A 57013-nucleotide genomic window follows, 5' to 3' on the forward strand; every position below is an offset into this window, starting at 1 on the left:
CGCCGAAGCGGGTGTCATAGACCGGCGTCGATGTCATGCAGCCGGCCAGCGTGGCACCAAGCCCGCAGCACAGCCCAATGCGACCCAGTATCGAAATGATCTTCATGATGTTCTCCTTGATCGTGGCGGGCGACGGATTACTGGATGACGTCCGTACCTGGGGCTGCATTTGCAGGGAGGCTGACATCGGCCGCCACAACAGCCGCGGCCGCTGGCGGCTCGATGCTGGTGGTCGGTGCAGTGGGTGTCGCAGACGGCACGGGCGGCGCTGGCAAGGCGGCTGGTGCCGGGTTGTTGGCCGGCTGACTCGTGGGGTGTCCTTCCATATTGCCGTTGAGGTAGACCGCGCCCGGTATCGTGGGGCCAAAACTGTCAGTCGGCATCGGGTAGTTGGCCGGCAACGGCTTGACCAGCCGCGGCGTAACCACAAACAGCAACTCGGTCCTGTCCTGCTGGAAGTTGGTACTGCGCAGCAGGGCGCCGACCACCGGCAGTTCACCGACGCCAGGCAGGGCCTTGAGGCTGCCGGTGATATTGCTCTTGATCAGGCCGCCGATGGCAAAGCTCTGGCCATCCATGACCTGCAGCGTGGTGGAAGCGCGGCGTGTGTTGATTAGCGGCAGGATGGTAGTGCCCGCGACATTGGGCGCGGTCAGCGCCACACCGGTCGGCGACAGCTCAGACACCTCGGGCGCTACCTTCAGGTTGATGCGGCCGTTTTCCAGCACCGTCGGCGTGAATCGCAGGCCGACGCCGAAGGTTTCTTCCTGCAACGTGATGGTTGTTCCGCCCGTGCCATTACTTTGGGGCACGGGGATAAAGACCTTGCCGCCAGCCAGGAAGCTGCCTTCCTGGCCGCTGATCGCCATCAGATTGGGTTCAGCCAGGATCTTGACCAGGCCATCGCCCTTTTGCGCATCCAGCGCGAACTTTAGCGGCAGCTTATTGGCCTTGCTGAACTGCAGCAGGTCGGTCGCGCCGGACAGGAAGTTGGCCAGCAGGCCGAACGTCCAACTGCCGAAGGCCCCGTTTAGGTTGACGGCGGCGCCCATCTGGTCGATCAGGGTCTTGGAGACCTCTGCGACCTTGACTTCCAACATCACCTGCTGCGGCGATTCCACCGACATCATATTGATGATACGGGGGCTGCGCAGGGGCTGGCCACCACTTGCTCCCGCCCCCATTGCGCCCAATCCCATACTGCCCATGTTGGCACCATTCATGGCAAGCATCGGCATCGGTGCGCCAGGGGCGCCGGTTTGTTGCGGTGGTGCCTGCAATGGGCTGCGGACCTGACGCATGACGAACGCGTTGGCGATATCGAGGATCTTCTGTGCCTGGACGGAATCCGCCACGGTGCCGGTCAGCACCAGACTGTCGGCAGCAGCGGACACGCGCACGCGCCTGGCTTCGGGCAGCAGATCGTGCAAGGTCGCCTGCAGTCCGCCGGGGTCGGCGCCGACGATGACGTCGATGACGCTGCAGCGGCCACTCTTGCCTTGCATGATCATATTGGTGGTGCCCACGTCCAGCCCGAGCAGGTAAAGCGTTTGCGGCGAGACCAGCATGGCCTGGACGATGCTCGGGTTACCCAAGGTGCGCGTGCGCACCGGCTCCGGCAGCGACAGCATGCGTGACTTGCCGACAGGCAATACCACCTGTTCCGGCTCGCTTGCCGCGCTGCTGCAGGTGGGGGTCTTGCTGCCTCCATCCGCGGGCGCCGCAGGCACGTTAGCTGCGCCAATGGTGAACTGGATTGGGCCACTGGCGGCCAGCTTGAGCGGCTGCGCTGCGGCTACGTGAGTCTGGGCCTGTGCGTTGGCGTCGGCTGTCTGCGCCTGTGCGGCGCCCAGCCACATTCCGCCCAGGGCCGCGGCAGCCACCGCCGTCGTGGTTAGCTGCGGTCCGATGCGGCGCCGTACGCCGCTGAGGTCGATGATTCGGTCCATGTCTTTCCCCCGGATGGTTGACCCTGCAAAGCAGGGTCTGGCACTGCATTGCTTGTTGTTCTTACGCGTGTGATTCAGAAACATTCCTGGTTCTGATGGATACCGCTAATGACCCCCACGCAGGTACTGGAGATAGCCTTTTGCGCAACGGCAACCCTGCGCACTACTTCTATTGTTTTAACGACGGGTGCGGCAGCGGCAATCAGAGCAGGTTCCTTCAGCAGGGTGTTCTTGGTGGCGCCCGCGGTTTCCACCGGACGCGGGTCCACCTGGTTGCGCAGTACCAGCGAGAGGGTGCCCACGCTGCGTGCCAGGTCAAGCTTCTCGGCTTCGTCGGGAGAGACCTCCAGCGTCACCGCATTGACCACTTTGGGCTGGGTCTCGTCACGATTGACCTCCTGCGCCACTGCCAGCACCAGGATCTTTTCCAGCACAATCTTTGAAATCGACTGCTCTGAGCGATCGCTGGTGGCGTTCTTGTTGGCGGCTTCTTTCTGCGTGTTGACGATGATGTCAACGAAGCTGCCGGGCAGGGCAAAGCCGGCCACGCCCACCACATCGTTAACACGCACGGTGATGGCGCGCTTGCCGTCGGCAATCACCGCAGACAGGCCTCCCTTGGTACCGACCGGAGTCAGCTTGGATTCCAGTACTGGCTCGCCGCGCAGCACACTGGTCTTGGTCACGCGGCCGTCAATGGCGCGCTGATCGTTGATGACGCCCGGCGGCAGGCTTGCCGTGGGCCAGTCCACCAGCTTGACGAACTCTGGAGTCAGGCGCTGGCCCAGGTTGATATCGGTGGCGGCCACCGCGACCTTGGTGACGCCGCTGGCGCTTTGCTGCAACAGCCAGCGCGAGGCGAATCCCACCGCGCCCAGTCCGGCGGCGGCGGCGATGACCAGCATGATCAGGATGCGCAGGTTTTTCATTTTGCGAGACCTCCTCGGTTGTGGACATATTCGTTGCTAGCGTACGAGCGCAGGCAACGGGCGTCCGGCGCTGGCCGGCAATACCGGTCAGCTAGGCTGTGTGAGCGTGATGCGGGTAAAGCGCGCTGGTCAGCTGCGTCGCCAGCGGTTGATGCTGTGCGGCGCAGGCGAGGGCTCTGTTGGCCTCGATTGGCGTTGGTCTTGGCTCATTGCTATTCCCCCTTAGGCCTCTGGTCCGAAGCCTTTTATTTGAGACCTGCTTAGTTTTGCGATCCTATTCGTATAGCGGAACGGATTGTCTTTTTGCTCTATTGCTCAACTCCACTATCCGTCGTGCCAGCTCGGCGACTCAGAGCGTCCCCCATTTCACCAGCAGCGTGCCCGCGGCGATCGCCACGGCAAATGGCAGCTTGATGCTCCGGCTGGTTCGCTGTTCGTCGTTCACCGATGGCATGGCGCGCGCGCCGAACGGTAGCGAGAGCAGCAAGGTTGAGAGACTCGCCAGGGTTTGCCGCGACTCCTTTTTAAGCAACATCATGCTTAGCGCCAGCACCCCCCCGGCGAGGCAACTAATCACGGCCACATGCGCGGCGCCTAGCGGCCCGGTGAAGGCGCCAATTGCCCCCATCAGTTTTACGTCGCCCGCTCCCATGCCGCCCAACAGGTAGACACCGATGAACAGCGCCAAGCCTGTTGCCATACCGGAAAGCCATGCCCAGCTTCCAGCAGCGGGACCACACACCACCCACTGCACACCAAGGGCGATAGCCAGGCCCGAGCCCACCAGCCAGTTGGGAACGCGACGCGAGCGTATGTCGCAGACGGCAGCGGTGGTCACGAGCGCGATGAGGCTCAAATCTGCCAGGATGGGTGCGGTTGTCATAAGGGCATGTCCCAATAAGGCGTTTGCAGTACCTGAGGCGGGCAACTTGCCCCGCCGCATTTCTCGCAAACAGCAAAGGTCATTTGCCAGACCAGAGCCGATGCAGATGGCGTTGGCCTGGATCCCTGAGGATATTTGGCCTTAACCGGCGGCGGTGGCGGCGGCGCTCAAGCCGCCAGCGATTGCGTTAAGAATCGCGTTGACGCTTCCACCGATGCCGGTACCGACCGAGACAATGATTACTGCGACGAGGGTCAGCAGAAGCGCATACTCGACGCCCGCTGCCCCTTCCTCTTCATGCACAAAGCGCTTGATGCTTTCGGACAAGGTGTTCATGTCCATCTCCTTCACACGTCATGGATAACGGGAAAAAGCGGCCAACCAGACCAACGCCGCTTCAGATGGCGTTGGTCTGGATCCCGGAAGAGATTTAGCCTTAGCCGGCGGCGGTGGCGGCGGTGCTCAATCCCGCTGCGATCGCATTGAGGATCGTCCTGACGCTGGTACCCATGCCGGCACCAACGGAGACCAGGACCACTGCCACGAGGGTCAGCAGTAGCGCATACTCAACGCCTGCAGCCCCATCTTCTTCACGAACAAAGTGCTTGATACCCGCGAACATGGTGTTCATGTCCTTCTCCTTCACGTCATGGTTAAAGGGAAAAAAGCGCCCGCTGAGATCGGGCACAGGATTCGGCCGGTGATACCAGCCATGGCCAAGACAGGGGGATTCCTCGATGACGGATGCACGCTGGCGCTACAGCGATGTAGGAATCGCTGTCTCCCCGGTGCGCAAACGACAAGGCGGGCCTCCCGGCTCCACCAGTTTCCAGGGAACCTGCCAGGCTGGCGTGCCAACCGGCTGATCCTCACCTGGCGCATTGCCGTTTCTGCGGCTTTTTGCGCCTTGGTAGGTGCCGCGGGCCGATTCTTTCCTCCCTCAGGAATCGGTCCCGCGCCTGAAAATGCTGCAAAACTGCTTGTGATCACCGCACCGGTGCGTTGCATATCACTGGTGCGGCGTGGGCCATGGATACTCAAAGTTGCGCTGGCCCAGCGCCAAACCTCCCCGCGAAGCGCGCCCTGTCACGGCCGCCGCTCCACCCCCCCGTTCAATCTGTTGTCGTGATGTTTTCGCTGGTGGTTTTTACCCCTTTGCTCCACATCCCTGGCGTACCGTGTTCGTCTATCCGGTCGCTCTGGTCTTTGTAACGAGGATAAGAGCGACGAACATGCCAGCGGCGCTAAGTCTTTGATTTAATTGATGATGTTTTTTGGCCACTTGTTACATCGCCGATTTCTTGTAACAGGATGTTTCCTTGTTGTTACTGCCTTGACCGCCGCTTGCGTGCACTGCAACATCGTCATGCCGTCGAAAAGCGATGTATTGAGTGCTTATTGGCATCTTCAAGTGCGCGATAGGGCGCGCAAGATGCTTTCCGCGACCCTAAGGCAGAGGCGGCGCGAGGGTAATTGCGCAGGTGTATTCGGGTGGTGGAGCAGTCGCCGCACGACCGTGCGAATGGTTTCAGTCGTGATACGACCCGGAGTAGGCCGCCTGTGCGTCATAGCGCATGTCAACTTCGGCAAGGGTTGGCATACAGGTTGGGACATGTGCCAGAAGAGTGAAGCGGCGACAAAAGATGTAGCCGGATCGGTGGGTGAATGTTGGCTGACTCACATTGGCCCGGGCTGCTCCTCGCCCTGTTGGATGAGTAGGGAACTTCCCACCTAGGCGGGCGAATACGATCGATTTGGTTACATTCCTGATACATTGCTGGCCGCTATGCCGGGATAAGAGATATCGTCGCGCGGCGTGCGGGTACCGGGGCTAGCCGGCGTATCGCCAAATTGCACAATTCACGGGAGAAAGCAGGATGCAGCTAGATAACAACACGTTCCAAGCAGCGGCATTTGACCAGCCGGCCGCCACTGTGCGTCCTCTGCGGTTCGAGTTCATTGGCTCGGGCTCCGAGTTTTTCCGCATCTGGATCGTCAATACCTTGCTGACCATCGTCACGCTGGGCATCTATTCGGCCTGGGCCAAGGTCCGCACGATGCAGTACTTCTATCGCAACACGCGCCTGGACGGTGCGAGCTTCGACTACCACGGCCGTGCCTCCGCCATCCTCAAGGGCCGCGCCATCGTGTTTGGCCTGGCGATGGTGTTCCAGCTTGCCAGCCATATTTCCCTGTTCCTGGCATTGGCGCTGGGCCTGGCTGTGGCGGTGGTGTTTCCGCTGCTGCTGGTACGGTCCCTGCGTTTTCGCATGGCGAACTCCAGCTACCGCGGCCTGCGCTTCGCCTTCACGGGGAGCGATGCCCAGGCTTACAAGGTGTTCCTGCTCTGGCCCGTGCTCACGGTGCTCAGCCTCTATGCGCTGGCGCCGCTGGCGCACCAGCGCTTCAAGCAATACCAGCATGACAACACCCGCTTTGGCACCGCGCCCTTCGGCATCAGCGCGAGTGCGGGCGGCTTCTATGGCGTCTACCTGCGCGCATTCGGCATGATGGTGGCGGTCGTCGTGGCGATGAGCGTGGTCGGCGGCATGCTGGGCAAGGGCATCGGCGCCGGGATTGGCGCTGGCATGGGGGCGGGCATCGGCGCGCCGGTGGTGGCGGGGATCATGGCTGTCATCGGCTTTTTCGTGGCGATGATGGCGGTCGGCCCCTTCTTCATGGCGCGGCTGCAGAACCTGGTGTGGAATCACACCACGCTGGCGCCGCACGCGTTTCGCAGCGAGGTCAAGGCGGGCCGCCTGTTATTTATCTTCGCCACCAACATGATCGCCAATGCACTGACGCTGGGCCTGTTCCTGCCGTTCGCGCGGGTGCGTTCGATGCGCTACCGTATCGAGAGCATGACCATGCTCGCTGCGGGTCCGCTGGACGCCTTCGTGGCCGGCGAGACGCAGCAGGTTGGCGCGCTGGGCGATGCCGCGGTGGACTGGTACGACATCGACATTGCGCTGTGACCGCGCTGTGACCCAACCCATCGCCCAGCCAAGTTCGTTCACTTCGATGCCAAGGCCCTGATGCAGGATATCCCCGACGCCACGGCCACCGCCCCGGTAGCCGCCACTTACTTCGACGGCCGCTCGTCGCGTGCCCATCGGGTGATGCTGTCCATCGAAGGGCGTGATGCGGTGCTGCGCGAAGCCGATGGCGCGGTGCTGCGCAGCGCGCCGCTGGCCGCGCTGCGCGTCTCCGAGCGGGTCAAGCGCGCGCCGCGCCTGGTCACGTTTGCCGACGGGGCCTTCTGCGAGGTCACCGACCACGCCGGCTTTGCCGCATTGCTCGGCGCCAGCGGCCACCGCGAGGGCTGGGTGGTGCGGGCGCAGAACAGCTGGCGGCTGGCGCTGCTGTCCGTGCTGGGCCTGGCCGCGGCGCTGCTGCTGGGATATTTCTACGTATTGCCCTGGGGCGCCGGCATGGTGGCGCGCAGCGTGCCGCCGGCGCTGGAAGCCCGCCTTGGCGAGGCCACGCTCAGCAGCATCGATCATGGCTTGCTCATGCCCTCGGCCCTGCCGCAGGCGCAGCAGCAGCGGATTCGTGCCGACTTCGCCGCGCTGGAGCGCCCGGCCGATCCGGGCCACGACTACAAGATCCTGTTCCGCCACGGTGGCAAGCTCGGGCCCAACGCGCTGGCCCTGCCGGGCGGCACCATCGTGGTGACGGATGAACTCGTCAAGCTGACCGGCGTGGGCCCGGGCCTCATGGGCGTGCTCGCCCACGAGGCCGGGCACGTGGCCGAGCGCCATGGCCTGCAGCAGATCCTCCAGGCCTCGGCGGTGGGCGCGCTGGCGGCCTATTTCTTTGGTGACTATTCCACCGTGCTGGCAGGCGTGCCCGCCGCGATCCTGACCCTGCGCTACTCGCGCGACCATGAGCGCGCGGCGGATGCGTATGCGGTGGAGGTCATGCAGCGCAACCACTTGCCGGTGTCGGCGTTTGCCGACGTCTTGCAGGCGCTGGAGGATGCCCACGCCCGGCAGGCGGAAGTGCAGGCGGCCAAGGCCGATGCCGGGAGCGAGGCCAGCGCGCCAGTCGCCTCCGGCGAGCGCGAAACCAAGCGCGAGCGCCGCAGCCGGCGTGCCGCGGAGGACGGCGGCAACAACGGGGATGGCGACGATGGCGACAGTTTCTTCTCCACCCATCCGCTCACCCGAGAGCGCATCGAGGCGCTGCGGGCGGCCGGGCGCTAGGTCTCAGGTACCCGGCTGAGGTGCATCAAGCGGCGCGCGCAGGCCGGCGGTGGCCACCTGGCTTTGCAGCCAGCTATGGAAGCGCAGGATGGCCTTCTCGCGCGGGTTGCCTTCGCGCCAGGTCACCCAGTAATGCAGGCTGGACGGGATGCGGGTGGTGCCGATCTGCACCAGTTCGCCGCTGGCAAGGTAGTCGCTGGCGAGTTGCAGGCGCGCGGTGGCCACGCCAAGCCCTGCCACGGCCGATTGCAGCATCATGCCGGCGTCCTGGAAGATCGGCCCGCGCTCGGGTTCCGTGCCAGGCAGGCCGGCGCTTTCCAGCCAGTCGCGCCACGGCCGCAGCGCGAAGCGCAGCATCGGCAGGCGCGGCAGGTCGGCCAGAGTGAAGCCGGGGTAGCGCGCGAGCAGTGCCGGGCTGGCTACCGCGATGACATGGTCTTCGATCAGGTTGTGGCAGGCAAAGCCGGGCAGGTCCACGCGCTGGTGCCAGATCCCCACGTCCACCGAGTACGGATCGGGTGGCGTGATCTCGGCGTGCAGCCGCAGGTGCAGGTCGAGCCCCGGCAGGGCCGCGTGCAGGCTCGGCAGGCGGCGGATCAGCCACGCATTGGCCAGGTCGGCCATGACGCTGACTTCCAGCCGCACCACCTGCGGGGCGCCACCATTGCTGGCCTCGCGCAGGCCGTCTTCCAGTTCCGCCAGCCCGTCGCGAATCCGCTCGGCCAGCCGCGCGCCCACATTGGTGGGCATCATCAGGTGGCCGGTGCGCTGGAACAGCTTGGTGCCCAGCTTGTCCTCCAGCGCGCGCAGATGGTGGCTGATGGCGCTGTGGGTCAGCGCCAGCTCCTCCGCCGCGCGCGAGAAGCTGCGGTGGCGGGCAGCGGCCTCGAGCGCCCGCAGTGCCTGCAGCGCGGGCAGGTGGGGCGCGCGCTGCGAGCGCAGCGGCTCAGGTGGCGGGGCGGGTTCAGCCGGGCGGGCGGGCAAGCCGGGCTGGCCGGACAGGCCAGGCTTGATGGGTTTCGGGTGTCGGGAGGTCATTGCCGTCAAATTCTACTCACAATTGCGGCGGGTATCTTTCGTTGGTGTTGCGCGCGGCGACTGACGACAATGCAGACATGAATTCTGCCAATGTATCCAACCCCGCCGCTGCGGCGCCGTCTCCTGCTTCCCGGGCTGGCGATCCTGCGCTGGCCGCCGCGCGCTGGCGCGTGCTTTGCATCTTTTCGCTGGGTTTCCTGGTTTCCTATATCTTCCGGGGCGTCAACCTGGGCTTCGCGCCGCATTTGATCCGCGAAATGGGGCTGGGCGCCGCCGACCTGGGGTTGCTGACCAGCTTCTACTTCCTGGGGTTTGCCTGCGCCCAGTTGCCGGCCGGGCTGATGCTCGACCGCTTTGGCCCGCGCCGCACCGAGGCGGCATTGCTGCTGGTGGCGGTGGCTGGCGCGCTGGTGTTCGCCTCGGCGACCAGCATGGCCGCGCTGGCGGCAGGGCGCCTGATGATCGGCGTGGGCGTGTCGGTTTGCCTGGGGGCTGCCATCCAGGCCCTGTCGATCTGGTTCCCCCTGTCGCGCATGCCCTTGCTCAATGGGGTGGTGATGGCGATCGGCGGGCTGGGCGCCGTCGTGGTGGGCGCGCCGCTGGGCTGGCTGCTGTCATGGACCGACTGGCGCACCGTCAGCTACGGGCTGGCCGGGTTGACGCTGGCCATGGCGGCGCTGCTGTGGCTCGGCGCCCCCGAGACCAGCCGCGCTGGCAAGCAGCGCCTTGCCGAGCAGCTGCGCGGCACCTGGCAAGTTTTTCGCAATGCGCGCTTTTTGCGCGTGGTGCCACTGGCCCTGCTGAATCAAGGTGTGTTCCTGGCGGTGCAGACGCTGTGGGTCGGGGCCTTCCTGCGGGATGTAGCCGGCTACTCCCCGGAGCAGGGCGCTCGCCTGGTGTCGGTGATCGGCTTTGCCATGATGGGCGGCTGCGTGTGCGCCGGCTGGGCCGCGCGCCATCTCGAGCGTGCCGGCGTGAGCCTTTACACCTTCGCCGGCGTCGGCATGAGCGGGTTCATCGTGATCCAGTGCCTGATCATGGCGGGTGTGCCGCTGCCGCCGGTGCTGCTGTGGGCGGCCTATGGCGTGTTTGGCTCCAGCGGCATCCTGGCCTATGCCGTGCTGGCGCGCAGCTTCCCCGACGCGCTGATCGGGCGCGCCACCACGGCGCTGACCTTGACGGTGTTCCTCTCCACCTTTGCCTGCCAGGTCGGCATCGGGCTGGTGCTGGACCTCTGGCCTGCCGATGCGGGCCGCTACCCGAAGGCGGCGCACCTGACCGTGTGGGGCGGGCTGGTGGCGCTGCAGGTACTGGCCGCGCTGTGGTACATGCTGGGGGCACGTCGCGCAAGCAGCGCTACAGCATGACGGGGCGGTCGTCGAGCTCGTTCGGATTGGGCCGGTCGCCAGCGGGGAAATGCTGCGCCAGCTGATGATGGATCTTTTCCACTGCCGCCAGCACGGGCCTGACCGATAGCTCCCGGGCCAGGCCGCTAGCGAGTTCGCCACAGATGGCGCGCCAGGTTTCCGGGGCCACGCGGGCATCGATGCCACGGTCGGCCAGCAGCTCCACCGCGTGATCCGCCAGGTTGATATAGAGCAGCACCCCGGTGTGGCCTTCGGTGTTCCACACTTCCAGCGCGCCGAACAGGGCGCGGGCACGGGCGCGCGGGCTGGTGCCGGAGAAGGCCAGCGCTAACGGCAGGCTGGATTCGATCACGACCCGGACTTCGCCGTGGTGCCGCTGCTCGCCGGCGTGCACCGCCTGCTGCAGTTGCTGCTGGGCGTCGGCGGGGAAGAGTTTGCTGGCGGCGCCGGGGCGCGTGCCGAGATGGCGCAGGGCGCGTTTGAAGTGTGGCATGTGTCGTTACCAGTTGCCGGAGGCGCCGCCTCCGTCGAAGCCGCCGCCACCGCCACCACCGAAGCCGCCGCCTCCTCCTCCTCCTCCGAAGCCACCGCCGCCGCCACGTCCCCAGCCGCCGCCCCCGAGACCGCCAAGGGTGCCGCCCAGTCCGCCGGCAGCCGCGTCCCAGCCGCGCCCGCGCGTCACGATCCGCGAGCCGCCCGAGCGGCGGGCCGCGGAGATGAAGAAGAACAGGATGATGGCGAGCGGGAACAGCACCGGCAGCCAGTCGGTCCACGAGCCGCTCTGGGCGGCCTTGGCGCCGGCCTGCGGGCCGGGCAGGGCTTCCTTGTCGATGGTGGCCTGGATCGCCGAGACGCCCGCCGCGATGCCGCCATAGAAATCATTCTGGCGGAAGTGCGGCGCCATCACGTCTTGCAGGATGCGCTTGGACATGGCGTCGGTCAGCGAGCCTTGCACGCCGCGCCCCACTTCCAGGCGCATCTTGCGCAGGCCGGGCGGGTTGTCCTTGGCGATCAGCAGGATCACGCCGTCGTCGATGCCCTTGCGCCCGGCGCGCCAGGCGTCGGCCACGCGGATGCTGTAGGCGTCGATGGGCTCGGGATCGGTGGTGGGCACCATCAGCACGAAGATCTGGCTGCCGCGCTGCTGCTCGTACTCTGCCAGCACGTTTTCCAGCGCGCTGCGCTGGCTGGCGCTGAGCGTGCCGGTGAGGTCGGTGACCCGCTGCGTGAGCGGCGGCACCGCGACAAAGCCGTCGCCGGCGGCCATGGCCGGGGACGCCAGCAGCGCGCCCAGCCACAGGAGCAGCGCCAGCATGGCGGCTGTCCAGCCACTGCGCTCAGAGGGATTGCGCATAGGTATGGTCCGGGATCAGAACTTCACCGTGGGCGGTGCCGAGATGGCCTTCTCGTTCTCCACCGTGAAAGACGGCTTGACCGGGTACTTGAAGATCATGGCGGTCAGGTTGGTGGGGAAGCTGCGCGCCAGGATGTTGTAGTCGCGCACCGCGGTGATATAGCGCTGGCGTGCCACCGTGATGCGGTTCTCGGTGCCCTCGAGCTGCGATTGCAGGTCGCGGAACGACGCATCTGCCTTGAGTTGCGGATAGTTCTCCGACACCGCCAGCAGGCGCGACAGCGCGCCGCTCAGCTCGCCCTGGGCTTGCTGGAAGCGCTTGAAGGCTTCCGGGTCGTTGAGGGTCTCGGGCGAGACCTGGATGCTGGTGGCCGCGGCGCGCGCCTTGGTCACGGCTTCCAGTGTCTCGCGCTCATGCGTGGCATAGCCCTTGACGGTATTGACCAGGTTGGGGATCAGGTCGGCGCGGCGCTGGTACTGGTTGATCACCTCGCCCCAGGCCGCCTTGACGGCCTCGTCCTTGGACTGGAAGTCGTTGTACCCGCAGGCGGACAGCAGGCCTGCACACAAGGCCAGCATGAGCCAGCGCAGCACAGAGCGCCCGGAGGACAGTGACAGGGAAGGGGATGCGCGCATCGAAGACTCCGGAATTCGTGGAGTCCCCAGTGTAGCGCAGGGGCCGGCCGGCGCAAGCGGATCGGCCCGGGTGCAGTTGACGGCAGGCCGTCCGTCCCGGTAGATTGTCGTTTCTGCCGTGGTTGCCACGGTGTGCTTCCATTCAGCCCCAACCTGCCATGCGCGCTGTTCCGTCGATTTCCGCACTTGTTTGCCCTGCCTCGCAGCGGCAGGTGCCGGCGCGCGCCAAAGCCAAAAAACAGCCGCTCGTCTGACCGGGGCGCTGCTTCCGTCAGATGAGCGACGGAGCGGCACCTGCGTACCAGCGTACAGGGGCGAGGCCAGGTTTCAAGGTTCAGGCTTTCCCACTGCCCCACGCGGGCTCATCTGCCACCCGGCGCGCTTCTGCACGGTTTTTATTGACCGGTCGTACAGGAGTGATCCGATGCAAGCAGTAGATCAAGCGCAAGCCCAGCAAGCCCAGCAGGATTCGCAGGCACCACAAGTTTTTTCAGGAATCTGGCTGCCATTGGTGACGCCATTTGCCGGCGGCTCGGTCGATTTTCCCGAGCTGGCCCGCCTGGTGTTGCACTACGCCGGCAGCGGCATCGCCGGGATCGTGGTGTGCGGCAGCACCGGTGAGGCGGCCGCGCTCGATGAGGCCGAGCAACTGGCCGTGCTGGATACCGTGCTGGCCAACGCCGGCAGCTTGCCGGTGATGATGGGCGTGGCAGGCAGCCAGGTAAAGCAGGTGCAGGCGCGCGTGCGCCGGCTGGCCGAGCGGCCGCTGGCCGGGCTGCTGGCGCCCGCGCCCTATTACGTCCGTCCGTCGCAGGCCGGCCTGCTGGATTATTTTCGTGCGCTGGCCGACAGCGCCCCAGCGCCGCTGGTGCTGTACGACATTCCCTACCGGACCGGCGTGAAGCTGGAGACGGAAACCATCCTGGCGCTGGCCGCTCATCCGAATATCCGCGCCATCAAGGATTGCGGCGGCGATTACCTCGGCACGCAGGCCGTCATTGCCGACGCTCGCTTGAGCGTGCTGGCGGGGGAGGATCACCAGTTGCTGGGCACACTGTGCCTGGGCGGCACGGGCGCGATCATCGCTTCTGCCCATTTGTATCCGGCGCTGTTCGTGGCGCTTGCGCAGGCCGTGGCGGGGCAGCGGCTTGAGCATGCGCGCCGGCTTTTCCATGCATTGATGCCGATGATCAAGCTGCTGTTTGCCGAGCCTAATCCGGGCCCGCTCAAGGCCATGCTGGCGCGTGAAGGATGGTTGCGCAATGAGTTGCGTGCGCCGATGACGCCTGCTAGCGGGGCGCTGGAGGCGGCTCTGGCGCGGGCTTGCGAGGAGCTTGGGGTGGTGGCTGCTGAATTGCTTGGCTGACCTGGTGGGCTTTCGAGTTTTCAGGCCTTCAGTGTTAAGGGGGGCTGCTTAACTTCAACTGCAAAATCAACTTCAACTGCAGTTTCACCACCCCTGCGGGGCGGCGACCTACTTTTTTGTCTTGCCAAAAAAGTAGGCAAAAAAGGCGCGCCGGATGGGGCGACTACCTCCTCGGGATTCGGCGAAAAGAGCGGCCGGGACCCAAACTCGCATCGCCTTAAGGCGATACTCAGACATGGGTCCCTCTTTTCCGCTCTTTTCGCCGAATCCCGAGGCGCCCCATACGGCCTTGGCACACCTTGACGGCTCGCTTCGCATCGCGCATGTGTGTTTCCCGCCTGGGGGCGGGAAACACGGCTTACCACAGAGGGGTCAAATTTCGATTTGGTGTAGCCGTGATTGCCGCCCCAAGGCGGCAATCACCCGCCCGCGATGCGCAGCGAGCCGTCTGGGTTTTCATCTCCCGTTATGGGGCGCCTCGTCGTCGGGCGAAAAGAGCGGAAACGAGGAGGCCATGTTTGAGCATCGCCTTAAGGCGATGCGAGTTTGGCCTCCGGCCGCTCTTTTCGCCCGACGACGAGGAGGCTTTCGCCCCATCCGGTGTACGAGTCAACCACATGGGTAACAAACGAGTTCACTCACATAGGTAACACTTTGAGGGTTAGATAGCCTTTTCTGGCCTGGCGTTCATCGACTTGGCCCAATGCCATTGGGCCGAAGTAGACACGCCACAATCCTTCGCCTATTGCTTCCAGTCCGACCGTTTCGCCATAGAGCAAATGCCCCACATAAATGATCTTGCCAGCCTTGTAGATCAAACCACCACTCGTCACCTTGTGGGGCTCGACGTAGCTCGCATATTCCATTGGCATCAGCCGCTTTGGATACGCTCGGCCTGACTCCACATAGCGGCTCTGCGGTGTGCTCTGGTTCAGCGCTTCATGCGGCCTTTGCTCGTTGTAGAAACGTTGGAACTCGTCCATCCGCCGCTGCTGTGCCCGCAACGTAGTGGCAGGCGGTTGGGCCGTGGCGCGCTTGAGCGTGCCATGCATCCGCTCGTGCCGCCCATTCTGCTCCGGATGCCCGCGGGCTATGCGCTCCGGCATGATCCCCAGCTTCAGCCACCAGATCGACAGCCGCGACAGCCCGCCACAGCCGATGCTCGCAAAGGGCACGCCGTTGTCCGTGCGCAGCCGGTCCGGTAACCCATAGCGGCGAAACAACCGCTCGAACACCGCCTGCGTCGGCACCAGCTGCGTACCGCGCAGGCCCTGGCAGCTCAGCAGATAACGGCTCGCATGATCCATCACCGTCAGCGGATAGCACCACTGCCCATCCCCGGTCAGAAACTGCCCCTTGAAGTCCGCGCTCCACAGCCCGTTGGGCTCGTGCGCCGACCTCAGCACCCCGCCGTGCGGCATCACCCGGCGGCGCACGCGCCGCGAGACAATTCGTCCAGCCTGCTTCAGCACGTTGTAGATGGTCGTGCGCGACGGCACGGCCTCGGCGCCAAAACGCCCTTCCAGCAGCTTCTGGATCTTCTTCGGGCCCTGCTCCAGGCCGCCCTGCGTGCGCAGCTCCAGAATCGCCTGGCGAATCCCATCCGGCAACCGCTCCTGGCAATGCCGATTGCGCCCGCGCTCGGCGAGGCCTTCCAGCCCTTCGCTGTCGTACCGTTCTATCCACTTATAGCCGGTCTTCCGGCTAATGCCATAACGCTCGCACAGGGCGCTGACGCTCTCGAGCTGCCGCAGATGATCGGCGATGAACAGAATTCGTTGGTCCATGGGTCTCAGCTCGCTCCAGGGCATGGGCGTCTCCTTCCAGGCTCGCCCATGCAGGGTAGAAAACTGTCACCTATGTGCTTGAACTCAAGTGTCACCTATGTGAGTGAGTCGTACCCCGGGTCGCTTCTTTGCCTACTTTCTTGGCGAGACAAGAAAGTAGGTCGCCTCCCCGCAGGGGAGGTGAAACTGCAGTTGCCCTTGAAGTTAAGCCGTTGAAGTTAAGCCGTTGCAGTTGCAGTTCAAAGCCCACACAACCCAGCCCTTCAGGCCGCGAAAGCCTTGCGGGCGGCTTCAATGGTGGTGGCGAGGATCGCGTCGTCGTGCTGTGCCGAGACGAAGCCGGCCTCAAAGGCGGACGGCGCCAGGTAGACGCCGGCATCCAGCATGGCGTGGAAGAAGCGATTGAAGCGCGCGGTATCGCACTGCGTGACTTCAGCAAAGCTGCCCGGCACGCCCTCGCGGAAGTACAGGCCGAACATGCCGCCGATGGCATCCGCCGCGAACGGCACGCCGGCATCAACCGCCGCCGCGGCCAGGCCGTCGGCCAGCTTGCGGGTTTGCGCGGCAAGGCGGTCATGGAAGCCCGGTGCCTGGATCAGCTTGAGGGTGGTCAGCCCGGCCGCTACCGCCAGCGGGTTGCCCGACAGCGTGCCGGCCTGGTACACGGCGCCCAGCGGCGCCAGGCAGGCCATGATGTCGCGCCGGCCGCCAAAGGCCGCCGCCGGCATGCCGCCGCCGATCACCTTGCCCAGGCAGGTCAGGTCCGGCGTGATGCCGTAGTGCGCCTGCGCGCCGCCCAGCGCCACGCGGAAGCCGGTCATCACCTCGTCGAAGATCAGCACGGCGCCATGCTTGGTGCACAGCGAGCGCATGGCTTGCAGGAAGGCGTCGCTTGCGCGCACCAGGTTCATGTTGCCCGCCACCGGCTCCACGATCACCGCGGCGATCTCGTCGGCGTGCTTGATAAAGGCTTGCTCAAGCTGCTCGACGTTGTTGTACTCCAGCACCATGGTGTGCTTGGTCACGTCGGCGGGCACGCCGGCCGAGGAGGGCGCGTTCTTGGTGGTGTCGGCAAAGGTCAGCAGGCCGGAGCCCGCCTTGACCAGCAGGCTGTCGGCGTGGCCGTGGTAGCAGCCCTCGAACTTCACGATCAGGTCGCGCTTGGTGAAGCCGCGCGCCAGGCGCAGCGCGCTCATGGTGGCCTCGGTGCCGGAGGAAACCAGGCGCACCTGCTCGATTGACGGCACTAGCTTGCAGATTTCCTCGGCCATCTCGATCTCGGCCTCGGTCGGCGCGCCGAACGAGAAGCTGTGGGCCGAGGTCTCCTGCACCGCGCGCACCACTTCGGGGTGGGCATGGCCGACGATCATCGGGCCCCAGGAGCCGATATAGTCGATGTAGCGCTGGCCGTCGGCGTCCCACATGTATGCGCCTTCGGCGCGCGTGATGAAGCGGGGCGTGCCGCCCACCGAGCGGAAGGCGCGCACGGGCGAATTGACGCCGCCCGGAATGGTTTGCTGTGCGCGGTCGAAGAGCTGCTGGTTACGAGACATGGCTTTGCGTGAAATCAAAAGCGGGAGAAACGCGTTCTAACAGGCAGCAAGTTACCTTGAAGATGCCGGCAAAAAGGCTCAAATGCGAGGCATTTACGCGGTAACGTGCGCGAACACGGCGTATTTGGCCCGAATCCTGCTAGCCCGGCTGGCGCCGGCGGCGCCGATTCGGTACCATCTGGCCCTGAATTTTAATGGAGAGTGACTGGACCGTTATGGAATACAAGACCTGGATGTGCCTGATCTGCGGCTGGATTTACGACGAAGCTACCGGCGCGCCCGAAGACGGCATTGCCCCCGGCACCAAATGGGAAGACGTGCCCATCAACTGGACCTGCCCGGAATGCGGCGCGCGCAAGGAAGATTTCGAGATGGTGGCGCTCTGACATGCTCCAGGCTGGCTGGAGTTGCTAAACAGCAACGCTAGCACTGCCGCGCCGCCAGCCGGCACAGGCTGGATGGCGTGATCTGGCCATGCGTCACCATGACGCGACCGTGACGACCCCGCTTGGGGCCTCAGCCCGCCGCGGCGCGTCGCGTCGATGCGACAGATCGCCAGGGGCTGCCCGAGATTCCGGATTGACGGCCCCACGGCGACTTGTCACACTCTGTTTCAAATTTGAAAATCCGCCCTTTGGGGGGTGGACCGCGGCAGGCGCGGGTACCACGCGCCGCCGTTTGCCGGGCATCGGGGCTTTCCCGCCGGCGTGTTTTCGGGAATTTAATCGTTTTGTTTCGGGGGTCCGTCGGGGCGGCCAGGCTGCCTTGCGCGGAAGTTCTCAAGTGAATGCCGGCGTTTCCGTCAGGGAAACACGCTGGTCGCGGGAACGAGATGCGGGTCGCTCAACTACAAGAAGGTATTCGGGTCAACGCCGAGGTCAGCGGCGCGGTCGAAGCTGGCGCCGGCGCTAGCGGCGCAGCTGCGCGTGCGCCTGCGCGCCGCAAGGTGCTCGTCATCGACGATTCCAGCACCATCCGCCGCACCGCCGAGATTTTCCTGTCCCAGGCCGGCTGCCAGGTGCTGCTGGCCGAAGACGGCTTCGAGGCACTCGCCAAGGTCGGCGACATGCATCCGGACCTGATCTTCTGCGACATCCTGATGCCGCGCCTGGACGGTTACCAGACCTGCGCCCTCATCAAGAAAAGCCCCCGGTTCCATGCCATCCCGGTGATCATGCTGTCCTCCCGCGACGGCGTGTTCGACCGTTCGCGCGGCCGCCTGGTCGGCGCGCAAGACCATCTCGCCAAGCCCTTTACCCGTGAGTCGCTGCTGCAGGCGGTAGACGCCTGCGTGCCACGTGCCGTTGCCGTGGCCAGCCCCTTGCCGGCTTGAGCGCAATCCAAGGAATACCAATCATCATGACAATCAGCAAAATCCTTATCGTCGACGACTCCCCCACCGAAGCCCTGTTCATGTCCGACCTGCTCGGCAAGAAGGGCTTCAAGGTCTCGGTGGCCGGCAATAGCGAACAAGCCTTCGCCCGGCTCGAGAAGGAACCCTTCGACCTGATCCTGATGGACGTGGTGATGCCCGGCCAGAACGGCTACCAGGCGACCCGCGCGATCAAGCGCGACGACCGCTTCAAGGACATCCCCGTGATCATGTGCACCAGCAAGGGCCTGGACACCGACCGCATCTGGGGCATGCGCCAGGGCGCGGCCGACTACGTCGTCAAGCCGGTCGATGGCGAAGAACTGCTGACCAAGATCGCTGCGCTGGCGCACTGAGCCGCGCGCCGGCCTCCTGCCCGCTTGCATCCGAGCCCATCCTTGCCTTCTCACCGGAACCAACCATGACCGCGCCGCGCCAGGATCTTCGTGCCCGCCAGACCCGGCTGCAGGACTACCAGGCCATGCTGGCCCGCCGGCTGCGCGAGGCGCGCAACCTGCCGGCGGTGGACAGCTTCCTGGGGCTGCAGGTGGGACAGCGGCACTGGCTGCTGCCGTTGCCGGAGACGGGCGAGGTGCTGGAGATGCGCCAGCCCAGCCGCGTGCCGCTCACGCAGTCCTGGTACACCGGGCTGGTGAACGCGCGCGGCAGCCTGCTGGGCGTGATCGATTTCGGCCTGTTCTGCGGCGAGGGAGCCACCGCGCTGCAGCCGGGCAGCAAGATCGTGGTGCTGTCGCGCCAAGTGGAGCGTGCCTGCGGCATCCTGGCCACGCGTGTGATCGGGCTGCGCCATGCCGGCGACCTGTCGTTGCCGGTGGAAGCGGCGAACGCGCCGCCGGCGGGGCAGGAGGCGGTGCCGGACTGGGAGGGCGCGCGTTTTGCCGATCGCGACGGGCGCGACTGGCAGGTGCTCGATGTGCGCAGGTTGCTGGCGTCGCCGGCCTTCCTGCAGGTGGGCCGGCAGGCTGCCTGAACGCCGCGCGGCGCCGCTGGCAAGGATGCGACGCCGCAACGGCGCAACGGTGCGGCGACAAATCAAATTCAAAAAATAACGGACAGAGGGTGCTATGGGTTTCAAGATGTTCAGCCTGGGTCGCCAGGCACCGGCGGCTGGTGCCGCCGAACTGGCGGCAGACGCCGCAGCCGCGCCCAGCACGCGAAGCACCCCGGCCGAGACGCTCTCGGGCCGGCTGTCCCGCATCCCGTTTGCCAGCCAGCAGCGCGCACTGACCATCGGCGTGGTGCTGTCGCTGGCGGCGCTGCTGGCATCGGTGTATTTCGATAACCGCGAAGCCGACAACGGCGCGGCGCAGATCGAGATCGCCGGCGACATGCTGATGCACTCGCAGCGCCTGGCCAAGGCCGTGCCGGTGGCCCTGCTGGGCAACGCGCAGGCGTTCACGCAGCTGCGCCAGTCCAAGAGCGAGCTCGCGGGCGACTTGCAGGCGCTGCAAAACGGCAGCGATGCCAAGCACGTGCGCGCAACCGGCGCGGCCGCCGCGCCGTTGCTGGAAAAAGCCATGGAGTCCTGGCAGCGCACCGAGAAGAGCGCGGGCGACGTGCTGGCCCAGCAGCCCACCCTGACCACCATCGGCCAGACGCTGCAGATCTTCAACGCCTCCAACCCCGAACTGCTGGAAAGCGCGGAGCAGGTGGCGGCGATCAAGCTGCAAAGCGGGGCCAACGCGCGCGAGGTGGCTGCCTCCGCGCAGCTGGTGATGCTGACGCAGCGCCTGGGTAAGAACCTCAACGAGTTCCTGGCGGGCGAAGGCGTCAACCCGGAAACCGCGTTCCTGCTCGGCAAGGACACCAATACCTTCCGCGAAACCCTGGACGGCCTGATGAACGGCAGCGAAGCGCTGCGGCTGTCGGCGGCGGGAGATGCCGAAACCCGCGGCTACCTGCAGCAGCTGTCGCAACGTTTCGACGCGGTGCAAAAGACCACCCAGACCATCCTGCAGAACCTGCCCGGCCTGATCGCCGCCAAGCGCGCGCAGCAGCAGATCTTCAACGACAACGAGGCGCTGCGCGGTGAGCTGTCCGCGCTGCAGGCTGCTTATGCGCAAGGCGCGCGCGTGCGTCCGCTGACGCTGGGCGCCACCATCGTTTCGGCCTTGCTCACGCTGCTGTTCCTGGCCGGCCTGGCCGCGCTGTACCTGCGCGACTCGCGTGCCCGTACCCTCGAAGCCGAGGCCCGCGAGCGCGAGGCTGAAGCCCGCCGCCTGGATGAAAAGCGCAACAACGACGCGACCCAGAAGGCGATTTTGCAGTTGATGAACGAACTGCAGGACATTGCCGACGGCGACCTGACCAAACAAGCCACCGTGACCGAGGACATCACCGGCGCCATCGCCGACTCGGTGAACTACACGGTGGAAGAACTGCGCGAACTGGTCGGCCGGGTGCAGCAGACCGCCGGCGAGGTGACGCAGGCATCGGGGCAGGTGCAGGACACCTCGACCGAGCTGGTCGCCGCCTCGGAGGAGCAATCGCGCCAGATCCGCCAGACCGGCGAATCGGTGGTGGAGATGGCAGACCGCATCACGCAGGTTTCGCGCGGCGCGGCGGAATCCGCCAACGTGGCGCGCGCCTCGCTGGCCGCGGCCGAGCAGGGCCAGCACGCGGTGCAGAACGCCATCGTCGGCATGAACGACATCCGCGAGCAGATCCAGGACACCTCCAAGCGCATCAAGCGCCTGGGCGAATCCTCGCAGGAGATCGGCGAAATCGTCGAGCTGATTTCCGACATTACCGAGCAGACCAACGTGCTGGCGCTGAATGCCGCCATCCAGGCCGCATCGGCCGGTGAAGCCGGGCGCGGCTTCTCGGTGGTGGCCGAAGAAGTGCAGCGGCTGGCGGAGCGCTCCGGCGAGGCAACCAAGCAGATCGGCGCGCTGATCCGCACCATCCAGACCGACACCCAGGACGCGGTGCACGCCATGGAGCGCAGCACCCAGGGTGTGGTGGAAGGGGCCAAGCTGTCGGACAACGCCGGCGCCGCGCTGGTGGAGATCGGCCGCGTGTCGCGCCAGCTCGCCGAGCTGATCGAGCAGATCTCCCAGACCACTTCGCATGAGGCGGGGCTGGCTACCGCGGTGGCACGCAATATCGAAGGGATCCTGCAGGTGACCGAGCAGACTTCGTCCGGCACGCGCCAGACCGCACTCTCGGTGCGCCAGCTGACCTTGCTGACCGAAGAGCTGCGCAATTCGGTGCTGCGATTCAAGATCGCCTGACGAGTCAGCATTGGTGTTCAACGCGAGCCCGCGCGGATGCGGGCCACGGACCGGCGCCACCGCATTGGACGCATTGGAAGCAGTCATGTCATTGAATTTCCCTGTCTCGCGCGAGGCCGCCGGCACCGATCCGGCCGTGCCGGATCCGCTGGCGCCGATCCCTTCGCCGGACCTGTCCGCCGAGCTGTCCGCCCCGGCCAGCAAGCCTGCGGCGCCGGTTGCCCGTGATCTTTCCGTGCTGGCCTGGCTGGCGCCGAGCCTGCGCGCCGCGCTGGATGACGCCGCGGCCGAGCTGGGCCATTACGTCGATGAAGTGCAGCAGGCGCCCGAGGCGCTGGGCGCGCGCGACACCACTTCGCTGCGCCTGGCCGGCCAGCACCTGCACCAGGCCGCCGGCGCGGTGCACATCGTTGGCCTGCGCGGGGTCGATCCGTATTGCCAGGCGATGCGCCGCTTGCTCGAAGGCATCGATGGCGGCGCCGTGCCCGCCGACGCCCGCACGCTGGCCGTGTTCCGCCTGGGTGTGCAAGCGCTGGCCGAGTACGTCGACGACCTGATGGTTGGCGACGACGAAGACCCGGTGCGGCTGTTCTGTTCCTATGCCGACGTGCTGGGCCGCCTTGGCGAAGACCGCGTGCACCCCGCCGACCTGTGGGTGGACGAGCTGCAGATGCTGCCTGGCATCCTGCTGCCGATGCGCATGGCCTCCACGGTCACGCGCGCGCGCCAGCGCTTCGAGGCGGCGTTGCTCAAGGCGCTGCGCTTGCCGGTGCCGTGCGCCGAGCCGAGCCTGTTGCACGAGGCCTATCTGCCGCTGGAGTCCGCGCTGGAAGACGTACGCGCGAGCGAGCAGGAACTGCGCCGCGCCACCGACCATCCGGACCGCGGCGTGTGGCATGTGCTGGCGTTGGTGTTCGGCGCGCTGGCCCACGGCCTGCTGCCCTCGGACCTGCTGGCCAAGCGGCTGGCCGGGCGTGCCCACCTGCTGCTGCGCCAGTACCTGCAGGGCCAGGTGCGGGTGCCGCAAGCCTTGCTCAACGATGCCGTGTACCTGCTGGTCACCACCAGCGGTATGCCGCCCGCGGACGAACCGCAAAGCGCGCCCGTGCTGGTGCTGCGCTCCGCCATTCGCGAATGCCTGCAAGCCTTCCGCATCGACGCGGCGCATGCCGCCGTGCATGCCGACTTCCGCGTGCGCTACTACGGCTGGCTCGACCCGATCGACACCCGCAACCTGCAGCAGGCGGCGACCGCGCTCGAGCGGGCCGCTGCCGCTGGCCCGGATCACGGTGAATGGCATAACGCGCTCGCGGTGCTGGCCGAAGCCGCGCAGCCGCTGGCCCAGCCGGCGCTGCTGCGCTGCCTGGATGCCGCGCTGCGGGTCCGCCCCGATGCCGAAGATCCCTTTGGCGCCAGCGCCATTGCCTTGTTCCTGGGGCGGACACTGGCGCAGCCATGGCGCGTGCATGGCAGCACCGGGCACGCGGCGGCGGCCGAGTTCGCGCGGCGTTGCGATGAACTGACCTCGTACCTTGGCGCGCACGAGCGTGGCGAGCCCGGTGCGCAAGCGCCGCGCTGGCTCGCGCAAATGGTGGACCAGGCGCGCACGCAACGCGTGCGCGAGGCGGCAGTCGCACAGCTGCGCGGCCACCTCGACAGCGGCGAATCCTGGCTCGATGCCTACGACCGCGATGCGGCCCGCGCCGAAGCCGGCGCGCACCTGCGCGACGCCGAACGCGCGTTCGCGGCACTCGCCGGCACGCTGGATGGCTTGCGCGAGGCCGGCGCGCTGCCGGAAGCACTGCAGGCCGACGCGCTTGCGGTAGCGGCGGCGCTGGAGCGCGTGATGCCAGCGCTGGAATGGCTGGCCGGCGCCCGCGCCACGCAGGATGCAGGCGAGCCTGCCAGCGCTGCCGACGCGGTGAGCGAGCGCGCTGGCCGCCTTGCCGCGATTGCCGGCGAGCTGGGTGTTGTGCACGCCTTTATCGATGCGCTGGCATTTGGCCGTGCCGCATCGGGGGACACGCATGCCGATGCTGTCGACGTTACCGCGCAAGACGAGCCGGGCGGCGCGGCTTCCCACGCGACGCTGCTAGCCAAGGCGCGCGCGGCGGCCAACGAGGCGATGCGCCATCCGGCCGCCGCCGACGCGCCCGAAGTGAAGGCGCTGCGCGCGGCACTGCAGGCGATGAACGAGCAGGCCGCCATCGACGACGCAGCTGGCCTGCGCCGCCAGGCCGGCGAAGCCACTACGCAGTTCAATGCCTGGCTCGCCGGCTCCCACGGCGCGGCCGAGCGCCTGGTGGTGGCCCTGGCCGAGGCGCTGCCGGCCAGCGCGCCCGGCACGCCCGCGCCCGCGGCAGCCATGCCCGCCGCGGCCGATACCGCCGCCATCGACGCCGAACTGCTGGATATCTTCCTGACCGAAGCGGTCGAGGTGCTGGGCGAGGTCGCCAATGATCTCGGCGGCGGCCTTCCCGCCCTGGCGGATGCCGATACCATCAGCCGCCTGCGTCGCGCCTTTCATACGCTCAAGGGATCCAGCCGGATGGTCGGCCTGCATCGCTATGGCGAAGCAGCCTGGGCAATCGAGCAGGTGATGAACCTTTGGATTGCCGAGGCCCGCGCCCCGGCGCCGGCCCTGCTGGACTTGCTGTTGCGTGCGCACGATGAGCTGTCTGGTTGGGTGAGCGCACTGCGCGGCGATGCCCATGCCGCGCACGATGCCACCGGCCTGCTGGCCGCGGCGCAGTCTGTGCGCGCGGGTGAGCAGCCCGAGCCGGAGCACATCGCCGAAGCGGTGACCGTGCCGGTGCAGGCAGCCGGGATTGAGCTGGTGGTGGCGCAGCCCGGCGACGAGCCGGTGCCAGAAGCACAATCGGGGATGGACCTGGAACCCATGCCAGGGATCCAGCCCCCGGCGCAGGATGCAGGGCACCCGGCCGAGGCCGAAGCAGACAACGCCGCAGCCGGGGATGCCAAGGTCATTCCTTTCCGCTTTGCCAGCACGCCAGCCGAGGATAACGACCACTTCAAGCTGATCGGCCCGGTGCGCATCAGCCTGCCGCTTTACAACGTCTACCTGCAGGAAGCCGACGACCTCATCCGCCAGTTCGCCACCGATCTCTCCGAGTGGCGCCACGAGGGCCGTCCCTGCCCGAGCGAGCTGGCGCTGCGTGTTGCGCATACCTTGCAAGGCAGCGCTTCCACGGTCGGCCTGGAGCCGGTACGCGCCATTGCCGAGGCGCTTGAACGCCTGATGCTGCAGCTCGGCGCGCACCCGGTGGCGATGCACCCGGGCGACTTCCGCTTGCTGGAGCAGGCGGTGGAGCGCGTGCGCGGCATGCTGCACCAGTTTGCCGCGGGCATCTGGCCTGCCGCCGATGACGCGCTCTGCCGCAGCCTGCTGGAGCTTGGCGAGCGCGCCATGGTGCGCCCGCGCCTGGCGCTGCCGGCGGTGGAACTGCTGGCCGAGCTTGAGGACGCGCCGGTTGCGCTGCTGTTCGGCAAGCTGCCCGGCGCGGCCAATGCCGGCATGCTGCACGACGCCACCGTCACGCCACTGCATGCGGTGCAAGCCCAAGCTGCCCCGGGTGCCGCGGATATGCCGCACGAGCAAGCCACCGAGGTCGCCGCGGTCGCCGAGGTTGCCGAGGAAGCCCCCGATCCGGCGCTCGTCGAGATTTTCCTGGAAGAAGCGCACGGCAGCCTGCCGGAGCTGGGCAAGCTGCTGCGTGGCTGGGAGACCGCCTGCGGCGATGGCGAGCATGCCAGCCACGCCGGCCTGATCCTGCGCGCGCTGCACACGCTCAAGGGCAGCGCCCGGATGGCTGGCGCCATGGCGCTGGGCCAGGCCGCCCACGAAATGGAAACCCTGCTCGATGCCGCCGTGCGCGCCGATCGCGTGGGGCCGCTCTTGTTCGTGCGCCTGTACGCCTGGTACGACCGCATCCTCGCGCATAGCGAGGCGCTGCAGGCCGGCCGCCTGCTGCCGGTGGACGATCCCGAGCTGATCAACACCATGAGCGGGCAGAACAGCGCGCCGGACGCGGCGCCGGTTCCGGCCGCACCCGCAGCCGCACCCGAGCTTGTGCAAGACGCGCCGCAAGCCGGCGTTGCCAGCCACGCCGCGTCGCCCGCCACGGTGCAGCCGTGGCTGCCCAGTGCGCCCATGCGGCCGGTTGGGACACCCCTGCCGGTGCCCGCAATGGGCGCTGCGCTGGCCCCCGCCACCGATGCCGTCGAACGCCAGCGCGCGCTGGTGCGGGTGCAGGCCCGCACCCTCGATACGCTGATCACCGATGCCGGCGAAGTCGGCGCGACGCGCGCGCGGCTGGAGAGCGAGCTCGACGCGATGCGCAGCTACCTGGGTGAGCTCAACGACAACGTGGCGCGCTTGCGCGGCCAGTTGCGCGAGATCGAGATCCAGGCCGAGTCGCAGATGGCCTCGCGCACCGCCGATGCCCAGCACACGGTCGAGTTCGATCCGCTCGAGTTCGATCGCTTCACGCGTTTCCAGGAGCTGACGCGGATGATGGCCGAGTCGGTCAACGACGTGGCCACCGTCGAGCAAAACCTGCAGCGCGGCTTCGACCGCGCCGCCGGCGACCTCGACGCGCAAGCGCGCCTCACGCGTGGCTTGCAGCGTAGCCTGATGCAGGCGCGTATGGTGCAGTTCGACGCGCTGGCCGAGCGTTTGTATCGCGTGGCGCGCCAGGCCGCCAGCGAGACCGGCAAGGAAGTGCGCCTGCTGATCAAGGGCGGCACCGTGGAGGTCGACCGCTCCGTGCTGGACCGCATGGCCGGACCGATCGAGCACTTGATCCGCAATGCCGTTGTGCACGGCATCGAGTCCGCCGACGTGCGCCGCGCCGCGGGCAAGCCCGCCACCGGCGCGCTCACACTGGAAGTGCAGCAAGAAGGCAATGAAGTGGTGCTGCACTTCGTGGACGACGGCGGCGGCCTGGACCTCGTACGCATCCGCGCGCGCGCCATCGAGCGCGAGCTGCTGGCGCCGGACGATGACGCGGGCGATGCCCGCCTCACCGAGATGATCTTCGCCCCGGGCTTCAGCACCGCGGATACGGTGTCGGAGCTGGCGGGGCGCGGCGTCGGCATGGATGTGGTGCGCGCCGAAACGGTGGCGCTGGGCGGGCGCATCGCGCTGGTCACGCAATCCGGGCAGGGCACCCGCTTTACCGTGCACCTGCCGCTGACGACCGCCATTACGCAAGTGCTGCTGGTCACGCTGGGCGGGCGGCCCTTCGCCATCCCCAGCGGCATGATCGATCAGGTTCAGCAGCTGCGCTCGCAAGGCCTGCTCGAAGCGTACAACCAGGGCAGCCTCGACGCGCCCGGCGGCGCCGTGCCGTTCCACTACCTCGGCACGCTGCTGGAAGAAACGCCGGCGGTAGCCGCAGGCAAGAAGTATTCGCCAGTGGTGGTGGTGCGCAGCGGTGTCGAGCGCATCGCCGTGCACGTGGACGAAGTCATCGGCAACCGCGAAGTGGTGGTCAAGCACATCGGCCCGCACCTGGCACGCCTCGAGGGCATTGCCGGCGCGACCACGCTTGGCGATGGCGAGATCGTGCTGATCTACAACCCGGTGGTGCTGGCGCAGCGCTTCGTGCGCGAGCGCGGCGAGCTGGCCCGTCCGCAGCTTGCCGCTCTGCCGCATCTGCCCCAGCTGGCGCAGCAGCCGACGCTGGGCGCGGTGGCCGAGTTCTCGCCAGGCGGCGCGGCCCCGGTGCAAGGGCTGGCCACGCAGCCGACCGTCATGGTGGTCGACGACTCACTGACCGTGCGCAAGGTCACGCATCGCTTGCTGACGCGGGCTGGCTACCAGGTGGTGCTGGCGCGCGATGGCGTGGACGCGTTGCGGCAGTTGCAGGAGGTGATGCCGGACGCGATGCTGGTCGACATCGAGATGCCGCATATGGATGGCTTTGACCTGACGCGCAATGTGCGGGCGGATAGCCGGACTGCGCATATGCCGTTGGTGATGATCACTTCGCGCACGGCGGAGAAGCATCGGCGTTATGCGGCCGAGATCGGGGTGAATGTTTATTTGGGTAAGCCGTATAACGAGGACGAGCTGCTCACTACGTTGCAGCATTTGCTGGGTGAGCGGGCTGTCGGGATGGCGGGGTCGGTCGCGCAGATGCTTGGGGAGGATGCGGGTGGGGGGGGTGCTTGAAGGCAACTGCAAAATCAACTTCAACTGCTTAACTTCAACTGCAACTTCAACTGCAGTTTCACCACCCCTGCGGGGCGGCGACCTACTTTTTTGTCTTGCCAAAAAAGTAGGCAAAAAAGGCGCGCCGGATGGGGCGACTACCCCTCGGGATTCGGCGAAAAGAGCGGCCGGGACCCAAACTCGCATCGCCTTAAGGCGATGCTCAGACATGGGTCCCTCTTTTCCGCTCTTTTCGCCGAATCCCGAGGCGCCCCATACGGCCTTGGTACACCTTGACGGCTCGCTTCGCATCGCGTTGGGGTGTGGCCCGCCCTTCGGGCGCTTCACACGGCTACCACAGTTGGTTGATCTTGCCGATGGTTGGCTCCCCTCTCCCACTTGTGGGAGAGGGGCCGGGGGAGAGGGCGGGCGCTCGATGTGGCGCTCGCCGTCATTCTCCTACTTGTTCACCATCCGCGCCGGCACCGACAGCGTCAGTGCCGCACCCACCACCAGGCACGCCGCCAGCAAGTACATCCCGGAGTCCGTGCTCTGCGTCATGTCTTTCAACCAGCCCACCGCGTACGGGCTGATGAACCCGGCCAGATTCCCCAGCGAGTTGATCAGCGCAATCCCCGCGGCCGCGCCCGTGCCAGCGAGGAAGGCGGTCGGCAGGCTCCAGAAGAGCGGCAGGGTGGTCAGGATGCCGATGGTGGCCAGCGTCAGGCCGAGCAGTGCCAGCACGGTATTGTTGTGCCATTGCACCGACAGCACCAGGCCAACTGCGCCCAGCAGCGCGGGAACGGCGATATGCCAGCGGCGTTCGCGGGTGCGGTCGGCGCTATAGGCCACCAGCACCATGCCGACCACCGCGCAGCCGTAGGGGATGGCGGTGAGCAGGCCGATGTCCAGCGGGCTCTTCACGCCGGTCTGCTTGATGATGGTGGGCAGCCAGAAGCTGACGCCATACAGGCCCATCACGAAGCTGAAGTAGATCGCGCTCATCAGCCACACGCGCGGACTGGACATCACCTTGCCGATTGGCGCGTCTTCCTTGTGCATATCCTCATTGGCGATGTTGCGCTGGAGCAGGGCCTTCTCTTCGTTGCTCAGCCACTTGGCGTGGACGATGCGGTCGTCCAGGTAGGCCAGCACCACCAGTCCCACCAGCACCGACGGGATGCCTTCGAGCAGGAACATCCATTGCCAGCCGGACCAGCCGTTGCGGCCGTCGAACGATTGCATCATCCAGCCCGACAGCGGTCCGCCGATCACGCCGGAGAGCGCGATCGCGGTCATGAAATAGGTGGTGGTGCGCCCGCGCCGGTGCGACGGGTACCAGTAGGTCAGGTAGAGGATGATGCCGGGGAAGAAGCCGGCCTCGGCAATGCCCAGCAGGAAGCGCAGCACGTAGAACATGGTCGGCGTGGTGACGAACATCATCGCCGCCGAGATCACGCCCCAGGTGATCATGATCCGCGCGATCCAGATGCGCGCGCCGACCTTGTGCAGGATCACGTTGCTGGGCACTTCGAACAGGAAGTAGCCGATGAAGAAGATGCCCGCGCCGAGGCCGTAGATGGTCTCGCTGAACTTCAGGTCGCCGAGCATCTGCAGCTTGGCGAAGCCGACGTTGACGCGGTCCAGGTACGCCACCACGTAGCAAAGCAACAGGAACGGCACCAGGCGCAAGGTCACCTTGCGGTAGGTGGCATCCTCGAACGCGGGGTCGGCGGCGCCGGAGTGTACTGCGGTTGTTGTCATGCTGTCTCCTCTTGGATCTGTAGATCTACATGGATCTATTTTTCTGGTTGCACGATACCGCTGGGTAGGCGCCGCTTGCCGCGTGCGGCGCCGGAAAAACGTCTGCTGTGTCCGGGCGAATGCCTTAGTGCGAGAACGGGCCGCGGCCGCGCAGCGCGTTGGCGACCATCATCAGCGCGAGCAGGAAGGGCAGCGCCACGTAGAGGCACCAGTGCACGCGGTCACCCACGGTGTCGCCCCATTTGCGCTTGAAGACCTGCAGGCGCGGCATGGCCGAGGGGTTGGTGGCGCGTTTGTTTCTGACGTGCCACGCCATCCAGAAGAAGAAAATGGCGAAGGCGACGGACAGGAAGTTGATATTACCCATGTTGAATGGCGATGGTTTTCAGTGTGGTGAATCCGTACAGGGCTTCGAAGCCCTTCTCGCGGCCGTAGCCTGACTGCCCGCTGCCGCCAAACGGTAGCTCTACCCCGCCGCCGGCACCGTAGTTATTGATAAAGACCTGGCCCGCGCGCAGCTTGTGCGCCAGGCGCAGCTGGCGCGCGCCATCGCGGGTCCAGATGCCGGCGACCAGGCCATAGGGCGTGCCGTTGGCGAGCGCGATGGCTTCGGCCTCGGTGTCGAACGGCGTGGCCGCCAGCAGCGGGCCAAACACTTCTTCCTGCGCCAGCCGGTGCGTGGGCGGCACGTCGCGGAACAGCATCGGCACCTGGTAATAGCCGGACTCCGGCGCTTGCGCCACGATCTGGCCTTGCGCCATGGCGGTAATGCCGGCGTGCTGCGCGTCGGAGACGAAATCCCAGACGCGCTGCTGCTGCTTGCGGTTGATCAGCGGGCCGCATTCCAGGTCCAGCTCCGACGGCCCTACGCGCAAGGACTCGAACACCGTGGCCAGGCGGTCGAGCACGGCGTTGTAAAGCGGGCGTTCCACCAGCACGCGGCTGCCGGCCGAGCAGGTCTGGCCCGCGTTTTGCACGATGCCGTTGACGATGACCGGCACCAGCGCGTCGATGTCCGCATCGGCAAAGACGATCTGGGGCGACTTGCCGCCGAGCTCCAGCGTGACCGGCACGTGGTGCTCGGCTGCCATCTGCGCGATCAGCTTGCCGGTCTGCGGCGAGCCGGTGAAGGAGATATGGTTGATGCCGGTGTGGCGCGCCAGCGCGGCGCCGGCTTCATGGCCGTAGCCGGTGACGATGTTCAGCGCGCCCTCGGGCAGGCCGGCCTCGGCCGCCAGTTCCGCCACGCGCAGCAGCGACAGGCAGGCGTCTTCGGCGGGCTTGACCACGCAGGCATTGCCCGTGGCCAGCGCCGCGCCCACGCTGCGCCCGAAGATCTGCAGCGGGTAGTTCCACGGGATGATGTGGCCGGTCACGCCATGCGGCTCGCGCACGGTCAGCACGGTAAAGCCGGGCTGGTAGGGGATGGTCTGGCCGTGCAGCTTGTCGACCGCGCCGGCGTAGAACTCGAAGTAGCGCGCCACGGCGCGCGCGTCGGCGGTGGCCTGGCGCAGGGGCTTGCCGGTATCGCGCGCTTCCAGCGCGGCGAGCTCGGTTTCGTGTTCGATCAGCGTCAGCGCCACGCGGTTGAGCAGGCGGGAGCGCTCGGCGGGCGCCATCGCGCCCCAGGCGCCGTCGGCGGCCTGGCGCGCGGCGTGGACGGCCACGTTGATGTCGACCGCGTTGCCGCGGGCGATTTCGGCGAAAGGCTCGCCGCTGGATGGGTCGAATACCTTGATGCGCAAGCCGGAGTCCGGCGCGATCAGGCGGTTGGCAACGAAGTGCTGGGCGTGCATTGGATGGCTCCGGCTGGATGCGACTGCCAGGTTGTGGCTGGCAGTGCGCCTGTCGATGCGACTTTCGGACAATCCGCCATTATCACTCACGGCGCGAGACGCGCAAGGCACGCGCCGCGTCAGGCCTGGGTCAGCTTCGAAACGCTATAATGCCCGCCATCCTCAAACACAGGCATCTGGAGAGCAAGCATGAGCTTCAACCTCGTTTCCCCCGGCAAGGACATCCCGAACGATTTCAACGTCATCATCGAAATCTCCGCCCAGAGCGATCCGGTGAAGTACGAAGCCGACAAGGAAACCGGCCTGCTCTTCGTCGACCGTTTCATCGGCACGGGCATGCGCTACCCGGCCAACTACGGCTTCATTCCCCAGACCTTGTCGGGCGACGGCGACCCCGTCGACGTGCTGGTGCTCTCGCCGTTCCCGATCCTGGCCGGCGCAGTGGTGCGCTGCCGCGCGCTGGGCATGCTCAAGATGACCGATGAGTCGGGCGTGGATGCCAAGCTGGTCGCCGTGCCGCTGGACAAGCTGTCGCCCGCCACCGCCTTCATGAAGGGCCTGTCGGACGTGCCGCAGAACCTGCTGGACCAGATCAAGCACTTCTTTGAGAACTACAAGGCACTCGAGGCAGGCAAGTGGGTCAAGGTGGAAGGCTGGGCCGGCATTGAAGAAGCCCACAAGGAAATCACCGACGGCGTGGCGAACTACACCAAGTAAGCTCCGGCATCCAAGGTCAGTCATGCCTGATTCCGGCGTGTGGCTGAACCGATGCTGAAAAGACCCCGCTGCGGCGGGGTTTTTTGTTGCGCCAGGCTTGATGGAAACCAAAGACGCCATAAAGCCGGTGGGTTAAGCTTCAATCACAGAACAACTCGGCAGGCAAACTGCCAAATCCCATGTCCGCTACCTATTCGACGCCGTCCGCCATGGCACGGTATTCCGGCCCGGCGGTGTTCTTCCACTGGGCAGTGTTCCTGCTGATAGCCACCGCGTACGCGGCGATCGAGCTCAAGGGTTTTCTGCCCAAGGGCAGCGCTTCCCGGGCGTTGTCGATGTCGGTGCACACATGGGCTGGCGCGCTGGTGCTCATCCTGGCGGTGCCGCGCCTGCTGTGGCGCCTGGTGCGCGGCGCGCCGGCGCCCGAGCCCGGTCCGCGCTGGATGCAGCTGCTCGGCAGTGCCATGCACCTTGCGCTCTATCTGTTCATTTTCGCGCAGCCCGTGCTGGGCCTGCTGGCCCTCAACGCCGGTGGCCACCTGCTGACGGTGCCAGGCCTGGGCATCGAGCTGCCCTCGCTGGTGGCGCAAAGCAAGGACCTGAAAGAGACCCTGGAGGAAGTCCACGGCACACTGGGCACCGCCTTCTACACGGTGATCGGGCTGCACGCCATCGCGGCGCTGTTCCACCACTACATGCTGGGCGATAACACACTGCGGCGCATGTGGCGCTAGACCCACGCCGGGCAAGCCGCCCTAGCTGCGTGCGAACGGCGTGCGGTCGTTGAGCTCGTCCAGGTAGGCATCGATGCCCTGGCGCTCGCGCACCAGGAAACGCTCCACGGCATCGGCAAAGGACGGGTGCGCCAGCCAGTGGGCTGAGCGCGTCGCCACTGGCAGGAAGCCCCGCGCCATCTTGTGCTCGCCCTGGGCGCCGCCTTCGAAGGTGCGGATGCCCTGGGCTATGCAAAACTCCAGCGGCTGGTAGTAAGCCGTCTCGAAATGCAGGCAGGGGTGGTGCTCGAGCGCGCCCCAGTAGCGCCCGAACAGGGTGCTGCGCGCCGGATCGTCGTCATAGACCACCAGGGACGCGGCAATCGGCTGGCCGGCACGCTCGGCCACCACCAGCAGCAGGTTCTCCGGCATGGCGGCGCCGATGCGTTGGAAGAAATCCAGGTTCAGGTAGGGCGTGGAATGGTGCTCGCGGTACGTTTGCCGGTAGCAGCGGTTGAAAAAGCGCCATTGCGCCTCGTCGATCTCGGGCCCCCGCAACTGGCGGAAGGTGATGCCGGCATCGGCCACGCGGCGCCGTTCGGCGCGGATGTTCTTGCGTTTCTTTTGCGAAAGCGTGGCCAGGAACGCTTCGAAGCTCTCATAGCCCGGGTTGGTCCAGTGGAACTGCACGCCGTGGCGCATCAGCATGCCGGCGTCTTCCATCAGCGCGGCCTCGTGCTCGTCGGGAAACAGCACGTGCAGGGAGGACAGCTGGCTTTGCTGCGCCACCGCCAGCGCACATTGCAGCAGGCAGCGGCGCGCGTCTTCGTCCTCGGCCAGCAGCCGCGCACCCTGCACGGGCGTGAAGGGAAGCGCGGACAGCAGCTTGGGGTAGTAGGGCAGGCGATGCTGCGCGTAGGCGTCGGCCCAGGCCCAGTCGAACACGTATTCCCCGTAGGAGTGCGACTTCGCGTACAGCGGCATGGCCGCCGCCAGGCGCTCGCCACCCTCGGCGCGCGGCGCCCATAGCGTCAGGTAGCGCGGGCTCCAGCCGGTCTCGTCGCAGGCGCTGCCGCTGGCATGCATGGCGTGCAGGAAGGCGTGGCGCAGGAACGGCGTGGCCCCGGGCTGGGCCGCCACCAGGGTGTCCCACTCGGCCTCGGGCAGCTCGGACAGATCGAAAACGATCTGCGTGCGATAATTCTCTATCCGCTCGTGTTCCTGCCGGCCTTGTGCCGCAGCCGCCCCCGGGGTGGCCGCGTCAGGCTGGCCGGAGCCGGGCTTGAAAGATTCAGACTGCATTGCGCTAGATTTGCTCATCATCGGCGCTGCCCTCGGGCGGCGCCCTTGTTCCGGCATGGCTGATAGGCTGCTATGGCTGATCACGCCGCGCCCGCGGAGATACGGGTGGGGCGACGGTTGAGTCTACCGGAAATGGCGTGGTGCGGCAGGCCACATCCCGCTGCCGGCAGGCAGGCTAAAATCTCTCACTAACCAACGACTATATAAGGGGCCAATATGAAGCAGATTACCGCCATCATCAAACCGTTCAAGCTGGACGAAGTGCGCGAGGCGCTGGCTGACGTCGGCGTGACCGGCCTGACGGTAACCGAGGTGAAGGGCTTTGGCCGCCAGAAGGGGCATACCGAGCTGTATCGCGGTGCTGAGTATGTGGTCGACTTCCTGCCCAAGATCAAGATCGAGGTCGTGGTTGCCGAGAACCAGCTCGACACCGTGCTGGACGCCATCGTCAAGGCAGCGCACACCGGCAAGATCGGTGACGGCAAGATCTTCGTGACCGAGATCGAGCGCGTGATCCGTATCCGCACCGGCGAGCAGGACGAAGCCGCCGTTTAAGCATTCGGGCGCTCAGGTCTTTTTAGCGTTCAAGCGCCGGCGGGCAAGCCGGGCGATCCCACGGGAGGGGGCGCCTGGATTGCCCGCCGGCGTTGTTGCCTGGCCCGGCACGGCCTAGCTAGGCAACTTCCAGTCGAAGCGCACGCACAGCAGGCGCGCCGCCGTGATGGTGATGGCGCCCGCCAGCAGGGCCAGTTCCTGCTCGGCCTGCAGCCAGGTCAGGCCAACATAGACACAGCAGCCGACGAAGGCGCAGGTGGCATAGGGCGAGCGGTCCCGCAGGATCATCGGCACCTCGTTGCACAACACGTCGCGTACCACGCCACCGAACACCGAAGAGATGATGCCCATCATGACCGCCACGGTCGGCGTCATCTGCGCCACCAGCGCGAGCGATGTGCCGGTGACCGAAAACAGCCCCAGGCCGATCGCATCGGCCGTGATCATGGTGCGCTCGGACGCCACCCGGCTGACCACCCGCAGCACGAACGACGCGCCGAGCGACATCACGAAGATCAAGATCACATAGCCTTCGTGGTCGACCCAGTAGAAGGGGCGGCGGTCCAGCAGCACGTCGCGCACCGTGCCGCCGCCGAAGGCGGTGGCGAACGCCACCACGAAGGTGCCCACGGCATCGAAGCGCTGCTTGCGCGCATCGACCACGCCGGAGACGGCAAAGGCGAGCACGCCCACCACTTCCATGACATGCAGGATCAGGGGCAACCGCCCCATCAGGAGATCGAGCGGCAGATGCATCGAGCGCGCCGTCTCAGGCGTGCGGCTGGCGCAGCAGCACCATCAGCGCGCCGGCGCCGCCCTCGGCGCCGCGTGCCTGCACGAAGGCCAGCACTTCTTCCTTCTGTACCAGCCAGCTGCGCACCTTGCCTTTCAGGACGGGCGTCTTGTCCGGCGAGCCGTTGCCCTTGCCGTGGATCACGCGCACACAGCGCACGCCACGCTTGACCGAGCGCCGCACGAACTCAGCCAGTGCCTCGCGCGCTTCTTCGCTGCGCAGGCCGTGCAGGTCGATCTTGTCCTGGGGCACCCATTCGCCGCGGCGCAGCTTCTTGACCACGTCCATGCCGATGCCGGGGCGGCGGAACGACAAAGTTTCGTCGGTATCGAGCAGGCTCTCGACGTCGAATTCGTCGGAAAGCGATGCGGCCAGCACGGCTTTGTCGTCCAGCTGGGTTTGTACCGGCACGGGCGCCGGGCGGCGGGGTGCGGGAGTGACGCGGTTGCGGTCGCGCAGGGTGTTGACGTTGCCTACGCTGCTGCGGAATACGTCGGCCTCTTCGCGGGCGCGCTGCGCCGCTTCGTCCGCCGCGCGGCGCTCGGCTTCGCGCCGCTCGGTGTCGGCCTTGAGGGAGTCGCGCAAGCCGGACAGGTCGGTCAGGCCGAAACGCTTGGGCGGGCTGGCGGCGGGAGGGGCGGGCTTGGCGGGTTTGGTGGGCTTTCTGGCGCCGTGCGTCATGGCGTGTCTCCGGGGTGCTCGGCGTGATTATAGGGTGGCAGGGCGTGGCGCGGCTGGCGCGCGCGGCGGCATCACCGGCTTGAAAAAGACAAAGGCCGGGCAAGCCCGGCCTGAGCCTTCCGTCTTAGTCCCTTTACTGCAGGGCTTCGACGTAGCGCTGTGCATCCAGGGCTGCCATGCAGCCCGTGCCGGCGCTGGTGATCGCCTGGCGATAGATGTGGTCCTGCACGTCGCCGGCCGCGAACACGCCCGGGATGCTGGTGGCCGTGGCATCGCCGGCCAGGCCGCTCTTGGTGACGATATAGCCGTTGCGCATCTCGAGCTGGCCTTCGAACAGGTCGGTGTTCGGCTTGTGCCCGATGGCCACGAACACGCCCGCCAGCTTGAGGTCTTCGACCGTGTTGGTGTTCACGTTGCGCACCTTCAGGCCCGTCACGCCGGAGTCGTCGCCGGTCACTTCTTCCAGCACGGAGTTCCAGCGGATTTCCACGCGGCCTTCCTTCTCGCGCTGCAGCAGGCGGTCGACCAGGATCGGCTCGGCGCGGAACTTGTCGCGGCGATGCAGCACGGTCACCTTGCTGGCGATCTGCGAGAGGTAGAGGGCTTCTTCCACGGCGGTGTTGCCGCCACCGACCACGGCCACTTCCTGGTTTTTGTAGAAGAAACCGTCGCAGGTGGCGCAGGCCGACACGCCACGGCCCATGAACAGCTCTTCCGACGGCAGGCCGAGGTACTGGGCCGAGGCGCCGGTGGCGATGATCAGCGAATCGCAGGTGTATTCACCGGCATCGCCCACCAGGCGGATCGGGCGTTCGGTCAGCTTCGCGGTATGGATGTGATCGAAGATGATTTCGGTGTTGAAGCGTTCGGCATGCTCCAGGAAGCGCTGCATCAGTTCCGGGCCTTGCACGCCGTTGGCGTCGGCGGGCCAGTTTTCCACGTCGGTGGTGGTCATCAGCTGGCCACCCTGGGCCAAGCCGGTGATCAGCACCGGCTGCAGGTTGGCGCGGGCCGCATAGACGGCGGCGGTATAGCCGGCGGGGCCGGAACCGAGAATCAGCACTTTTGCGTGTTTGGCCATGATGCTTTCCTGTGGCTGGTGCGCCTTGATGCGCACCAGCGTGAATCGAAACCAGCATTATAAGTGGACCGGCGTTTGCTCACTGTTGCAAATTCCAATGAGAGCGATAGCCCCGGCCAAGGTTAAAATGGCCGGCAAACCAATCTTCACACGGCAACCCAGACCCAAGGCATGGCCCGAGCTACTACCACAACACGTACCGATCCTTCCGCGCTGCCCTCGCGCATCGGCAAGCTGCTGGGCGAAGTGCGCTGGTTCCTGTTGCTGGCGGTCACATTGGCCTTCGTCTGCATCCTGGCCAGCTACAGCAAGGCGGACCCCGGCTGGTCGCACGCCAACCAGGTGGCCGACATCCACAACCTTGGCGGCCGCGTGGGCGCCTGGATGGCCGATGTGCTGTTCTTCATCTTCGGCTTCTCCGCCTACTGGTGGGCGGTGTTGCTGGTGCGCCGCTGCTGGCGCGGCTGGCGTGCGCTGACCGCCGAGCTGCCCGAGCGCAACGGCGAGGCCCGGCAGGGCCTGGTGGTGAGCTGGATCGGCTTTGGCCTGTCGCTGACCGCCAGCATGGGCCTGGAGGCCATCCGCATGTATCCGCTGCGCGCCGCGCTGCCACGCGCCCCGGGCGGCGTGCTGGGCGACCTGCTCGGTGGCTGGATGCAGATGGCGCTTGGCTTTACCGGCGCCACGCTGCTGCTCTTGCTGACGCTGGCCATCGGCCTGTCGCTGTTCTTCCATTTCTCGTGGCTGTCGGTGGCCGAGCACGTGGGCGGCTTCGTCGAGACGCTCTTCCTCGGCTTCAAGGCGCGCCGCGAAAGCAAGCAGGACCGCATCATCGGCGAGGCGGCCAAGGTCGTGCGCACCGAAACCGTGGAAGTGCAGCGGGTCAAGATCGAGGAGGCCACGCCGGTGCAGATCGTGCGGCCCCAGGCGGTGCCCAAGCACGAACGCGTGGAGCGCGAGAAGCAGCAGCCGCTGTTCGCCGATATCCAGGACTCCGACCTGCCGCCGCTGGCGCTGCTGGACCCCATCCCCACGCACCAGGAAACCGTCAGCGCCGAAACGCTGGAATTCACCTCGCGCCTGATCGAGAAGAAGCTCAAGGACTTCGGTGTCGAGGTCAAGGTGGTGGCGGCCTACCCGGGCCCGGTCATCACCCGCTACGAGATCGAGCCGGCCACCGGCGTCAAGGGCAGCCAGGTGGTCAACCTGGCGCGCGACCTGGCGCGATCGCTGTCGCTGGTCTCCATCCGGGTGGTGGAAACCATCCCCGGCAAGATCTACATGGGCCTGGAACTGCCCAACCCCAAGCGCCAGACGGTGCGGCTGTCCGAGATCCTCGGCTCGCAGGTCTACAACGAGAGCGCGTCCAACCTCACGATGGCGCTGGGCAAGGACATCGCCGGCAAGCCCATGGTGGCGGATCTGGCCAAGATGCCGCACTGCATGGTGGCGGGCACCACCGGCTCCGGCAAGTCGGTTGGCATCAACGCCATGATCCTGTCCCTGCTTTACAAGGCCAAGGCCGAGCAGGTCAGGCTGATCCTGATCGACCCGAAGATGCTGGAGATGAGCGTCTACGAAGGCATCCCGCATCTGTTGTGCCCGGTGGTGACCGACATGCGCCAGGCCGGCAACGCCCTGAACTGGGCGGTCGGCGAGATGGAGCGGCGCTACAAGCTGATGAGCAAGCTGGGCGTGCGCAACCTGGCCGGCTACAACAAGAAAATCGACGAAGCCGCCGCACGCGAGGAAAAGCTTCCCAACCCGTTCAGCCTGACCCCGGACGCACCCGAGCCGCTCGAGAAGCTGCCGATGATCGTGATTGTGATCGACGAGCTGGCCGACCTGATGATGGTGGTGGGCAAGAAGGTGGAAGAGCTCATCGCGCGCATCGCGCAGAAGGCCCGCGCCGCCGGCATCCACCTGGTGCTGGCCACGCAGCGTCCGTCGGTCGACGTGATTACCGGCCTGATCAAGGCCAACGTGCCGACCCGCATCGCCTTCCAGGTCAGCAGCAAGATCGATTCGCGCACCATCCTCGACCAGCAGGGCGCGGAAGCGTTGCTCGGCATGGGCGACATGCTCTACCTGGCGCCGGGCACCGGCGTGCCGATCCGCGTTCACGGCGCCTTTGTCTCCGACGATGAAGTGCACCGCGTGGTCGAAAAGCTCAAGGAAGGCGGCGAGACCAACTACATCGAGGGGATTCTCGAAGGCGGCGTGGCCGAGGGCGACCTGGGCGGCGATGGCATGGGCGGTGGCGCCGGCATTGGCGGCGGCGGCGAGGCCGATCCGCTCTACGACCAGGCTGTCGACGTGGTGCTGAAGAACCGCCGCGCCTCGATCTCCCTGGTGCAGCGCCACCTGCGCATCGGCTATAACCGTGCCGCGCGGCTGCTGGAGGACATGGAAAAGGCTGGCCTGGTTTCCGCCATGTCGGGCAACGGCAATCGCGACATACTGGCCCCGGCAGGCACCACCCGCGAGGAAGAATAAGCTGTCGCGCGTAACATGCCGTTACGTGCGAAGCACATCGTTGCGGAATCCGGCGCCCGCGCACCGCTCTAACCGGACAGGCAGTGCAGCCGCCCCGGCGGTGCGCACCCTCCAACCCAGCAAGGACAACACCATGCGAATCCGCATTCTCGCGTCGGCATGCGCTGCGGTGGCCATGCTGTCGCTGACAGCGACGGCGGCCATGGCGGCCGGCACCGACCAGCTCCAGGCCTTCGTGGCGGGCGTGAAGAGCGCCAAGGGCGAATTCACCCAGCGCCAGGTCAAGGGGCAGGGCGACAGCCTCAAGGTGGCCAGCACCTCCAGCGGCACCTTCGCTTTTTCGCGCCCTGGCAAGTTCACCTGGCGCTACGTCAAGCCGTACGATCAGTTGCTGCAGGCAGACGGCCAGACACTCTACATCTACGACAAGGACCTCAACCAGGTCACCGAGCGCAAGCTCGATGGCGCCCTGGGGTCCAGCCCAGCCGCGATCCTGTTCGGCAGCAATGACCTGGAAAAGAACTTTGTCGTGAAGAACGGCCCCACGCGCGACGGCGTGGAGTGGCTGGAGCTCACGCCGAGAGCCAAGGACACGCAGTTCGAGCGCATCGGCATCGGCTTCAAGAGCGGCAACCTGGAAGCGATGGAACTGCGTGATGCCTTCGGCAACACGACGCTCCTGACCTTCAGCGCGATGCAGAAGAATCCCGTGCTGCCGGCCGACACCTTCCGGTTCGCGGTGCCCAAGGGCGCCGACGTGCTCAAGCAATGAGGCGCGCCATGATCTCCACATTCCTGACCCGGCCGGCCTGGCGCCGTTGCGGTGCCATTGCTGGCATTGCCGCCGCTGCGTTGCTGGCCGCCTGCGCCGGCCCCGGCGCCAGCAAGCAGTTCGATGTGGATGCCTTCCTGCGCGCCTCCGATACGGCGCTGCCGGAAGTGCTTGCCAATCCGGATTTTCTCTCTGCCACGCAGGCTAGCGCCAACGATTGCGCCGTGCTGCTGCAGTCGGCCAACAGCGGCGTGCTGGAAGGGCTGCCGCCCACCAGCGGCGGACATGGGCCAGCCTGGCTGCTGCATCCGGCTGGCGCCCCGGCCAAGGTGTGGCTGGTGGTCGGCAAGGCCGGCGGCGAGCGGACCTGCCATGGGCCGTTGCCTGCCGATGCCATGAAGGCATTGGTGGAGCGCGCCAGTACCTGAAGTGTGATGCACGGATAACGCCGGGCGCAATCGAAGACCCGGCGGTATCCGTCATCCCGGTCCGCGTTTCAGCGTCTCAATCCGCACTTTTACCTCCCCGGGCTTGCAGCGAGAAAAATGACAACGTTGTAACTTGACTGCCGAAACGGGAATGATTATTGTTTCCAGCTTGTCTTGTCCAGAATGCATGCATGGCATCGTCAGGACGGCATACAACAATCATCGAAGGGGAGAGTCATGACTAAATTCCGCCGCTTGATGCCACGGGCCACAGCGCTCGCCGCGCTCGCTGTTCTGGCACTGCCGCTCGCCGCGCACGCACAGGAAAAGGTGCTGAACCTTTACACCGCGCGCCACTACCAGACCGACGAAGCGCTTTACGCCAACTTCACCAAGCAGACCGGCATCAAGATCAACCGCATCGAAGGCCAGGAAGATCCGCTGCTGGAGCGCATCAAGAGCGAGGGCGCCAACAGCCCGGCCGATGTGTTCATCACCGTCGACATTGGCCGGCTGTGGCGGGCCCAGCAGGCGGGCGTGTTCGCGCCGCTCAAATCGAGCGTGCTGGAGTCGCGCATCCCCGCCAACTACCGCGACCCGAACGGCGACTGGTTCGGCTTCTCGGCACGGGCCCGCGTAATCGCCTATAACAAGGCCGCGGTCAAGCCCGGCGACATCAAGACCTACGAAGATCTCGCCGATCCCAAGTGGAAGGGCAAGCTGTGCATCCGCTCCAGCGGCCACGTGTACAACCTGTCGCTGATGTCCAGCCTGATCGCCCATGATGGCGAGGCCAAGACCGAGCAATGGACGCGCGGCGTGGTGGCCAACCTGGCCCGCGCGCCCAAGGGCGGCGACACCGACCAGCTCAAGGCCGTGGCGGCGGGAGAGTGCGATATCGCGGTGGCCAACACCTACTACATCGCCCGCATCCTCAAGTCGGCCAAGCCCGAGGACAAGGCCGTGGCGGAGAAACTTGGCGTGCTGTGGCCCAATCAGGCCAGCCAGGGCGTGCACATGAACATCTCGGGCGGCGGCATGCTCAAGCATGCGCCCAACAAGGATTCCGCGCGCGCGTTCCTGGAGTACCTGGCCAGCGATGACGCGCAGCGCTATTTCGCCGATGGCAACAACGAGTGGCCCGTGGTGGAAAGCGTGAAGATCAGCAATCCGGCGCTGGAAGCGCTGGGCAGCTTCAAGGCGGACAAGATCAGCGTGGCCGAACTGGGCAAGCACCAGCCGCAAGCGCAGAAGCTGGCGGACAAGGCTGGCTACAAGTAAGACAGCAAGTAGGAAAGCAAGAAGACGCCGGCGCGGCCTGACCGGCTGGACGGGGATGGCGGCGTGAGCCGCCATTTCCCATTTCTACGGCTTGGGCACGGGCCTGGCTTTGGACCCTGGCCCCTTGGCGGCGTTGCTCTCGCCGCCTTCGCCAGGCTCAAGGCGCCGGAAGTTCAGCTTCGCGCCGCGCTCCCTGTGCTTCTCGAAGGTCACCTGCAGCTGCTCGCGCCGCTTCTTGTGCGAGTGGCCCAACGTGCCGGCCGCGTACGGCAGCTTGGCCACCACCTTGCCCGCGGTCTGGCGCGCCAGGAGCACGTCCAGCGCTTGCCGCGCGCGTACCTGGGCGTGCAGCAGCGCGTCCGAAGGATTGGCCTTGGCGCGGTTCATGTCGTAAGGCAACATGACCGGCCCCGCAAGCTGGCGCAGCGCAGCTCGGATGTGCGGGCTGTCCAGCCCGGCCTCGTGGAGCACCCATGCCGCGTCATGGCGCAACCAAGGTTCCGGGTCGCCGAGCTTGCGCAGCAGGGCAAGCGAGATATCTGCCTGGCGGTAGCCATGCGCGCGCCGTACCGCGTTGAGCGCGATGCGCCTGACATGGGAGTTCTCGTGATCGAACAGGTCCGCCACCAGGCGCTCGACCATGCCCGGTTTTTCCAGTTGCTCAGCCAGTTGGCCCGCCAGGGCGATTTCCTCGACGGCGCTGATCCGGTCTTGCCGGGTCATCCGGTTCAGCTTGAACACGAGCATGCGGTAACGAAGCTGCATAACACTCCCTGAAAACGCTGCGAACAAATGCCGGGCAAGGATTGCGGCCGGCACAGTCATGGTGCGGCGCGAAGCACGCCAGCGTTGGGGGCAGACCGCCTGGCTCGCGCGAGAAAGGGTGCGGTGGGCCGGGGCGCAGCTTCGGACTAGGGGGATATCGGCAAGACGTTGAAGAACTTTAGGAAAATGCGTGGGAGACTTGACCGGCCTATTCCCGTGCATCCCGCCGTATCGAGCGCGACAGCAGGATCACCGGCAGCAGGCCCACTGCCACGATCACCAGCGAGGCGGTGGCGGCCTCGGCCAGCCGCTCGTCGGAGGCCAGGTTGTATGCCTGCACGGCTAGCGTGTCGAAATTGAACGGCCGCATCACGAAGGTGGCGGGCAGCTCTTTCATGACGTCGACGAAGACGATCAGCGCCGCGGTCAGCAGGCTGCCGCGCAGCATGGGCAGGTGCACGCGCCGCAGCGTGGCGCCGGGGCCGTGGCCCAGGCTGCGCGCCGCCGCGTCCATGCCCGGCGTGATCTTGACCAGGCCGGCGTTGACGGTTTGCAGCGCCACGCCCAGAAAGCGCACCAGGTAGGCATAGACCAGTGCGGCAATGCCGCCGGTCAGCAGGAGCCCGGCCGACCATCCCAGATGCTGCTGCAGCCACGCCGACATGGCGTTGTCCAGCCGCGCCACCGGCACCAGCACGCCGACCGCGACCACCGAGCCCGGCAGGGCATAGCCCATGCCGCACACCCGGGTCAGCGCGCGCAGCAGCCAGCCCCGGCCGGCGGCCATGCCGCGCCCGGCATAGCCGATCACCAGCGCTGCCAGCACCGCGATCAGCGCGGTCACGCTGGCCAGCAGGAAGCTATTGCGCACCAGGCCGATAAAGCGCGGGCCGAACTGCGCGTCGCCTTCGGCCAGCGCCATCTTGCACAGCATCAGCGCCGGGATGGCAAAGCCCAGCAGCACCGGCACCACGCATACCAGCAGCGCCAGCGCGGCGCGCCAGCCATGCAGCCGGTAAGCCGGCGCGCGGCGCTGGCCGCCGTGCACGCGGGCGCGGCCCCGGCTGGCGCGCTCGACCAGCAGGATGCCGATCACGAACAGCAACATGCAGGCCGACAACTGCGCCGCCGCGTTCTTGTCGCCCAGCGAGAACCAGGCGCGGTAGATGCCCGTGGAGAAGGTCGGGATGCCGAAGTAGGCCACCGTGCCGAAATCGGCCAGCGTCTCCATCAGCGCCAGCGCTGTGCCGGCCACGATGCCGGGGCGCGCCAGTGGCAGCATCACGCGCCAGACGCTGCCCCAGGTGCCATGGCCAAGCAGCCTTGCCGCTTCCAGCGTGTTCAGGGTTTGCTGCAGGAAGGCCGCGCGCGCGGTCAGGTAGACGTAGGGATAGAGCACCAGCGTGAACAACACGATGGCGCCGCCCAGCGAGCGGATATCCGGGAACCAGTACTCTCGGGCGCGCCAGCCGGTCAGCTCGCGCAGCCAGCTTTGCACCGGGCCGGCGAACTGCAGGGCATCGGTATAAGCGTAGGCGATGACATAGGCCGGCATCGCCAGCGGCAGCACCAGCGCCCATTCCAGCCAGGCCCGCCCGGCGAACCGGTAGGTGCTGACCAGCCACGCGGTGGGCACGCCCACCAGCAGCACGCCGGCGCAGACGCCGGCCAGCAGCCACAGCGTATTCCCAACGTACTCGGCCAGGACCGTGTCGGCCAGATGCCGCCAGGTCTCGCCGCTGGGCTCGAGCAGGCTGCCAGCCACCTGCGCGATCGGCAGCGCGATCAGCAGCGCGGCCAGGGCGGCAACCAAGGCTAGCGGGTGCAGGCGGCGGGTACGGCTAGGGCGAAGCAGGCTCATGCGGCAGCGGTGTGGGTGTCGGTATGGGTGCGGGACAGGGCGAGGCCCGGCGGCGGGGCGCGGTCGGCAGGCTTTCGGGCAAGCCCTGCATTCTAGCAATGCGGATACGCCGGGCGGCGCGTCGCATGTGACAGACATCCAGGGCCTGCGTCCATATAATGCTCGGCATGCCAGGCCACCCGCATTCCAATTCATCCATGCCAGCACGATCCGATATCGTGATCGAGGTCGATCGCATCCACCATGGCTTTGGCAGCCAGCGCGTTGTCAACGACCTGTCCTTCACCCTCGCGCGCGGCAGCATCGCCTGCCTGCTCGGCCCCAGCGGCTGCGGCAAGACCACGGTGCTGCGCGCCATCGCCGGATTCGAGCCGCTGCGCGAAGGCCGCATCCTGCTGCAAGGGCAGGTGATGTCGTCGCCGGGGTTTGCCGTGGCGCCCGAGCACCGGCGCATCGGCATGGTGTTCCAGGATTACGCCTTGTTCCCGCACCTGAGCGTGGCGGACAACATCGCCTTCGGGCTGCATGCCGTGCGCCGCGGCGAACGCGCGGCCCGGGTCGAGGAAATGCTCACGCTGGTGGGCCTGGCCGGATCCGGCGGCAAGTTCCCGCACGAGCTCTCGGGCGGCCAGCAGCAGCGTGTGGCGCTGGCCCGCGCACTGGCGCCGAAGCCGGAGCTGCTGCTGCTCGACGAGCCGTTCTCCAATCTCGACGTCGACCTGCGCGAGCGCCTGAGCCTGGAGGTGCGCGACATCCTCAAGGCCCAGGGCGCCACCGCCATTCTGGTCACCCACGACCAGTACGAAGCCTTTGCCATGGCCGACGAGATCGGCGTGATGCACGCCGGCGCCATCGAGCAGTGGGACAGCGCGCACAACCTCTATCACCGGCCGGCCACGCGCGTGGTCGCGGACTTCATCGGGCAGGGCGTGCTGATGCCGGGCCAGCTTGCCAGCCCGCACTCGGTCATGCTGGAACTCGGCACGCTGCAGAGCCGCGAGCCGTTGGGCGTACCACCCGCAACGACAGAGGTCGATGTGCTGATCCGTCCCGACGATATCGTGCACGACGATGACAGCCCGCTGCGCGCGAAGATCCTGCACAAGGCCTTTCGCGGTGCCGAGATCCTGTACACGCTACGCCTGGCCGGCGGTGGCCAGGTGTTGTCGCTGGTGCCTTCGCATCACGACCATGCGCTCGGCGAGCACATCGGTATTCGCGTGGAGGTGGACGACGTGGTGGCGTTCCGGCGCGGCTGAGCGCATCGCCAGGGCCCTGGCCGCTTACTTGCCGGCTTGCTTGTCCTTGCCGGCACCACGGCACCACGGCACCACGGCCTTATGGCTTCAGGGCTTCACCGCTTCATTACCTCAAGATTGCAGGACTCCCATCATGTTTGCTTCCCCAAAGCGCGCGTCCCAGTTGCTGCGCCGCCAATGCCTGCGCCGCAGCCTGCTGGTAGCCTTGCTGGCCGGTGGCGCAAGCCTGGCCTGGGCGCAGCCGGCGGCTGCGGCCACCTGGCGGATGGCCACCGAATACCCGGCCGGCGCCATGCCTGGCGAAGGGCTGGCTACCTTCGCCGATGAGGTCAAGGCGCGCACCGCAGGCGCCATCGACGTCAAGCCCAGCTTTGACGCCAGCGCGGGCTTCAAATCCGCACAGATGCCGGCGGCGGTGAAAGACGGGCGGCTGGAGGGCGGCGATGCCTTCGGCGGCGCGCTGGGCGCGGCGGATCCGCTGTTCCTGCTGTCTTCGCTGCCGTTCGTCGCCACCTCGGTGGATTCGGCCAAGCGCCTGGCCGAACTCGCCCGCGCCGACTACGCGCGCGCCTTCGAGGCGCAGGGGCAGCACCTGCTCTACGTCACGCCCTGGCCACCCACCGGTTTGTGGTCGCGCAACGCGGTTGCCACGCTGACGGACCTGCGCGCGCTTTCGGTGCGCACCTATGACGAGACATCCAGCGAAGTCATGCGTACTGCCGGCGCGCAACCGGCCAACCTGTCGTTTGCCGACGCGATGCCGCGCCTGAAGGACGGCTCGGTCAACGCGGTGCTGTCCTCCGGCGACGGCGGCGCGGGCCGCAAGCTGTGGGACTACCTGCCCAACTTCACGGCCATTGGCTATGCGATGCCGTTGTCGTTTACCACGGTCAATGCGGCCACGTACGCGGCCTTGCCGCCCGCTTTGCGCGCCTCGGTAGACGCAGCCGCGCAGGCGACCGAGCAAAAGCAGTGGGCGCGCCTGGGCACACGGCTGGCAGAAAACACCGCGCGCATGCGCGCCAACGGCGTGACCATCCAGGACAATCCCGCCGCGGCGGTGCAGCAGGCACTACGCGATGCCGGCGCGGGCGCGGTGACGGCCTGGCGCGCGCGCGTGGGCAGCGAGCGCGCTGGCGTGCTGGATGTCTTCACGCGCTGATTCGCTGCCGTAGCAGGCTGCGAGGCCGGCCGCGCGCAATGGTCTACACTGTCAGGTTCCAAGGCGCAGCGGGCACGCACCGTGCGCGCCTGTCCTGACATAAAGGCCTGAATACCGTGGCGGACACGCTGTTTTCCGAAGCTCCCGATCGTTCCCAGCAACCCCTGGCCGAGCGCCTGCGCCCGCGCAATATCGACGAGGTGATTGGCCAGCAACACCTGCTTGGCGCAGGCAAGCCGCTGCGGGTGGCGTTCGCGTCCGGCGAGCCGCATTCCATGATCCTGTGGGGCCCGCCCGGCGTGGGCAAGACCACGCTGGCGCGGCTGATGGCCACGGCCTTCGACGCCGAGTTCATCGCGCTGTCGGCGGTGCTGTCTGGCGTCAAGGATATCCGCGAGGCGGTTGAGCGCGCCGAGCAATACCGTGCCCACGGACGGCGCACGCTGGTCTTCGTGGACGAGGTGCACCGCTTCAACAAGAGCCAGCAGGACGCCTTCCTGCCGCACGTGGAAAGCGGGCTGTTCACCTTTATCGGCGCCACCACCGAGAACCCGTCCTTCGAGGTCAACGGCGCCTTGCTGTCGCGCGCCGCGGTGTACGTGCTCAAGAGCCTGGACGACGCCGAGCTGACGCAGCTGGCGCGGCGCGCCAGCGAAGAGCTGGGCGGCCTGCAGTGGGAGGACGAGGCGCTGCAGCTGATCGTGGCCTCGGCCGATGGCGATGGCCGCAAGCTGCTCAACAATATCGAGATCGTGGCGCGCGCCGCGCGCAGTGCCGGCGCGCCGGTCATCGATAACGCGCTGCTAGGCAGCGCCTTGTCGGAGAACCTGCGCCGCTTCGACAAGGGCGGCGACGCGTTCTACGATCAGATCAGCGCGCTGCATAAATCCGTGCGCGGCTCCGATCCCGATGCCACGCTGTACTGGTTCTGCCGCATGATCGACGGCGGCGCCGATCCGCGCTACCTGGCGCGCCGCATCGTGCGCATGGCGTGGGAGGACATCGGCCTGGCCGATCCGCGTGCCGCCCGCATCACGCTGGATGCCGCCGAGACCTACGAGCGGCTGGGTTCGCCGGAAGGCGAGCTCGCGTTGGCGCAAGCCCTGATCTACCTGGCCGTGGCGCCCAAGTCCAATGCCGGCTACAACGCCTACAACACCGCGCGCGCCTTCGTGGCCAAGGACAAGTCGCGCGGCGTGCCGGTACACCTGCGCAACGCGCCGACCAAGCTGATGAAAGAGCTGGGCTACGGCCACGCCTACCGCTACGCGCACGACGAGCCCGAAGCCTATGCCGCCGGCGAGCACTACTTCCCCGACGACCTCAAGCGCCCCGGCTGGTACAAGCCCACGCCGCGCGGGCTGGAAGGCAAGATCGGCGACAAGCTGCGCCACCTGCGCGATCTTGACGCGCAGTGGCTCCGCCAGCAGGGCAAAGGCAAGGGCCGGGACGAGGGCGGCGGCGAGGGCGGCGGGGCGCAATAACGCGCATCGCCCCTGGCCGGCGGCTTGTCCCCGTGAACAGCGGGCGATCCGCCCGCCTGTTCTCCAGCCGGCGGATCGGCGTGGGCCCGGGCCAGTACAGTAAAATGCCAGATCCGCCAGCATGTCGCTGGCCAATGCACCTGCCCTCACACGCAACATGCTAGACATCCAGCTGTTCCGCAAAGACATCGACGCCGTGGCGCAACGCCTTGCCACGCGCGGATTCCAACTCGACGTAGCGGCCTTCCAGGCACTCGAAGCCGAGCGCAAGCAACTGCAGACCCAGACCGAGGAGTTGCAGGCGCGCCGCAACAGCCTCTCCAAGCAGATCGGCATGCTCAAGGGCAAGGGCGAAGACGCCTCGGCGGTGATGGCTGAAGTCGGCGGCATCGGTGACGCCCTCAAGGCCTCGGCCGCACGCCTGGAAGAAATCCAGGCCCAGCTCGCCGAGATCATGGAAGCCATCCCCAACCTGCCGCACGAAAGCGTGCCGGTGGGCCGCGATGAGACCGGCAACGTGGAAGTGCGCCGCGTCGGCACGCCGCGCAGCTTCGACTTCGAGGTCAAGGACCACGTCGACGTGGGCGAGCGCCTCGGGCTGGATTTCGATACCGCGAGCAAGGTCACGGGCTCGCGCTTTGCCATGCTGCGCGGTGGCATCGCACGCATGCATCGCGCGCTGGTGCAGCTGATGCTGGACACCCACACGATCGAGCACGGCTACACCGAGATGTACGTGCCTTACATCGTCAATGCGGCCTCGATGCGCGGCACCGGCCAGTTGCCCAAGTTCGAGGAAGACCTGTTCAAGGTGCCGCGCAAGGTCGGTGGCGAGAACAGCGAGGGTGGCGAGCGCACCGAGAACTTCTACCTGATCCCTACGGCCGAAGTGCCGCTGACCAACATCGTGCGCGACGCCATCGTGGCCGGCGACAAGCTGCCGCTGCGCTTCGTTGCCCACACGCCTTGCTTCCGCTCGGAAGCCGGCTCCTACGGCCGCGACACGCGCGGCATGATCCGCCAGCATCAGTTCGACAAGGTCGAGCTCGTACAGGTGGTACAGCCCGAGCACTCGTTCGACGCGCTGGAGCAGCTCACCGGCCACGCCGAAGTCATCCTGAAGAAGCTGGACCTGCCGTTCCGCACCGTCGCGCTGTGCACCGGCGACATGGGCTTTGGCAGCACCAAGACCTATGACCTCGAAGTGTGGATCCCCGCGCAGGGCACCTACCGCGAGATCAGCTCCTGCTCGAACATGGGCGACTTCCAGGCCCGCCGCATGCAGGCCCGCTTCCGCGCAGGCCAGGGCAAGCCGGAACTGCTGCATACGCTCAACGGCTCCGGCCTGGCGGTTGGCCGCACGCTGGTGGCGATCCTTGAGAACTACCAGAACGCCGATGGCTCGCTGACGGTGCCGGCCGCATTGCAGCCGTATCTGGGCGGCCTGACGCGCCTGGAGCCCGAGGCGTAAATTTTCACGCGAGGGGCTTGCAGTGTAAACAAGGTTTCCTCTATAATCTTGTTCTTCGCGACAAGCGACCCAGTTACCGGAGAGGTGGCAGAGTGGTCGAATGTACCTGACTCGAAATCAGGCGTAGGTGCGAGCCTACCGTGGGTTCGAATCCCACCCTCTCCGCCAGCAGTACGCAAAGCCCCACGATTCCTCACAGAGTCGTGGGGCTTTTGCTTTGGGGTACGGTTCACGCGTTGTCGGCACGATGGCGGCAGGCATCATTGCACAGGCCAACGAGCCTGCCAGCTCACGCGATATACTCTGCGCATCGCTGCAACCACAGTGATCGGGATTGGCGTCCCGAACGAAAAGGCGGACAGTCGCCGCCAGGCGGTTTTTTAGGTCCGTTATGCCTCTGCGCGCCTTCATTGGGCGGGCCTGGGCAGGGGAGCCTTCGGGCTCGCCGGATCCTTTTCGCCGGTACGCCAACCTTGCCTTGCGCCCGCCCACCCCGATTGGCGTCGGGGTGCGGGATCGAAACCGCACGAAAAGGAGGCAGCACCATGCCCCAGATTTACCTCGCCCATCAAGGGCAATCGACACTTCCGACGTTCCCCTCTATCTCCCGCCGCGCGCAGGCCAGGCTCAAGGAGACGTGCCATGGGTAAGCATTGCCGCTACGGCATCACAGCCGAACACGCCGACTCAGCAATGTTCGTCACTACGCGCACCTCGCTCGAAGATCCTCTGAGTCTTGCCGCCGAGCGTGCCGCGCAGCTCTATGGCTTGCTGTTCATGATTAGCGAATATGCAGCCTCTGGCGATACCTTCAGTGCACTAAAACAGGAAATCCAGAACGGCGTCCTTTCCTTGGCGGCGGGGCTGGCTCGCGAGACGCTGGTATTGAGTGAGCTCGCCGCCCAGCGTGGCGAGGGGGGGCGCGACGTAATCGAGTGCCGTAGCGGGCCAGCGAAGCGAGCCGGGCATGGCAACCCTGCCGCCAGACCTCTATATTGGTTAAGTGGCAACCGCCACGTCGACCAGAATGGAGGCAAGGCATGAGCCGGAACGCTCACTCCAATTCGAAGCGGCCATCCCCGAACATCCGCTTTGAGAAACGGCACAGCAAGGAGAGCGAGGTGCAAGAGATTTCTCTCAAGGACCCGAAGATGGCTGAACCTGGCGCGATGCGTCAGCGCACGCATCGCAAGTAATGTAGCCAACCACGCAGTCAACCCTGCACACCCGCGCGGGGCCCGCAAGCGGCCCCGCGTAGTCAATGCACTATCATGACGCTGCTCCGATCTGAACAGCCGCTCATGACACAGTCTTCTTGCCAGCCTTCCCCGCACGCCTTGCCCGGCGCAGAGGGGTCCTCCGACTATCTCCACGGCATGCCCTATCGCCATTACAAGGGCGGCGCCTATGCCATGGTTGGCCTCGGCGTGATCGAGTCTGACCTGTCGCAGGTGGTGGTGTACGAATCGATGCGGGACAGATCCCGCTTGTGGGTGCGGCCGCTGGATGTGTTCGGTGAAAGCGTGGACACGCCGCAGGGCACGCAAGCGCGTTTCGCGCCGGACTGGCCGGCCGCGCTGGCTTGCCTGGACTTCTTGCCGCGCGCGACGGTGTTGCAGGTGCTGGCCTGCTACGACGCGCCTTACCGGCATTACCACGATCGGCGCCACGTGCTGGAGATGTTTGCGCTGGCGCAGGCGCGCGGCATTGCGCTCACGCCCGCGCAGGCGCTTGCCGTGCTGTTCCACGACGCGGTCTACGTGCCTGGCTGCGAGCACAACGAAGCGGCGTCGGCCGCGTTGATCGAGACCATGGTGAGCGGAGTCGATGCGGCGGTGACAGCGCTGGCCGCGCGCATCGTGATGGATACCTGCGGGCATCGTGCATCGGTGCCGGAGTCCGAGGCGGTGCTGGATCTGGACCTGTCCCGGCTGGCCGCGCCCGACGCGGAATTCGACGCCTGGACCGTCGCTGTGTTCGAGGAAAACAGGGCGCTGCTGGCCAATCGCACTGGCCTGTCTGGCGATGCCCTGTACGCGGCATTCATGCTGCGGCGGATCGCGTTCCTGCAGGCGATGGCGCAGCGGCCACAGTTGTTTCTCACGCCAGCCTTTGCCGATTGCGAAGCGCCGGCACGCGCCAATATCGCGCGCATGGCGGCGGGGGGCTGAGCCGATGATGGCTGCTCCCGTTCAAGCGCTCGCGGCCGTCCAGCCGGCTGGCGCGTCGTGGCTCACACCGGCAACCGCGCTGGGCGTGGTGGGCCTTCTCGCCTTGTTCGCGTTGTTGCTGCTCTGCGTGGTGCGCGGCTTGCTGCTGGTGATCCGCCCGCTGGTGCGCAGGCTCGATACCGCGCGCCTGCGTGGCCGCGATGCGCTGCGCGCACGCGGCACGCAGCCATGGCCGCGCGTGGCCAGCATGCTGGAGCGCGATATCGTCGAGCTGCTCCTGTTGGCAGTGGGTGGCGTGCTGTTGCTGGCTTGCGCCGCCGTGTTGCTGTGGCTGGGTGAATCCATCGCCGAAGGCGCGCCGCTGGTGCAGGTGGACCAGGCGGTGTTCGCGCAGCTTCGCGCGTGGCAGCAGGGCTGGCTGGATACGGCCATGGTGGCGCTGACCGAGCTGGGCGGCGCGCGGATTTCCGTGGCGGTGGGCGTGGCGGTCTTTGGCTGGCTGGCGTGGCGCCGCGCCTGGGTGGCGGCAGCTTACTGGGTGGGGGCGCTGCTAGGCGCGCGCGCCTGCGTGATGGTGCTCAAGCTTGCCCTTGAGCGCAGCCGGCCGGCCAGCATCTACGGCGGCCTGGAGTCGTTCTCGTTTCCTAGCGGCCACGCCACCAGCAGCATGGTGACCTATGGCTTCCTGGCCTTCCTGCTATGCCTGCGCCAGCCGTGGCGGGTACGGATGTCGGTGGTGGCGCTGACGGCGGTGGTGGTGACGCTGATCTGCCTGTCGCGGCTCTACCTTGGCATGCACTGGCTGTCCGACGTGCTGGCGGGCTGCGCGCTCGGCTTTGCCTGGATCGTGCTGCTGGGCACCGCCTATGCCACCCTGCATGCACCGGAACGCCTGGCGCCGCTGCGCCTGGGCGCGGTTGCCGCCGCGGCGGTGGTGGTGGTTGGCACGTGGATCGTGGTGTTCCAGTTGCCCGGCACGGTCGAGCGGTATCGCCGCGCGCTTACGGCTGGAACGGCTCCGCCGGCGGCAGCCGCGAAACCAGCAGCTGATCGATCTTGTGATGGTCGATGTCCAGCACTTCAAAGCGGAATCCCGCGGCCTCGATCGCTTCCGACTTCTTCGGAATCCGCTTGAGCGTGTAGATGACGAGCCCGGCGGCGGTGTCGACGTAATCCTCGCCGGGCAGCTCGTCGAGCTCCAGCGCCTTCTTCAGGTCCACCAGCGGCGTGACGCCGTCGACCAGCCATGAGCTTTCGTCGCGCCGCACGATCTGTTCATCCTCGGTGGAGTAGATGATGTTGCCCATCAGCGCGCCGACGATATCGTCCAGCGTGACGATGCCCACCACCAGCCCGTACTCGTTCATGACCACCGCAAAGTTCTGGTGCATCTCGCGAAAGCGCGTGAGCGACTCGGTGAGCGTCAGCGTGTCCGGGATCACCAGCACGTTCTTGTCGTGGTGCTTGCCGATATTGCCGAGGTTGCCGATCACGCCGGTGGAATCGTCGGCGAGGAACAATTGCAGGATGTCCTTCGAATCGATGTAGCCCAGCACGTCGTCGAGGTTGTGCCCGCATACCGGATATTGCGCGTGCGGATAGTTGACCAGCTTGCGCCGCAGGCTGTCGGGCGACTCGTCCAGGCCGATGTAGACCACATCGTCGCGCGGGGTCATCACCGCGGTGACGTTCTTCGCGTCCAGCTCGAACACGTTCTCGATCAGGTGGATCTCGTGCTTGTGCAGCACGCCTGCCTCCGCCCCGGCATCGACCATGGCGGCGATGTCTTCCGAGGTGATCTGGTCGATGTGCTTGGTGGGCACGCCGAACAGATGCAGCGTGGCATTGGCGGCACCGTTGAACACGTAGACCAGCGGCTTGAAGATCTTGATGAGCGTGAGCATCGGCCCGATCACCACCAGCGCGCAGGCTTCGGGAAACGTCATGGCGATGCGTTTGGGGATCAGGTCGGCGAACTGGATAAAGAGCAGGGTGACGATCAGGAAGGAGCCGACGTTGGCGATGCGCTGGGTGGTGACCACGTCCAGGTAGGGCAGCAGCGCCGTCTGCAACAGGTCGGAGACATGCTTCTCGCCGACGATACCGGCCAGGATGGCCACGCTGTTGACGCCGATCTGCACGATGGTGAAGAAGTTGCCCGGCTCCTCCTTGAGCAGCATGATCTTGGTGGCGCGGCGGTCGCCACGCTCGGATAGCGTCTGCAGCTTGGTGCGGCGCGATGCGGTCAGCGCGATCTCGGAAATCGAGAAAAAGGCGCTGATCAGGATGAGGAGAAGCAGGGTTAGGGCGAACATAGGTTTGGGAAAGCACCGTTCAGGCACTTTGATGATGGTGCACGGCGCACGGTACTGTCAAATTCCGCAATGGAGGCGGGACGTTTCATCTAGGCGCATGCTCAAAACTGACCGCCGGCGCTTCCAGCCGCTGCGGCAGCGCAGCAGCCAGCTCCCCTGCGGCGGCGGCAAACTGTTCGCGCATATCGTCGGCCAGGCTGGAACTGCCGCGGTGGCTGGCGCGCAGCAGCTGGATCTCGAAAGGCAACGCGGGCTTGACCTCGTGCAGCGACACACGCTGCGGGTTTGCGCCCAGCGCGGTGTACTGGTCGAGCAAGGTGAGGCCCAGGCCGGCATCGACCAGGGCCAGCGCCAGCGAATAGGTCTGGACTTCCAGCGTGGAGCGCGGCTCAAGCGCATTGCGCGCCAGCGTCTGGCGCACCAGCAGCCCAAGCGAGCTGTTGTCGTCGTAGGCGATAAAGGGGCGTTCCACCAGCTTGTGCATCGGCACGTCGGCCCGCCGGCCACGGGCTGCCAGCGGCTCGCCGCGCGGCACCGCCAGCAGCATCTGGCCGCCAGCTACCGGTTCGCTGATGATGGCTTCGTGGCGAGGTGGCGAGAATGCGAAGCCCAGGTCGATCTGGTTAGCCAGCAGCCCTTGCACGATCTCGTCGGTGTGGTGGGTCAGTACCTGCACCTGGGTGTCGGGATGGCGCGCGCAAAAGCGGCGTACGGCTGGCACCAGCAGCGGATTGGCCAGGCTGGGCGTGGCCGCCACGCGCAGGCGGCCGGCGCCTTTGTGGCGCAGGCTTTCGGAGACACGGCGCACCCGCTCGATCTCGCCATATAGCCGCTCGACATCGCCGTACAGCGCGCCGGCCTCCGGCGTGGCCTGCAGCCTGCCTTTCACCCGGTCGAACAAGCGGAAGCCGAGCGTGGCTTCGGCATGCTGCAGCACGCGCGTGACGACCGGCTGGGAGACGTGCAGCAGGCGCGCGGCCTCGCTGACGGTGCCGGTCAGCATGACCGCGCGAAAGACTTCGATCTGACGCAATCGCATGTGGCAGGGGAGGGCGCCGCAGCAAAGCGGCACCTATAGCCTAAAGACATATTCTTGCACGTATTCGCATTGGGCAAGGCGGGCTGCGTGGTCTACCCTGTGTCGGGTCGAAAAGGACCGGATCAAAGAGGCGGGTAATGAAGGTTGTGATCGTAGGGGCGGGCGTGATCGGGATGAGCACGGCGTGGCGGCTGGCGGGCGACGGGCACGAGGTGACCGTGCTGGAGCGGCGCGACGGCCCGGGCGAGGAAACCAGCTTCGCCAACGGCGGGCAGCTCAGCTATAGCTATGTGGCGCCGCTCGCCGGGCCGGGCGTGCTGGCCAAGGTACCCGGGTGGCTGCTGCGCCCCGATTCGCCGATGCGTTTCCGCCCATCGGGTAACCCGGCGCAGTGGCGCTGGCTGGCCGCGTTTGCACGGGCTTGCAATGCCTCGGCCAGCGAGGCCACCACGCGCAAGCTGCTGCGGCTGGCCTTCTACTCCCGCGATCTGATGCAGGCCTTTGTCGACAGCCAGCCGGTGGACTTCGGCTTTGCCCGGCGCGGCAAGCTGATTGTGCACCGCGACGCGGCCAGCTTCGATGCCGCCTGCCGCCTGCTCGATTACCAGGCCAGCCTGGGCTGCGAGCAGCAGGCGCTGGACAGCGGCGCGTGCGTGGCGCTGGAACCGGCGCTGGCCGGCATCCGCGGCGAGATTGCCGGGGCGATTCACACGCCGAGCGAGGAAGTGGCCGATTGCCATCGTTTCTGCCTGGCGTTGGCACAATTGCTGCGTGACCGTCCTGGCGTGTCGCTGCGCTTTGGCACCAGCGTGCTTGGCATCGAGCGCGAAGGCGATCGCGTGACCGGCGTGCGTACCGATGCCGGCATCGAGCGGGCGGATGCCGTGGTGGTGGCCGGCGGCATCGGCAGCGTGGCCTTGCTCAAGCCCCTGGGCGTGCGGGCACCGCTGTGGCCGCTCAAGGGCTACAGCATCACGGTGCCGATTCGCAATGGCGAGCGCGCGCCGCACATCAGCATCACCGATGCTGCGCGCAAGATTGTCTATGCCCGCATCGGCAACACTTTGCGCGTGGCGGGCATGGCCGACCTGGTGCGCGCGGATACTGTCATCGACCGTGCCCGCATCGCCACGCTGGCCTTTGAGACCCGCGCGCTGTTTGGCGACATGGCGCCGGGCATGGAGCCGGAGCAGTTGCAGCCCTGGGCAGGCCTGCGCCCGGCCACGCCGACCGGCCTGC

At 66.5% G+C, this 57013-nt stretch carries 47 protein-coding genes, 1 tRNA gene and 1 pseudogene (2 of these 49 only partly in view); 26 read left to right on the forward strand and 23 right to left on the reverse strand.

Annotated elements, in window-relative coordinates; translation table 11 throughout:
- From ACX12D_RS04370 to ACX12D_RS04395, 6 genes are all read right to left on the reverse strand, one after another.
- A protein-coding gene (locus tag ACX12D_RS04370; protein ID WP_459373066.1) for a hypothetical protein crosses the window boundary here: on the reverse strand, nucleotides 1–106 show its 5' portion. 209 nt of this gene lie to the left of the window's left edge; the window shows 106 of its 315 coding nt (coding positions 1–106); it begins with the start codon at nucleotides 104–106; the stop codon falls past the left edge of the window.
- 31 nt (nucleotides 107–137) lie between these two features.
- A complete protein-coding gene (locus tag ACX12D_RS04375) occupies nucleotides 138–1949 on the reverse strand; it encodes a type II and III secretion system protein family protein (protein ID WP_459373067.1) in 1812 nt (603 codons plus the stop codon).
- 74 nt (nucleotides 1950–2023) lie between these two features.
- Nucleotides 2024–2878, reverse strand: a complete 855-nt coding sequence (gene cpaB, locus ACX12D_RS04380) for a Flp pilus assembly protein CpaB (protein WP_459373068.1) — start codon at nucleotides 2876–2878, stop codon at nucleotides 2024–2026.
- Between the two features lie 349 nt (nucleotides 2879–3227).
- Complete coding sequence (locus ACX12D_RS04385) at nucleotides 3228–3761, reverse strand: A24 family peptidase (protein WP_459373069.1); 534 nt, start codon at nucleotides 3759–3761, stop codon at nucleotides 3228–3230.
- Nucleotides 3762–3902: 141 nt separating this feature from the next.
- Complete coding sequence (locus ACX12D_RS04390; protein WP_459373070.1) at nucleotides 3903–4097, reverse strand: Flp family type IVb pilin; 195 nt, start codon at nucleotides 4095–4097, stop codon at nucleotides 3903–3905.
- A gap of 100 nt (nucleotides 4098–4197) precedes the next feature.
- Nucleotides 4198–4383 carry a Flp family type IVb pilin gene (locus ACX12D_RS04395; protein WP_459373926.1) on the reverse strand — a complete coding sequence of 62 codons (186 nt, stop codon included), beginning with the start codon at nucleotides 4381–4383 and terminating at the stop codon, nucleotides 4198–4200.
- Nucleotides 4384–5638: 1255 nt separating this feature from the next.
- On the opposite strand from ACX12D_RS04395, the gene ACX12D_RS04400 reads away from it, so the two are divergent.
- Nucleotides 5639–6736, forward strand: coding sequence for a YjgN family protein (locus ACX12D_RS04400; RefSeq protein WP_459373071.1), 1098 nt, complete (start codon nucleotides 5639–5641; stop codon nucleotides 6734–6736).
- A gap of 60 nt (nucleotides 6737–6796) precedes the next feature.
- On the forward strand, nucleotides 6797–7966 hold the full coding sequence (locus ACX12D_RS04405) for a M48 family metallopeptidase (RefSeq protein WP_459373072.1): 1170 nt from the start codon (nucleotides 6797–6799) through the stop codon (nucleotides 7964–7966).
- 3 nt (nucleotides 7967–7969) lie between these two features.
- Here ACX12D_RS04405 and ACX12D_RS04410 read toward each other — a convergent pair whose 3' ends face one another.
- The gene (locus ACX12D_RS04410) at nucleotides 7970–9004 is read right to left on the reverse strand and encodes a LysR substrate-binding domain-containing protein (RefSeq protein WP_459373073.1); all 1035 of its coding nucleotides are present in this window, start codon (nucleotides 9002–9004) and stop codon (nucleotides 7970–7972) included.
- A 77-nt stretch (nucleotides 9005–9081) separates the two neighbouring features.
- Here ACX12D_RS04410 and ACX12D_RS04415 point away from each other — a divergent pair, with 77 nt between their 5' ends.
- A complete protein-coding gene (locus ACX12D_RS04415; protein ID WP_459373074.1) occupies nucleotides 9082–10371 on the forward strand; it encodes an MFS transporter in 1290 nt (429 codons plus the stop codon).
- Here the strand turns inward: ACX12D_RS04415 and ACX12D_RS04420 are convergent.
- The 3 genes from ACX12D_RS04420 to ACX12D_RS04430 are packed head-to-tail and all read right to left on the reverse strand — an operon-like array spanning nucleotide 10361 to nucleotide 12361.
- On the reverse strand, nucleotides 10361–10864 hold the full coding sequence (locus ACX12D_RS04420; protein ID WP_459373075.1) for a TPM domain-containing protein: 504 nt from the start codon (nucleotides 10862–10864) through the stop codon (nucleotides 10361–10363). The two genes, ACX12D_RS04415 and ACX12D_RS04420, sit on opposite strands and share 11 nt — an antisense overlap.
- A 6-nt stretch (nucleotides 10865–10870) precedes the next feature.
- Nucleotides 10871–11725, reverse strand: a complete 855-nt coding sequence (locus ACX12D_RS04425) for a TPM domain-containing protein (protein WP_459373076.1) — start codon at nucleotides 11723–11725, stop codon at nucleotides 10871–10873.
- A gap of 15 nt (nucleotides 11726–11740) precedes the next feature.
- Nucleotides 11741–12361, reverse strand: a complete 621-nt coding sequence (locus ACX12D_RS04430; protein ID WP_459373077.1) for a LemA family protein — start codon at nucleotides 12359–12361, stop codon at nucleotides 11741–11743.
- Between the two features lie 424 nt (nucleotides 12362–12785).
- Here ACX12D_RS04430 and dapA point away from each other — a divergent pair, with 424 nt between their 5' ends.
- Nucleotides 12786–13727, forward strand: coding sequence for a 4-hydroxy-tetrahydrodipicolinate synthase (gene dapA / locus ACX12D_RS04435; RefSeq protein ID WP_459373078.1), 942 nt, complete (start codon nucleotides 12786–12788; stop codon nucleotides 13725–13727).
- Between the two features lie 638 nt (nucleotides 13728–14365).
- Here the strand turns inward: dapA and ACX12D_RS04440 are convergent.
- Nucleotides 14366–15538, reverse strand: a complete 1173-nt coding sequence (locus tag ACX12D_RS04440) for an integrase core domain-containing protein (protein ID WP_459372795.1) — start codon at nucleotides 15536–15538, stop codon at nucleotides 14366–14368.
- Between the two features lie 239 nt (nucleotides 15539–15777).
- The gene (gene hemL / locus ACX12D_RS04445; protein WP_459373079.1) at nucleotides 15778–17067 is read right to left on the reverse strand and encodes a glutamate-1-semialdehyde 2,1-aminomutase; all 1290 of its coding nucleotides are present in this window, start codon (nucleotides 17065–17067) and stop codon (nucleotides 15778–15780) included.
- A gap of 215 nt (nucleotides 17068–17282) precedes the next feature.
- Between hemL and ACX12D_RS04450 the strand changes: the two genes are divergently transcribed.
- The 6 genes from ACX12D_RS04450 (at nucleotide 17283) to ACX12D_RS04475 (ending at nucleotide 27889) form a co-directional block, all read left to right on the forward strand.
- Nucleotides 17283–17453: a rubredoxin gene (locus ACX12D_RS04450; protein ID WP_006159034.1), complete on the forward strand. Its 171-nt coding sequence runs from the start codon at nucleotides 17283–17285 to the stop codon at nucleotides 17451–17453.
- Between the two features lie 446 nt (nucleotides 17454–17899).
- Nucleotides 17900–18400 (forward strand): response regulator, encoded by a 501-nt coding sequence (locus ACX12D_RS04455; protein ID WP_459373080.1) that lies wholly within the window; start codon nucleotides 17900–17902, stop codon nucleotides 18398–18400.
- Between the two features lie 26 nt (nucleotides 18401–18426).
- Nucleotides 18427–18795, forward strand: coding sequence for a response regulator (locus ACX12D_RS04460; RefSeq protein WP_043344417.1), 369 nt, complete (start codon nucleotides 18427–18429; stop codon nucleotides 18793–18795).
- A 65-nt stretch (nucleotides 18796–18860) separates the two neighbouring features.
- The gene (locus tag ACX12D_RS04465) at nucleotides 18861–19430 is read left to right on the forward strand and encodes a chemotaxis protein CheW (RefSeq protein WP_459373081.1); all 570 of its coding nucleotides are present in this window, start codon (nucleotides 18861–18863) and stop codon (nucleotides 19428–19430) included.
- 94 nt (nucleotides 19431–19524) lie between these two features.
- On the forward strand, nucleotides 19525–21693 hold the full coding sequence (locus ACX12D_RS04470) for a methyl-accepting chemotaxis protein (RefSeq protein WP_459373082.1): 2169 nt from the start codon (nucleotides 19525–19527) through the stop codon (nucleotides 21691–21693).
- Between the two features lie 85 nt (nucleotides 21694–21778).
- The gene (locus ACX12D_RS04475) at nucleotides 21779–27889 is read left to right on the forward strand and encodes a hybrid sensor histidine kinase/response regulator (protein ID WP_459373083.1); all 6111 of its coding nucleotides are present in this window, start codon (nucleotides 21779–21781) and stop codon (nucleotides 27887–27889) included.
- Between the two features lie 438 nt (nucleotides 27890–28327).
- Here ACX12D_RS04475 and ACX12D_RS04480 read toward each other — a convergent pair whose 3' ends face one another.
- The 3 genes from ACX12D_RS04480 to ACX12D_RS04490 all read right to left on the reverse strand — a co-directional run bounded on the left by ACX12D_RS04480 (nucleotide 28328) and on the right by ACX12D_RS04490 (nucleotide 31428).
- Entirely contained in the window at nucleotides 28328–29632 is a 1305-nt protein-coding gene (locus ACX12D_RS04480) for an MFS transporter (RefSeq protein WP_459373084.1), read from the reverse strand.
- 124 nt (nucleotides 29633–29756) lie between these two features.
- A complete protein-coding gene (locus ACX12D_RS04485) occupies nucleotides 29757–29999 on the reverse strand; it encodes a hypothetical protein (protein WP_006162792.1) in 243 nt (80 codons plus the stop codon).
- Complete coding sequence (locus ACX12D_RS04490; protein ID WP_459373085.1) at nucleotides 29992–31428, reverse strand: aldehyde dehydrogenase family protein; 1437 nt, start codon at nucleotides 31426–31428, stop codon at nucleotides 29992–29994. The genes ACX12D_RS04485 and ACX12D_RS04490 overlap by 8 nt, the downstream gene beginning before the upstream one ends.
- A gap of 189 nt (nucleotides 31429–31617) precedes the next feature.
- Between ACX12D_RS04490 and ppa the strand changes: the two genes are divergently transcribed.
- Both ppa and ACX12D_RS04500 read left to right on the forward strand, forming a co-directional pair.
- Nucleotides 31618–32145, forward strand: coding sequence for an inorganic diphosphatase (gene ppa / locus ACX12D_RS04495; RefSeq protein WP_043344428.1), 528 nt, complete (start codon nucleotides 31618–31620; stop codon nucleotides 32143–32145).
- A 179-nt stretch (nucleotides 32146–32324) separates the two neighbouring features.
- A complete protein-coding gene (locus ACX12D_RS04500; protein WP_459373086.1) occupies nucleotides 32325–32879 on the forward strand; it encodes a cytochrome b in 555 nt (184 codons plus the stop codon).
- A gap of 21 nt (nucleotides 32880–32900) precedes the next feature.
- Here the strand turns inward: ACX12D_RS04500 and ACX12D_RS04505 are convergent, their stop codons facing one another.
- A complete protein-coding gene (locus tag ACX12D_RS04505) occupies nucleotides 32901–34160 on the reverse strand; it encodes a GNAT family N-acetyltransferase (RefSeq protein WP_459373087.1) in 1260 nt (419 codons plus the stop codon).
- A gap of 216 nt (nucleotides 34161–34376) precedes the next feature.
- On the opposite strand from ACX12D_RS04505, the gene glnK reads away from it, so the two are divergent.
- The gene (gene glnK / locus ACX12D_RS04510) at nucleotides 34377–34715 is read left to right on the forward strand and encodes a P-II family nitrogen regulator (protein ID WP_006162803.1); all 339 of its coding nucleotides are present in this window, start codon (nucleotides 34377–34379) and stop codon (nucleotides 34713–34715) included.
- Nucleotides 34716–34829: 114 nt separating this feature from the next.
- On the opposite strand, the gene ACX12D_RS04515 is transcribed toward glnK, so the two are convergent.
- From ACX12D_RS04515 to trxB, 3 genes are all read right to left on the reverse strand, one after another.
- Entirely contained in the window at nucleotides 34830–35471 is a 642-nt protein-coding gene (locus ACX12D_RS04515; protein WP_441640800.1) for a trimeric intracellular cation channel family protein, read from the reverse strand.
- Between the two features lie 13 nt (nucleotides 35472–35484).
- On the reverse strand, nucleotides 35485–36189 hold the full coding sequence (locus tag ACX12D_RS04520) for a Smr/MutS family protein (RefSeq protein ID WP_459373088.1): 705 nt from the start codon (nucleotides 36187–36189) through the stop codon (nucleotides 35485–35487).
- Between the two features lie 133 nt (nucleotides 36190–36322).
- Nucleotides 36323–37270 carry a thioredoxin-disulfide reductase gene (trxB, locus tag ACX12D_RS04525; RefSeq protein ID WP_441640798.1) on the reverse strand — a complete coding sequence of 316 codons (948 nt, stop codon included), beginning with the start codon at nucleotides 37268–37270 and terminating at the stop codon, nucleotides 36323–36325.
- Nucleotides 37271–37441: 171 nt separating this feature from the next.
- Between trxB and ACX12D_RS04530 the strand changes: the two genes are divergently transcribed.
- The 4 genes from ACX12D_RS04530 to ACX12D_RS04545 all read left to right on the forward strand — a co-directional run bounded on the left by ACX12D_RS04530 (nucleotide 37442) and on the right by ACX12D_RS04545 (nucleotide 42247).
- Nucleotides 37442–39766: a DNA translocase FtsK gene (locus ACX12D_RS04530; RefSeq protein ID WP_459373089.1), complete on the forward strand. Its 2325-nt coding sequence runs from the start codon at nucleotides 37442–37444 to the stop codon at nucleotides 39764–39766.
- Between the two features lie 175 nt (nucleotides 39767–39941).
- Entirely contained in the window at nucleotides 39942–40538 is a 597-nt protein-coding gene (gene lolA, locus ACX12D_RS04535) for an outer membrane lipoprotein chaperone LolA (protein ID WP_459373927.1), read from the forward strand.
- Nucleotides 40539–40546: 8 nt separating this feature from the next.
- Complete coding sequence (locus ACX12D_RS04540) at nucleotides 40547–40966, forward strand: hypothetical protein (protein ID WP_459373090.1); 420 nt, start codon at nucleotides 40547–40549, stop codon at nucleotides 40964–40966.
- Nucleotides 40967–41203: 237 nt separating this feature from the next.
- Nucleotides 41204–42247: a Fe(3+) ABC transporter substrate-binding protein gene (locus tag ACX12D_RS04545; RefSeq protein ID WP_441640795.1), complete on the forward strand. Its 1044-nt coding sequence runs from the start codon at nucleotides 41204–41206 to the stop codon at nucleotides 42245–42247.
- Between the two features lie 84 nt (nucleotides 42248–42331).
- Here ACX12D_RS04545 and ACX12D_RS04550 read toward each other — a convergent pair whose 3' ends face one another.
- Both ACX12D_RS04550 and ACX12D_RS04555 read right to left on the reverse strand, forming a co-directional pair.
- Nucleotides 42332–43012: a hypothetical protein gene (locus ACX12D_RS04550; RefSeq protein ID WP_459373091.1), complete on the reverse strand. Its 681-nt coding sequence runs from the start codon at nucleotides 43010–43012 to the stop codon at nucleotides 42332–42334.
- Nucleotides 43013–43220: 208 nt separating this feature from the next.
- Complete coding sequence (locus ACX12D_RS04555; protein ID WP_459373092.1) at nucleotides 43221–44873, reverse strand: ABC transporter permease; 1653 nt, start codon at nucleotides 44871–44873, stop codon at nucleotides 43221–43223.
- A 197-nt stretch (nucleotides 44874–45070) separates the two neighbouring features.
- Between ACX12D_RS04555 and ACX12D_RS04560 the strand changes: the two genes are divergently transcribed.
- From ACX12D_RS04560 to ACX12D_RS04595, 8 genes and pseudogenes are all read left to right on the forward strand, one after another.
- Nucleotides 45071–46132, forward strand: a complete 1062-nt coding sequence (locus ACX12D_RS04560; RefSeq protein WP_441640792.1) for an ABC transporter ATP-binding protein — start codon at nucleotides 45071–45073, stop codon at nucleotides 46130–46132.
- A gap of 133 nt (nucleotides 46133–46265) precedes the next feature.
- Nucleotides 46266–47294: a TRAP transporter substrate-binding protein gene (locus tag ACX12D_RS04565; RefSeq protein WP_459373093.1), complete on the forward strand. Its 1029-nt coding sequence runs from the start codon at nucleotides 46266–46268 to the stop codon at nucleotides 47292–47294.
- Nucleotides 47295–47410: 116 nt separating this feature from the next.
- Nucleotides 47411–48778 (forward strand): replication-associated recombination protein A, encoded by a 1368-nt coding sequence (locus tag ACX12D_RS04570; protein WP_174423246.1) that lies wholly within the window; start codon nucleotides 47411–47413, stop codon nucleotides 48776–48778.
- Between the two features lie 157 nt (nucleotides 48779–48935).
- Nucleotides 48936–50249, forward strand: a complete 1314-nt coding sequence (gene serS, locus ACX12D_RS04575; RefSeq protein WP_459373094.1) for a serine--tRNA ligase — start codon at nucleotides 48936–48938, stop codon at nucleotides 50247–50249.
- A gap of 78 nt (nucleotides 50250–50327) precedes the next feature.
- A tRNA-Ser gene (locus tag ACX12D_RS04580) sits at nucleotides 50328–50417 on the forward strand.
- 474 nt (nucleotides 50418–50891) lie between these two features.
- Nucleotides 50892–51293, forward strand: a complete 402-nt coding sequence (locus ACX12D_RS04585; RefSeq protein WP_459373095.1) for a hypothetical protein — start codon at nucleotides 50892–50894, stop codon at nucleotides 51291–51293.
- Nucleotides 51294–51550: 257 nt separating this feature from the next.
- The gene (locus tag ACX12D_RS04590; protein ID WP_459373096.1) at nucleotides 51551–52420 is read left to right on the forward strand and encodes a DUF1653 domain-containing protein; all 870 of its coding nucleotides are present in this window, start codon (nucleotides 51551–51553) and stop codon (nucleotides 52418–52420) included.
- Nucleotides 52421–52991: 571 nt separating this feature from the next.
- Nucleotides 52992–53216: pseudogene (locus tag ACX12D_RS04595) on the forward strand (phosphatase PAP2 family protein); the annotation flags it as partial.
- Between the two features lie 205 nt (nucleotides 53217–53421).
- Here ACX12D_RS04595 and paeA read toward each other — a convergent pair.
- Together paeA and ACX12D_RS04605 are read right to left on the reverse strand one after the other, a co-directional pair.
- The gene (gene paeA / locus ACX12D_RS04600) at nucleotides 53422–54735 is read right to left on the reverse strand and encodes a polyamine export protein PaeA (protein WP_459373097.1); all 1314 of its coding nucleotides are present in this window, start codon (nucleotides 54733–54735) and stop codon (nucleotides 53422–53424) included.
- Nucleotides 54736–54820: 85 nt separating this feature from the next.
- Nucleotides 54821–55774: a LysR family transcriptional regulator gene (locus tag ACX12D_RS04605; RefSeq protein WP_459373098.1), complete on the reverse strand. Its 954-nt coding sequence runs from the start codon at nucleotides 55772–55774 to the stop codon at nucleotides 54821–54823.
- Between the two features lie 137 nt (nucleotides 55775–55911).
- Between ACX12D_RS04605 and ACX12D_RS04610 the strand changes: the two genes are divergently transcribed.
- Nucleotides 55912–57013, forward strand: the 5' portion of a protein-coding gene (locus tag ACX12D_RS04610; RefSeq protein ID WP_459373099.1) for a D-amino acid dehydrogenase. 161 nt of this gene lie beyond the right edge of the window; 1102 of the gene's 1263 nt are visible here — the first part of the coding sequence; it begins with the start codon at nucleotides 55912–55914; the stop codon falls past the right edge of the window.

Source organism: Cupriavidus sp. PET2-C1, assembly GCF_054515855.1.

Coding starts and splice junctions, on each gene's coding strand:
- ACX12D_RS04425 (WP_459373076.1), bottom strand. CDS start 11,725: ATGCGCAATCCCTCTGAGCGCAGTGGCTGGACAGCCGCCATGCTGGCG.
- ppa (WP_043344428.1), top strand. CDS start 31,618: ATGAGCTTCAACCTCGTTTCCCCCGGCAAGGACATCCCGAACGATTTC.
- cpaB (WP_459373068.1), bottom strand. CDS start 2,878: ATGAAAAACCTGCGCATCCTGATCATGCTGGTCATCGCCGCCGCCGCC.
- ACX12D_RS04540 (WP_459373090.1), top strand. CDS start 40,547: ATGATCTCCACATTCCTGACCCGGCCGGCCTGGCGCCGTTGCGGTGCC.
- ACX12D_RS04475 (WP_459373083.1), top strand. CDS start 21,779: ATGTCATTGAATTTCCCTGTCTCGCGCGAGGCCGCCGGCACCGATCCG.
- ACX12D_RS04480 (WP_459373084.1), bottom strand. CDS start 29,632: ATGACAACAACCGCAGTACACTCCGGCGCCGCCGACCCCGCGTTCGAG.
- ACX12D_RS04400 (WP_459373071.1), top strand. CDS start 5,639: ATGCAGCTAGATAACAACACGTTCCAAGCAGCGGCATTTGACCAGCCG.
- ACX12D_RS04465 (WP_459373081.1), top strand. CDS start 18,861: ATGACCGCGCCGCGCCAGGATCTTCGTGCCCGCCAGACCCGGCTGCAG.
- ACX12D_RS04375 (WP_459373067.1), bottom strand. CDS start 1,949: ATGGACCGAATCATCGACCTCAGCGGCGTACGGCGCCGCATCGGACCG.
- ACX12D_RS04550 (WP_459373091.1), bottom strand. CDS start 43,012: ATGCAGCTTCGTTACCGCATGCTCGTGTTCAAGCTGAACCGGATGACC.
- ACX12D_RS04440 (WP_459372795.1), bottom strand. CDS start 15,538: ATGCCCTGGAGCGAGCTGAGACCCATGGACCAACGAATTCTGTTCATC.
- paeA (WP_459373097.1), bottom strand. CDS start 54,735: ATGTTCGCCCTAACCCTGCTTCTCCTCATCCTGATCAGCGCCTTTTTC.
- ACX12D_RS04460 (WP_043344417.1), top strand. CDS start 18,427: ATGACAATCAGCAAAATCCTTATCGTCGACGACTCCCCCACCGAAGCC.
- ACX12D_RS04410 (WP_459373073.1), bottom strand. CDS start 9,004: ATGACCTCCCGACACCCGAAACCCATCAAGCCTGGCCTGTCCGGCCAG.
- hemL (WP_459373079.1), bottom strand. CDS start 17,067: ATGTCTCGTAACCAGCAGCTCTTCGACCGCGCACAGCAAACCATTCCG.
- ACX12D_RS04590 (WP_459373096.1), top strand. CDS start 51,551: ATGACACAGTCTTCTTGCCAGCCTTCCCCGCACGCCTTGCCCGGCGCA.
- trxB (WP_441640798.1), bottom strand. CDS start 37,270: ATGGCCAAACACGCAAAAGTGCTGATTCTCGGTTCCGGCCCCGCCGGC.
- ACX12D_RS04500 (WP_459373086.1), top strand. CDS start 32,325: ATGTCCGCTACCTATTCGACGCCGTCCGCCATGGCACGGTATTCCGGC.
- ACX12D_RS04450 (WP_006159034.1), top strand. CDS start 17,283: ATGGAATACAAGACCTGGATGTGCCTGATCTGCGGCTGGATTTACGAC.
- ACX12D_RS04430 (WP_459373077.1), bottom strand. CDS start 12,361: ATGCGCGCATCCCCTTCCCTGTCACTGTCCTCCGGGCGCTCTGTGCTG.
- lolA (WP_459373927.1), top strand. CDS start 39,942: ATGCTGTCGCTGACAGCGACGGCGGCCATGGCGGCCGGCACCGACCAG.
- ACX12D_RS04585 (WP_459373095.1), top strand. CDS start 50,892: ATGGGTAAGCATTGCCGCTACGGCATCACAGCCGAACACGCCGACTCA.
- ACX12D_RS04505 (WP_459373087.1), bottom strand. CDS start 34,160: ATGCAGTCTGAATCTTTCAAGCCCGGCTCCGGCCAGCCTGACGCGGCC.
- ACX12D_RS04405 (WP_459373072.1), top strand. CDS start 6,797: ATGCAGGATATCCCCGACGCCACGGCCACCGCCCCGGTAGCCGCCACT.
- ACX12D_RS04420 (WP_459373075.1), bottom strand. CDS start 10,864: ATGCCACACTTCAAACGCGCCCTGCGCCATCTCGGCACGCGCCCCGGC.
- ACX12D_RS04385 (WP_459373069.1), bottom strand. CDS start 3,761: ATGACAACCGCACCCATCCTGGCAGATTTGAGCCTCATCGCGCTCGTG.
- ACX12D_RS04470 (WP_459373082.1), top strand. CDS start 19,525: ATGGGTTTCAAGATGTTCAGCCTGGGTCGCCAGGCACCGGCGGCTGGT.
- ACX12D_RS04515 (WP_441640800.1), bottom strand. CDS start 35,471: ATGCATCTGCCGCTCGATCTCCTGATGGGGCGGTTGCCCCTGATCCTG.
- ACX12D_RS04490 (WP_459373085.1), bottom strand. CDS start 31,428: ATGCACGCCCAGCACTTCGTTGCCAACCGCCTGATCGCGCCGGACTCC.
- ACX12D_RS04560 (WP_441640792.1), top strand. CDS start 45,071: ATGCCAGCACGATCCGATATCGTGATCGAGGTCGATCGCATCCACCAT.
- ACX12D_RS04395 (WP_459373926.1), bottom strand. CDS start 4,383: ATGTTCGCGGGTATCAAGCACTTTGTTCGTGAAGAAGATGGGGCTGCA.
- glnK (WP_006162803.1), top strand. CDS start 34,377: ATGAAGCAGATTACCGCCATCATCAAACCGTTCAAGCTGGACGAAGTG.
- dapA (WP_459373078.1), top strand. CDS start 12,786: ATGCAAGCAGTAGATCAAGCGCAAGCCCAGCAAGCCCAGCAGGATTCG.
- ACX12D_RS04485 (WP_006162792.1), bottom strand. CDS start 29,999: ATGGGTAATATCAACTTCCTGTCCGTCGCCTTCGCCATTTTCTTCTTC.
- ACX12D_RS04455 (WP_459373080.1), top strand. CDS start 17,900: ATGCGGGTCGCTCAACTACAAGAAGGTATTCGGGTCAACGCCGAGGTC.
- serS (WP_459373094.1), top strand. CDS start 48,936: ATGCTAGACATCCAGCTGTTCCGCAAAGACATCGACGCCGTGGCGCAA.
- ACX12D_RS04545 (WP_441640795.1), top strand. CDS start 41,204: ATGACTAAATTCCGCCGCTTGATGCCACGGGCCACAGCGCTCGCCGCG.
- ACX12D_RS04605 (WP_459373098.1), bottom strand. CDS start 55,774: ATGCGATTGCGTCAGATCGAAGTCTTTCGCGCGGTCATGCTGACCGGC.
- ACX12D_RS04390 (WP_459373070.1), bottom strand. CDS start 4,097: ATGAACACCTTGTCCGAAAGCATCAAGCGCTTTGTGCATGAAGAGGAA.
- ACX12D_RS04520 (WP_459373088.1), bottom strand. CDS start 36,189: ATGACGCACGGCGCCAGAAAGCCCACCAAACCCGCCAAGCCCGCCCCT.
- ACX12D_RS04555 (WP_459373092.1), bottom strand. CDS start 44,873: ATGAGCCTGCTTCGCCCTAGCCGTACCCGCCGCCTGCACCCGCTAGCC.
- ACX12D_RS04565 (WP_459373093.1), top strand. CDS start 46,266: ATGTTTGCTTCCCCAAAGCGCGCGTCCCAGTTGCTGCGCCGCCAATGC.
- ACX12D_RS04530 (WP_459373089.1), top strand. CDS start 37,442: ATGGCCCGAGCTACTACCACAACACGTACCGATCCTTCCGCGCTGCCC.
- ACX12D_RS04415 (WP_459373074.1), top strand. CDS start 9,082: ATGAATTCTGCCAATGTATCCAACCCCGCCGCTGCGGCGCCGTCTCCT.